Origin of the sequence: Burkholderia sp. THE68 (genome assembly GCF_009938265.1) — a bacterium.
Lineage (GTDB): Bacteria > Pseudomonadota > Gammaproteobacteria > Burkholderiales > Burkholderiaceae > Caballeronia.
The window spans coordinates 632,786-690,456 of the sequence record NZ_AP022319.1; the positions used below are offsets into that span (position 1 = coordinate 632,786).

Here is a 57,671-nt window from a genome sequence, read left to right on the forward strand (position 1 = left end):
TAATCTTCTCCCACTCCGTACCAGATGCGCGTTGCGCCTCATCATCTGAACGCCAAAATCGTCATGGTGAACGTGGAACGATTCTATCCCTACATCTGCGACGTCGTTTCAGATGACCTGGGAGACATCTTCGATGGAGCCGACTCTCCCATCTCAATGGAGTAATTGAACCGCCCGTCCCCGGGCGTGGCGCTTCACCAAGCCTTCAAGGGAGTGGCAACAGCGTGGCGATATGGCGCTGCACAAACGATTTCTACCGTCGAGCGTCAACGTCGCACCTTCTCGCACGTTAATCCGGCAAGGCGCACAGCCTTATATCTCCCGGAGAATAGTCATGAACAAGATTATCGCAGTCGCTTTGGCAACATTCTTCTCGGTCGGAATCGCATGCGCTCAAACGTCCGCACCTGCCGCTGCGACCACCAAACCCGCGCCGACGGCGGCAGGGTCGAGCTGTGAGTCCCAGGCAATCGATAAGAACGGAAAACCGCTGGCTGGCGCAGCTAAGACGTCCTTCATCAAGAAGTGCGAAGCTGGCAACAAGAGCAATGTCTCCACTGCGTGTGCGAGCAAAGCGGTCGGAAAAGACGGAAAGCCGCTCGCGGGTGCTGCCAAAACGTCGTTCATGAAAAAGTGCGAGGCCGATGCCGGCAAATAATCCTTGAGTTGAAGAAGGCTGGTCTGATTGCCATTGGATGTGCGTCCGGCTTTGAGCCCGCCAGCCTTCTTCGCCGCGTGTCGATTCATGAAAGTCGAATTTCGCCGCCCCCCTCTCCGTGGCTGCTCCGTTCCCGTATCACACTCCTCAAAAGTCTCCTCGCTTCCGGGATTAACCTGACTGAGCTTCCGATACAAGCAACGGTGTTTCGGTACTCTTTTCAAGAATGCTGTGTCATAGTTCCTTGTGCTACCACACGGAGGAGAACATGACTACTCTCGAGAACATTCAGGCCCGTATGAAGAGGCTTCAGGCGCAAGCGGAGACAATTCTTGCGAAACAAGCACAAGCCGCTGTAGACCAAATCCGCGAGTTGATGCTGAAGCACGGGCTCACTACTGCAGACATCGAAGCCAAGGCGAAAGCGAAGAGAGACGCAAAGGCAGGTGTTGCCATTGCCGCCAGTCGAGGCTCCAAGGCGCCACTCGCTACCAAGGGAAAATTGCCAGCAAAGTATCAAAATCCCAAAACCGGCGAGACTTGGAGCGGACACGCTCGACCGCCGGCTTGGATTAAGGACGTGAAAGACCGCACGAAATTTCTCATCGACGGCGCCGGTACCGCATCTCCAGCAAAGACGGTCGGAACGACTAGCGGAAAAACTTCGGTTCGCAAGGTGCAATCAAAAGGTGCGTTGCCTGCAAAATACCGAGACCCCAAGTCCGGAGCTACATGGAGCGGTCGTGGTCCGGCGCCTGGTTGGCTGGCCTCTGCCAAGGACCGGACCAAGTTCCTGATTGAGAGTCCTCCTGCCGCCGAATCGGATTCCACAGCGACTCGCAAACCGACCACATCGAAAGCCGCACCGAAAGTCCGCGTTGCGAGCAAAAAGGTTGGCACCAAGAAGGTGGCGGCATCTAAAAAGCCTGCGGGCGTAAATAAGGCTGCGACGAAGGCTTCGGCAAAGTCAATCGTCACTGCAAAGAAGGCCTCTACTCGCAAGACAACGTCCCGGAAAGTCAAGCCCACGACTACGGCGACGGCGCCTACGGCTGAAGCATCGACCGCCGTTTCGGTGTAAGACTGGGACCATGTGCCGCGCGAACCATCAAGGCGCTAAGAGTAGACCTGAACCGACCTTTGAGCGGCGGGATATCATCGGCGACGATGCTTGCGCGGCTATTAGGTAACAAGAGCGTTCGATTGAACGACGTCGGGGGCAGACATTGCCAGGTCCGAGTTATGAAGCGAGCATCTGCGCATTCATCACATTGGATTTCGCCGTCACTCGGACCGGGAATCCGCATAACTTATGCGGCATCAAGGCTTGAAACCAGAGCCTTGCTCGTTGGCCAGCCGAACAAGCTCATCGATAACAACTCGAACACGAGGTTGCACGTACTTCGTTCGCGGCCAGATGGCGTGGATAGGCATTTCCCCTCCGGCCCATTCGTTCAAAATGTCAATCAGTTCTCCACGACGCAGGTGCTCGCCTACCAACCATGTGGGTAGCTGAACGACGCCGCAACCGGCCAACGCTGCGTTGAGCATCGCTTCGCCGTCGGCTAGTTCGTATCGGGCCGCTATCTGCATCGGTTCGTAGTTTCCTGCGACATTCTTCACCAGCCAGCTTGCTCTATGCCCTCGCTGCAGCCCAACAATGCAGTCGTGCGATGCCAGCTCGTTTCCATTCTTCGGTATTCCATTTCGGTCGAGGTATTTCGGTGCAGCACTAATGACCAGCCGCTGTTCACCGAGCCTGCGCGCAGCAATGTCGGCATCGTCCTTCAGTCGCCCAATTCTCACGGCAATGTCGACGCCCTCCGCAACGAGGTCGGCTAAGCGCTCGCTGAAATTCACGGAGAGGTCTAACCGGGGGTGTCTTTGCGATAGGTGCAGAAGCGATGGAAGCACGTGTCGTCGGCCAAATGTCGCCGGTAGCTCGACGCGCACTCGTCCAACCGGCTCTTGGTGGCCTGTCGTTAGGAAACTCTCCGTTTCATCAAGCTCACCTAGCACTCGAAGGCAACTGGCCAGATACGCCTCTCCTTCGTTTGTCAGGGTCAGGCGTCGAGTCGTTCGATGAACGAGTTTGGTTCCAAGACGTTCCTCGAGTCGCGTAACTGCCTTCCCGACCGCACTACTCGTCAGACCAAGACGGACCGCAGCAGCTGTGAAGCTTCCTTCCTGCGCGGACAGAACGAATTCGTTGAAACCGTAGAACCTATCTTTCAGCACGATTTTAGAATCACAGGATGAAGTAAATGGAATTTTAGGCGGTTTATGGCTCATCCGTACAAAATTAGAATAGAAGTGTCTACGGAGAATCCGCCATGAACGCTCACGCCGAACAACTTTTTAGCGACGCTACGCTCGCCGAACAACCGGCTTTCAAACGTCTTTTCTCACCGCAGAAGCTCACCGTCGGGCTGATTTTGCCGCTCGAGACCCATCCGAATAGGCCCGCTCCAACTATGCGGGACCACATCTCGATGGCGCAGAAGGCCGACGACCTCGGATTCGCCGCGCTCTGGATGCGCGATGTTCCCTTCTACGACCCGCAATACGGCGACGTTGGACAAGTCTTCGACCCCGTGCCGTACATCGGCTACCTTGCGGCCTTCACGAGCAAGATTGCGCTGGGTACCGCCGGAATCGTTCTTCCAATGCGCGAACCTTTGATTTTGGCAAAGCAAATCGCCTCACTCGACCAACTCTCAGGAGGTCGCGTCGTGCTTGGCCTGTCGTCCGGTGACCGCCCGGCCGAATATCCGCTTTTTGGCATCGACTTTGAAACTCGAGGCGAGCGGTTTCGCGATGCGTTCGATGTCTTCAAGACCGTTCTCGAGCAAAGCTTTCCTCGCTTCGACTCATCTCGCTTCGGAACCTCGTGGGGAGCCCACGACCTCGTTCCAAAGCCTCCGTTTGGAAGTACACCCGCCATTGCAGTCGGTCACGCCCAACAGGACCTCTCCTGGATTGCAAAACATATGGACGGCTTCATTGGCTCGTCTCCTGTGCCAGAGCAGTTGCCGTCCTTCGCAAGGCAGTGGCACTCGCAGGTCAATGAATCGTGTGGGCCCGAAAAGTTCAAACCACTCGGCATCGGCGGCTTTCTCGACCTGGTCGATGACCGCAACGAGCCACTGATTCGCACCCGAGGTGGCTTCCGCTCAGGAAGCAAAAGCCTTGCGAATTTCGTGCAGGACGCGCAGGCGGCGGGCGTGAACCACATCGCGCTAAACCCGAAAGTCAGTCGGCGGCCGTATGCGGAGCTAATGGACGAACTGGCTTCCGAGGTCCTCCCGCACTTCCCGTCCCACTGACCGTCGCCCAGTTCTGCACCTACGCGCAGAGCCGCCCACTCTTACCCTGCAGCGCCTGATACGAAATCGGGTAGCAACCAACCACGGACAGCAAAAAACGATGAGCAAACTTTTCGAATGCTATGACTTATCCGGCCTACCATTGCCCAACCGTGTCGTTATGGCGCCTATGACCCGGTCACGAGCGCCCGACACAGTTGCGGACGAGCAGACGGCTCTCTACTATCAGCAGCGCGCAAGCGCGGGCCTCATCATTACCGAGGGGTCACAGATTTCTGTTGAAGGACGCGGCTATCTGTTCACGCCTGGAATCCACACGCTCGAACAAGTTGCCGGGTGGAAGCGAGTCACCGAAGCTGTCCATCAGCAAGGCGGTCGAATCTTCATTCAGATTTGGCACGTCGGCCGAATCTCCCACGTAACGTTGCAGCCAGATGGCAATAGTCCCGTCTCATCAGTCGACGTTGTCGCGGCGGACGCCACAGCCTTCGGCTACAACGCGTCCGGAAACCCGGATAAGGTACCGGTCAGTCATCCGCGCGCGCTCGCAGCGGACGAGATTCAACGAGTTACCCGCGACTTCGTGGAAGCAGCGCGAAATGCGATGGCCGCTGGCTTCGACGGCGTTGAGCTGCATGGAGCGAATGGATATCTATTCGAGCAGTTTCTAAACGACGGACTTAACAGCCGCAAAGACGAATACGGCGGGACCCTCGAGAATCGAATGAAGTTCCTCCTTGAGACGGTCGACGCGGTCAGTGAGGCTATTGGCGCAAGTAAGACCGCCATCCGAATCTCCCCTTTCGGAAGACTTCATGACATGAAGCCGTACTCTGACGAAGAGGACACCTGGCTCACAGTCGCACGAGAACTCTCTGCTCGAAACCTGGCGTATGTTCATCTGAGCGACCAGTTGACACTCGGTCAAACCGCAATCGACCGCGATTTCTTGAAGAAATTCCGAGCCGCATATAGAGGCACGCTGATTCTCGCCGGTGGGTTCCAAAAGGCAGAGGCGGAGCAAGCCCTGAAATCCGGAATCGTTGACCTTATCGGGTTCGGACGTCCATACATCTCAAATCCCGACCTTGTGGAACGACTCCGCGACAACGCTCCTCTCGCGCCTGTCGACCGTTCGACCATGTATGGTGGCGGCTCCCGCGGCTACACGGATTACCCACGTTACGAAGAATCATCGATGGTTGAATGAGGTATCAGTAAGCGCTGTGATTGAAAGGGCCCGGAACCAATCGGGCCCTTCGCCTCCGTTCAGACAATCCTGTGCTCTGCAACGAGAAAGGTCGTGATTTCCGACAGAAATGTCTTCGCATGCGCCATCGTCTTAAGCCCAGCCTCTGACTCGAAGGCGGTCTGCAACGAGTCCGTGCTTTCGAACCAGAACTCGACGATGCCATCGATTGGCAATTCTTCGTACCCACTAGGGATACCCTTCGTTACCTCGCGCTCGACAACCGCATTTTGTCGATAGCCCAGTACGCCCGGCATCGTTTTTACATAGTCCGCGTGTACCTTCCATTCGTTCAGGAAGTCCTGCTCCGACGTTCCTTGGCGGCGCCGAATTAGCGACATCCGCTTCTTGAGCTTCCGGCGAACCTCGTCTGCAGGAACGTCGACGACGGTCGTCTGTTGGACAGAGACGATGTGAAGACCGCCCATGAAGTGGTTCTCATCGGCCAAGACTCTGGCCGGCAGGTCGTCGCGTCCGAACGGTGCTTCTGGGTCGGCAACCCAAAGTTGAGAAAATCCATCGAACTCGTACGGCCCACGCGCAAATTCAATCCCGCGCTGGGCGCGGTCCGTAACGTGGTTCTGCCAGTACTGGCTAAGACCAGGAGCGTTTCTAACCAACGACCCGTGATGATTCAGCCAATGGGCTCGGAAGTCTTCGGTCGACCAATCAGGCTTTTTGTACAGCAGTCCCATCCTGACCTTGCTCATTCAATCTCCTTGATATCGAAAAACGCCGCGCGCCTCATTTGCGGCACGAATCAATGCGTGCCCAAATAGGCCGCCTTCACTTTCGGGTCGTTCAACAATTCGCGCCCGGAACCCTCAAGGGTGATGCTCCCCACCTCTAGCACGTAGGCGCGGTCTGCCACGCCAAGGGCCTGTTTCGCCATCTGCTCAACCAGCAAAATCGTGATGCCCTCGTTCCGGAGGCTGCGAATTGCGTCGAAGATGTCTCGTATAACGAGTGGCGCAAGACCGAGCGAAGGCTCGTCGAGAAGGAGCAATCGCGGCTTACTCATCAATGCGCGCGAGATTGCTAGCATCTGCTGCTCACCTCCCGAGAGAGTTCCGGACAGTTGGTTCTGGCGCTCGCGCAATCGCGGAAATCGTTCAAACTCGCGCTCAATTGCTGCTTCGGTTTCGGCCTTTGACTGCTTGCGCGAATAAGCGCCGAGAAGAAGGTTCTCGCGGACAGTCTGGTCCGGAAAGACCCCTCGGCCCTCGGGCGACAGCGCAATGCCGAGTCCCAGTCGCAGATGAGGAGGGAGCTGCGTGCAATCTCGTCCGCCAACAGTCACCCGCCCTGCCGAAACTGACTGAAGTCCAGCGATGCTCTTTAGCAAGCTGCTCTTTCCTGCGCCGTTGGCGCCGATGATGGTGACAACTTCACCCTCGCGCACTTCAAGACTGACGCCTTTCACTGCGTGGATGGCGCCGTAGGACACTTTCACAGAATCTAATTTCAGCATGTCATCCCCTCACGCGGCAGCAGCTTCGTCGACGCCGAGATACGCCTCGACAACTCGCGGGTTCGCCTGAACTTCTGCAGGCTTGCCTTCGGCAATCTTCACGCCGTAGTCGAGCACGATGACATGGTCGGATATCGACATAACCAAGTCCATGTGATGCTCGACCATCAGAATCGTGACGCCGTACTTTCCGATGCGCAGCAGCAACTGACCGAGCTCGGCGGTCTCCTGCGGGTTCAGGCCCGCAGCCGGCTCGTCGAGCAGAAGCAGCTGAGGCTCAGTAGCGAGGGCGCGAGCAAGTTCAACGCGGCGCTGCAGTCCGTACGAGAGGCTTCCGGCCGGGCGATTTGCCAGTTCCCCAAGTTCGACCAACTCCAACAATTCCAAGGCGCGTTGTCGAGTAATCTCCTCCTCGCGACGCGCACCAGGTAGCGACACAAGCGATTGAAAAATGCCATTTTTCATCCGGCTGTGGCGCCCGAGCATCACGTTGTCGAGGACCGAAAGGTCGGCAAACAGTCGCAAGTTCTGAAAAGTACGCCCCATGCCTGCCCAACAAATTGCATGGACGGGGCTGCCTGTGATGTCTTTCCCATTGAACTGAATGGAGCCAGTGTCTGGCTTAACGATGCCCGTGACCATGTTAATCATCGTGCTCTTGCCCGCCCCGTTGGGGCCGATGAGCGCGTGAATGTGACCTCGTTTGAGCGAGAACGAAACATCCTGAGCGGGCTTCACGCCACCGTACGACTTGCAGACCTTCGCGACCGTGAGAAGGTCACCCGTTCCCGAACGCCCACTGCGCATGAACGGCGTCACCTGTGCGCTTGCTCGCACGGCCCTCAGACTATCAACATCGGCTTTGCCACGGAACAGATGACTGTAGATTGTTCCCACTACTCCGTTCGGCATTGCATACAGAGCAAACAGCAACAACAAACCGTACAGGACGTGTTGGACGGAGGGCCAGCGAGCAAGCAAGGCGTCCAGCAGCGTAAGGGTCACCGCACCGACTACTGGGCCGAGTTTCGTACCTGCTCCGCCGAAGAGCACCAGTAGCAGAATGAATATCGAGAGTTGAAACGAAACGAAGTCAGAGTTGATGTACTGGTTCTGCTGGGCGACCATCGCGCCGGCCAAACCACAAGTAATGGCAGCGACGACAAAGGCGATGACTTTCGCTCGATAGACACGAACACCCACGGAAGAAGACGCAATCTCGTCGGCCTGAAGCGAAAGGAATGCTCGTCCAAATCGTCCACTAAGAAGGTTGCGCAACAAGAGATGCGTCAGAGCGCAAAAGACAACGCCGACGCACACCCACTGAGCCAGCGACAGCGGCTGGCCGTCCCACTGCGGGCTTCGAATGCCGTAAATGCCCTGCGCTCCTCCAAATACTTCGCTCCAATCGCTCACCAAACGCTCGACCACAATCCCGAAAGCGAGAGTGACCATTGCCAGATAGGGCCCCTTCACTCGAAGCGACGGCAACGCGATGAGAACACCAAAGATGCCTGCGATGACCGTAGCAGCCGCCATCGCGAGCCAGGGGTTTATCGCCGTTGCGATGTGAGAAGGGCCGCGGCATATGCACCCGCCCCAAACAGCCCTGCCTGCCCGAGAGACTTCTGACCCGCAAAGCCCACGAGCACATTCATTCCCGCGCCGCACAGGTAGTAGACGCACATCATGAAAGCGATGTGCAGATAGTAGTCGTTGCCGACCATAAGCGCCCCGGCGATGAGAACGGCCGAGATAGCGCAAACTGAAATGACATGAGAGAGCTGTTTCATACCTTCTCCACCAGCTTGCTTCCAAAGAGACCGGTCGGCCTGAATGCCAAGACCAAGATGACGACAGCGAAGACAGCAATCTCGCGCCATTGCGCCTGCCAGAGATTGACCATGGACTCAAGCACGCCAAGGACAAACCCGCCAATGACGCATCCTCGAGGATTATTCAAGCCGCCAATCATTGCGCCCGAGAAGCCTTTGAGTCCAATGGTGAGGCCCATGAACAAGGAGGCTTGAGCGATTGGAGCAATCAAGAATCCAGAGAGACCTGCCAGAGCTGAACTGACAACGAACGCGCCAATCATCACGGCATTCGTGTTGATGCCCATCAGACTGGCCACGCTTCCATTTGCAGCAACCGCCCGCATCATCTTTCCGACCATCGTCTTGCGCATGACTATGTCGAAGACGAACATGACAACGACCGCCACAGCGAGAAGCAAAAGTTCTTGCGGCCGCATGCCCACACCGAAGATTTGGACGACCGAATCGCCCAACGGAGACGGAACGACGACAGGTTTCGGACCCCAGATGGCAAGGCCGATACTGTCGAGAACAACGCCAAACCCAAGGGTGCTCATCACCCACGCCATTCCAGGCTTTCGTGCGAACGGTCGCACACCAAGGACGTAAAGGAGCCACCCAAGTGCACCCATCACCACCAAAGCAGCAACCAGCGCCAAGAGTTGCGCAGTGACCCCTGGAACTGCCCCGCCGAAGCTGGTGGATGTTATCGGCTTACCTAGCAAAAGAAGCATGGCGCTCATACCGATGAACGCGCCGGACGACACAAACTCCCCGTGCGAGAAGTTGAGCGTCTTGGTCGTCGTGAACGTGATGCTGAAGCCCAGCGCCACAAGCGCATATGCTCCGCCGATGGCGAGGCCACTGATGAGCGCTTGCAGGAATGCGCCCGTCGTGTCGCCGCCAGAGGTCGCGGGCGCCAGATTGAGCGCGCTCGGCTCGGCCGGCTTCTGGTTCCTGAAATCTGCTGCGGTCAAAGAAGAGACCACCGCATCAGAATGAGGTACCAGCTTTCCGTCCTTCCAATGCACCCAGACCAAGTCCTTCGCAACGAGCGCCTCATGATTCAACTTACTGTACGGTTTGACGTAAGTTTTCAGTAACCCTTGAACCGGCGTTTTCAAGTTTTCGAGCGCGACTCGGATGTCGGAACCATCAGTGCTGTTCGCCTGCTTGATTGCTTGTGCCAAAATCAGCACCGAGTCGTACCCGTGAAGCGCAAAAGAGAACGAGCTTGGCGCCTTCAACTGCGAGCCGATGCGGGCAAACAACTTGTCTTGCGCAGGCGTGCGGTTCTCGCTGACCGTTCGAAGGAAGAGCGGCTTCTCGGCCAAAGCGTTACCTGCCGCATCATAGAAAGTGATGTTGTCAGCGGCCCACGAACTGAGCGTTCGCGGATAGTAGTTGATTTTCTCCATGCTTCGCATTACCTGGGCGATTGGTGTTCCCTGAGCCCAGATAAGCACGGTGTCGACTCCAGCCGCCTTCAGCTTGTTGAGCTGTGAAGTCATATCGGTATCGCCAACACCGAACTGCTCAATGCCGACTGGCTTCACGCCTTGCATCTCGGCGATGGCCTTCATGTCGCGAAGGCCGCCTTGGCCGTACCCGGTGGTCTCCGCCATAAAGCCGACCTTCGGAGACGCACCCGCACTCTTTTTCACATATGCCATCAACGCGGAGATTTGCTCGCGGTCGACCATCGATACACGGAACATGTAGTTATCCATGCCCGGCATAGGTGCCGTGATGTCCGTGCCGGACGACACGTTATCGAGAACCGGAATCTTCTTCTGGTTGACGATATGCTTCCACGCCATCGCATTGCCCGAGTTTGTCGGACCGAACACTGCGACAACCCCTTCGTTATCGATGAGGTCTGACATGTTCTGAATCGACTTCGGCGGCTGCGAGAGGTCATCCCGCAGCACGAGTACGAACTTCCTTCCGAGCACTCCGCCGCTTGCATTGATGTCATCGACCGCAGCCTGCATTCCAAGCACAGCTGCCTGACCACTCTGCGCCGAGGGTGACGCAGACAGGTCACCGTTGAAACCAATTTTGATGTCCTGCGCTGATGCCGACGAAGCCGCCGCACTGAGGCAAAAAAATGCGAGCCCCGCAGCGATGATACGAATTGCTCTCATGATGTCTCCAGCCTGATACCCTGAATTACAGGGGAACCGCTCGGCCCCCTTGTAGGCGCGCTAGTTCAGAACTTGCTGACGATGCCCAAGCTCACTGCAAGCATCGAGGCGCTCGCACCGGGTGTAGTTTGGAAACTGTCGCCAATCGCGGGCGTGGCATTGATGATGGCGCCAGTACCCGGGTTGCCGAGCGTCTTGCCAGAGGCTCGCTGATACCCCTCCAGTGCGTAAAGGCCCGTGCGCTTAGATAGAGCGTAGTACTGGGACAGAATGACCTGGTGATATTTCGCCGGGTCCGAGATGTTGTTCGCCTTCGAGGCCCAGGTATAGCTGTACCCAAGCCCAAGGTCGACTGCAGGCGACGGCTTGTAATGGAGCACGCCTCCTGCTGTATTCCAAACCGCCGTATCAGTGAACTTCGAATTGATTCCGGGGATGTACTGCACGTTCGAGTACGCGAACGAAATGTCCCATGCTTCATTGAAGAAATACCCGCCGTCAACGGCGAAGCGCTGTTGCGCTTGAGCTTGGCTGTAGCCATTCGTGATGGCCGACACGCCTTGCTGTCCTGAGGAATTCACAGCCGACTCGGCTCCGTATGGGCCGCCCCCAGGGGTGGAGTTATTGATGCGCCAAAAGGCTGCGGCAAGGCCGAAGGAACCGCCCTTGTACTGAAGGCCTGCGCTCCACGTCGACCCTTGATTCAAACTTCCCGGGATGCCTGCCGGTGCGAATTCACCGCTCGCCGTAAAACCGTAGAAGACGGGCGTCGTATACACAATCGCGTTGTTGGCGCGATAGTATGTGTCCAGTCCGTCAAGGTCGCCTGGATGCGAGCCATACCCCGTCTGGTAATAAGCCGGAACCCATGGTGCAAGCATCGTGTAGTAGGCACTGTATTGGCGGCCGAGGGACAGCGCGCCATACGACTTGTTCGACACCTCGATGCGTGACTGCCGCCCGAACATAGCATTGGTGAATTGCTGCCCGCCGGTGGCGAGATTGAAACCCGACTCCAGAACGAAGAGAGCCTGTGTTCCTCCGCCGAGGTCCTCGGTACCACGAAGGCCCCAGCGTGAGCCGTTCCACACACCGGACTGCATGCGGATGTTTGACCTTCCTGGCGTTGTCGACCCGAGAGTCGTCTGACTGTTTTGATAGGTAATCGATGTGTCGACTATCCCATACAACGTGACAGTCGATTGCGCGAATGCAGGCGCAGCCAAGATTGCGGCCGCTGCCGTCAACGCGTGCTTCGACACTCCTTTCGTCAACATCAAAGTCTCCTGAGATAAATCTGGATGCTGCTTTGTTGGTATGGACTCAAGTTCGCTTGTTCTGTTTCCTACCGCTGCATGAGGCCACGTGACCGAATTTATAGGAGTACAGACCAGCAGAATTTCGTCTCTGATTGTGTTGGAACCGAAAGCGGCCGTCGCTCAACATGCCACTGCACAAGGAGGTCAAATCCGTTTCGTGCCAAACATCCGGCTCGCGCTCAGCGGCAACCCGTTGAGCGAATACTACGCCATGAAATTAGATATTTGCTAGTTGTTTTGCATCGGTGCAAATCCCTAGCGCGAGTCCCTGCTCGCAGCGCTTGAACGGTCGAGCGGGCCCCTTGAGACGGTGAGACGTACGTCTTGGCAGGGAAGCGCGCGGGCCAACATCGGGGGCTGCATCGAGCTTGTCAGCCCAAACCGTTCAGGGACGAGCGGCCCGAGTGATTACACCTATGCGATTTAATATGTTTATGTGTAATACTCGCACCAATCTACTGCGGGCTCGCCCGCTAACACGCTCAAACGTCTAAGGAGAAGGTATGTCGCTCAACCGTTCAATCGTTCCGCCGCTTCTTGAAGGTCGACTGGCGTTCATTACCGGCGCAGGCCAAGGAAACGGACGTGCGCTGGCGGTAGGTCTGGCAAAAGCAGGCGCAGACGTCGTCGTCAGCGATATCAACCTGGCGCACGTGGAGGAGACGGCTTCGCTGATTCGTGAAGAGGGCCGCAAGGCGTGGGCTTATGCGCTTGACGTTACCGATGCGGAAGCCGCTTACGCCCTTGCAGCGCGCGTCCAGGAGGAGATTGGTGACGTGAGCCTGCTGGTCAACAACGCTGGAATCATCATCCGCGAGAATTCCACCAGTCCAAGCGCGGCTAAAAATTGGAAGAAGGTGATGGATGTGAACGTGCAAGGTACGTTCAACGTCACTCACGCGCTTTTGCCGGCAATCAAGACGAGCAAGGGCGTAATCATCAACATTGCGTCGATTGCCGCCTATGCAGGACAGGGCGGGAGCCTCGGCTACTCTCCGTCCAAGGGCGCCATCAAGATGTTCACTCAGTCGCTTGCAGCTGAGCTCGCGCCGCAAGGTGTTCGGGTGAACGCGCTCGCCCCGGGGGTCATCGAGACTCCCATGACCGCTGCAACCCGGGAGGACCCCAAGCGCCTTGACGCATTCATGTCCCGTATTCCGATGGGACGGGTTGGGCAGACCGAAGACTTGGTCGGACCGACAGTCTTCCTGGCGTCCGACATGTCGAAATATGTGACGGGCGTGACCTTGGCCGTCGACGGCGGCTTCTTGGCGATTTAAGTGCCTTTGAGGGGCCCCTACCGGCCCCTTCCTCAAAGCGTGGCTCTGCAAGACACTCGTGCTGCTACTGGCCGGGAGTTCGAATTGTCAGGGCATTATTAACCGAATTCACACCCGGTACGCCCTTGGCGACTTCTGCAGCTCGCTCCAACTCGTCCTGCGCAGGAACGCTCCCTTGGAGCGTGACATCGCCTCCACGCGCCCTCACTGTGATATTCGACACCGTGACATTCTTGTCCTTGGCGAGAGCGGCTCTCACTCGCTTTTGCAAAGCACGGTCCGCCGCTTTGTTCGTGGCGGTCTTGCCTTGCACTGTAGAGGCACTACCTGAACCGCCCTGCGCGTAGGCCCCCATTGACGCTGCGGCGAAGAGTGAAGCAATCAATACGGCAACTGTCCTTTTCGTTCTCACTCCGTCCTCCATCCTCAAATATTTGTAAGGTCGCTTCCTAATAGCGGCGGCCGAAGCTGCCGCGCCGGCGACGAACTGGCTCGCCAGCGGTCTCACTTACACGGCCGCATGGCCGCGAATCTGCGGCCAGTGTCAGGCGCCAGCAAGGGAGAATGTAGGTGTTCGTTGGAAGTCATGCTCGCCTCCGTGCGCCAGAATACGTTGCTTGAGGAGGCCATGTCAGTAGCGAGTCATATCGGCCGGGGTCGCGATAACTTGATAACACGCCCCGACGGAACACTTCCGGTATCCGTTCAGGCGACACCGGCGTCGTTCAATGCCTTAGCCTCCGACAATTCTTCGGTTAGTGACAACAGACTGCGCGCAGTCTCGCCGTTCCGGGAGATGTCTATTGTATTGGTCGGGCCAAAAACGGTTACCGCTAAGACGACGTTGCCTGCCGGTCCGAATATTGGCGCACTCATGCTGTCGATGCCCGGAATCGGCAGGCCCATTGTTCGGGAAAGGCGCCGTTCACGAACATCGTTCAGCACGTACTCAAGGTGCTCGTCCTCGCCTAGGCTTGCAATCCCGTCGCGCTTCGCAGCATCGCGGTCCAACAGGCCTTGCACATGCTCCCGGGGGAGTAACGCTGCGAACAAGCGCCCGGTGCTGCTATGCGCCACGGACATGACCGCACCAACGTGCAAGCCCGTATGCATGTACGAGTCGGGACACTGATAGCGAATAACCGTCGGCCCTTGGTCCGTCCAGATTGCAATGAACGCACCGTGGTGGGCGGCCTTCGCCAATTCATTTGCTCGCCGAAACGTTTCGCGAAGCGGTGAGAACTGAGCTAGCCCGTGCAAACCAAGCTTCAGCGCCAGCGGCCCGGGCTCATAGCGGTGAGTCATGGGGTCCCTTCTGGCTAGCCCGGTTCGTACCAGACTTACCATGTACGTGAACACCTGATTCAAAGGCAAATCGGACGCCGCGCTTAGCGCTGCCATCGAGAGAGGTTGTCCTGCGTCGGCCAACTGCTTGAGTAGCTCTCCGCCAACTTCCATGGCATGGATACCACGCTGCACCTTCACCATGTGACAACTTCCTCGGATTGCGTCCGTAAAAAAGCCGCGGAGCGTACGACGGCGCCGCGGCAAATACCCACCTTGGAGAAAGCTTGTGTCCGACGCTTACTGCGAAACCACCGCAAACTTTGCTGGCGAAGCGGCGACGATTTCCTCATCGTTTTTCGTTTCGGCGGTCGAGATGGCTTTGCCCGCGATGTACCCAAACGTCAACGCTGGTCCCAATGTGATGCCGGCGCCGGGATAGTTGCCGCCCATGATGCTGCACGCATCGTTCCCCACAGCGTACAGCCCCTGGATTGGTGCACCTTTCTCGTCGAGCACATGGCAAGAGTCGTCCGTCTTGAGGCCCGCGAATGTGCCGATATCGCCGATGCGAATTTTCAGTGCGTAGAACGGTCCCTTTTCGATGGGAGCGACACAAGGATTCGGAGAATGAAGTGCGTCTCCTTGATACCGGTTGTAAGCCTTGCTGCCCTTCCCGAAAACCGGGTCGCGGCCGAGTCGAGCTTCAGAGTTGTAACCTCGAACGGTTTCTCTCAGGTTCAACGCATTAACGCCGATTTTTTCCGCCAGCTGCTCGATGGATGCAGCACGAGTCAGATAGCCGATTTTCAGGTAACGACCGATGGGCATCGGGAAGGGTGCTGCACTTCCCAAGCCGTAAGTCCGAAGCGTCTTGTGGTCACAGATGAGATGAGCCGTAATCTCCTCGCCCTTCGGCGAGGCCTTAACGAGCGCTTGAACGAAATCGTGGTAGGAGTTGCCTTCATTCGTGAACCGGCGACCGTCACGCAGTACCGAGATTACGCCCGGCTTAGCACGGTCGATGAAGTGCGGCATGATGCCGGTCGAACCATCTTTGCGCGTCAAAGTTGAAACGGGTACCCATGCTGCGGCGTTAGGCAGCGTGTCCGCTACCTGTCCGCCGACGGCCTCGGCCATCCGCAAGCCGTCGCCGGTGTTGCCGGTGGGCGAAGGCGAGAAGTGCTCGTTACCCGTCGGCGCATGCGGGAAAAGCTTCTTACGACGTTCAAGGTCGTAAGGGAAGCCGCCACTTGCCAGGACCACTGCACGGCGGGCAACAATACGCACCTTCGAGCCCTCCCGGTCCAGCAGCGCGCCCGTCACCCGGCCGTTTTCGTTGATGAGACTGAGTGCCTTCGTGTTGAGCCACAAAGGAACGTTTAAGTCCATGAGCGACTTCGCGAGTCGACCAGCGAGGGCATTACCGTTGGTCAAGGTCATGCCTCGACCGTGTTTCATGACGTCAGCGAAATGCCGCGAGAGCCGCTTCGTGACATACCACGCTGACTTAATGGACTTGGTCACTCGCATGAAGTGAACGATTTCCTTCCCGGAGCCCAGCATCATCCCGAACACCGTCAATTCGGGAAGCGCCGGCGCCAGGTCTTTTATCGCAGCGCCAAGCTCGCGGCCGTCGAACGGCCGCGTCACCATCGAGCGTCCGCCCTGAGTTCCGCCGGGCGCTTCAGCGTGATAGTCCGGGAACACGAGCGGCATATCAAATCGAACAGCAGTCTTCGACGTGAAGAAATCAACAGCTTCCGGTCCGTTCTTGATAAATGCATCGACCCGCGGGCCGTCGAAGCTGGAGCCTGCTTCATGCTGTAAATACGTACGCGCTGCGCCCTCAGGCTCATGGATGCCCTGCACCTTCGCAAGCGCGGTATTTGGAATCCACAGCCACCCGCCTGAGCGCGCGGTAGAGCCCCCGAACTTAGGCTCCTTCTCGATAACAAGCACTTTTAGTCCGCTCGAGGCGACAGTAATCGCGGCCGACATTCCGGAGCATCCAGAGCCCACCACGAGCACGTCACAGCTGTATTCGGTTTCCTGCTTCATCATCCGTCTCCCAAAGCGAGGCAGCCCTTCATGGCGCCTCGTCGAAGTCATCCCAAATCAGTTGGGCCATGACGGAAATCATACGCTATAATTAAACATACGCGTATCTATTTGCGTAGGTACAATCCCTAGAAGTGACGACCCAAGCGTAGGATTTGCAGTGCGAAGAGCAGAGAAATTCACGCGCTTCGACAGTCAAAATGTCTTGTCTGCCCCACGTTGTCGCCCTTTCGGGAGCCCATAGCCGCTTTACAGGAGGAGCGATGATTAAACGTATGACTTTGCTGTCACGCAAAGAGGGGACGTCGACAAGCGATTTCAGAGCCTACTGGTCTGGGTGTCATGCTCAGCTGGCCCTTTGCATGAAGGGAATCACAAATTACGCCCAAAACCGGGTCGACAAGACGCTGTGGTCGAAGTCCGATGACGCCGGATGCTTCAACGTTGACGGTGTGGTCGAGCTTTGCTTCGAAAGCGATGACCTGATGAGCGTTGCTCAGGCGTCGCCGGTAGGCAGTCGCTACATTCCTGAAGACGAGCCGAACTTCCTCCGTGGATGGAGCCTGTGCGTTGTTGAGCACGACTTGGAACAGGAGCCAAGTGGGGTCAAGGTCATAGTGGCTGCTGCTTTGGCAGGCGACCAGCCCCGGGCCAGCTTCGAGAATGCCATCACGTCAGCGAATCGCGATAGCAAATCGGACGCCATAGTCTCGTTCAACTGGACCGTCCGCACCTCCAAGCGCGAGCGCCTCTGGTCCGAGCCCGTTCCGCCCACGGTGCTCGTCTCACTCTGGTTCGAGGACGTCGCACGAGCTCATACGGCATTTGAACCAACCGGCGCTTTTCCTCGTACGCTGTCGGAAACGACCACGCGAGCTGCCGCGTATCTAATTAACCGGCTCGTAATCAAATAAGGCACCTTGTAGCGGCGGGCCGGCTCGTCGGCTCACCGCGAAGGGGATTGTTCACGACTCTCAAACAGTGATTTCGTCGCATAAGGGTTTATACTGACTTCACGACGTTTTATAGTTTGCGCACTGTTCTCACGGAGTTATTGATGAAAGTGCTCAAACTTGCTGCCGCTCTTACAGCCACTGTAGTCACATTTGCTACTTTCGCCGCGGAGCCGGCCAAACCGCTCACGAGAAGCGAAGTCAAGGCGGAATTGGAAGCACTACATCGTGTCGGATATTCGCCGCAAGACTGGGTCCATTATCCCGACAACATTCAAGCAGCCGAGCGAAAAATCAAATCGCAACAGAACCAGGGCAATCCACGCAGCGAGTAACGCAGCGATAGCGTTACGCGATGCACCGCAGACGAAAACGGGCGACCATAAGTGGGCGCCCGTTTCGTATCGATTCCTTGCTATCAATGAGCTGCAGCGCGCTGCTTACCCTCGAACCGCAACGCATACGCCATGGCTGCGCAGGCAAACACTAACAGCACGGCGATGAAGTAGAACGCGTTGCTCATGCTGCCCGTGTAAGTCTTAATCAGTCCAATGAGATACGGCGTAATCGTTCCGCTCGAGACGCCGATGCTGCTCACCAGGGCAATACTCGTCGCCGCGTTAGGGCCCCGGAAGAACGTAGCGGGTACCGACCAGAAGATGGGGTGTGCCGCGTACACCAGAACTGCGGCAGCCGTCAGAAGGCCCATCGAGACGCTGAACGACAGGTTGTGCGTCGTGAGAAGCGTGAACGCGATTGCAGCGCCGATGGCACACAGAACGAAATGCCACTTTCGCTCATTGCGGCGGTCCGAATTGCGCGCGATGATAATAACGCCCACCGCTCCGATAGCGTTCGGGATAGCCGAGTACAAACTGATTTGCACGATGTCCTGAACCCCGAAATCCTTAATCATCGTGGGCATCCAGAACAGCAACAGCAGAATGGCGGAGGTCAGGCAGAAGTACACAAAAGCGAACACATAGACGTACGGGTTGCCCAAGGCAGCCAACAAAGAGTGGCTGTGTTCGCTTGGTTTGCCATCTGCTACGAGCGTGTCCTCCAGACGGCGCTTCTCGCCGGCCGAAAGCCAGGAAGCGGCAGCCGGATTGTCCTTGAGATAGCAGAATGCGACGACGCCGAGGATGACGGCCGGCGCGCCTTCAATCGCGAGCATCCATTGCCAGCCGTGAACGCCGAGAGCACCGTCCATTCCCCGCATAATCCAACCCGAGACGAGGCCGCCGAGCACACCCGCAACGGCCACACCGGCATAGAAAACTGACAGGGCACCTGCACGACGACGTGCCGGGAACCAGAAGGTGAGGTAGAAGACAATGCCAGGGAAGAAGCCCGCTTCGAACACACCCAACAGGAATCGCAGGATGTAGAACTGAGCCGTGCTCGAAACAAAAACCATGAGGACAGACACGCCACCCCACAGCAACATGATTCGCGCGAAAGTCTTCCTCGCTCCGAATCGATGCAAAAGCATGTTGCTCGGGACCTCAAACAAGACATAGCCGCAGAAGAAAAACACGGCGCCCAAGCTGTACATCGCGTCTGTCAACGACAGGTCGTGCTTCATCTGCAGTTGCGCGAAACCGATGTTGTTCCGGTCCAGAATCGCTACGACGTAGCAAAGGAACAGGAATGGGATGATACGCAGGCTCACCTTGCGGAAAAGCCGGTCATCTGCCGAGTCTATCGCTGAGGGGCTCGTCGAGGCGGAAACCGTTCGAGCCGAGGTCGGGATTGTCATCAGGGACTCCAGTCCAGTGATTTTCCAAACGGAGCCGCCCGGATGAAGGGCGTTGCCGGTTGGGTCCGGCCTCCGTCATGTTTGGAAGGCAACCGCACCGAGGTCAGTTCGCGCTTCTTGATTAAATATTAACGCACAACTTCGCATATATATAATGCGGGTTTTTACTACTCCGCGGCCGTTGAGCCCACGGAGTAGAAGTCGCCATCTTGAATATCGGGTTAACCCTGACCATCAACTGCGGGCTATTTTAAAAGTAGTGCATCATGCCGAAGTAACCGCCCTGCTGGTGATGACCTGGCAGCGGCAGCGAATCGGCAGTCTCGACCGGAAAGTTGGCGTTACCGCCATTGAACATCGCCCCGAAAGTTGCATAGACGAAGGTCCGCTTGGACAAGTTATAAGTCGTTCCAATCACCCCCAAATTGCCCCCGCCACCACCGTGATTGACGTTTCCGTGGAACCAGGCGGCTTGGAAAGCGAGCGCCGCATTAACTTGGTATGTGGCACCGAACCACTCCTGCTGATTTCGGGTCGCTCCGAATGGGTTCGTCGCATCTGTGACCGTGTCTTGCCCTGAGGAGACCAGCTGCTGGTAACCGGTGTAGAACTTCAGTGCGCTCAGCTGGTAAGTGGCACCTATCATGTACTCTCGCGAGGCGCTGTAGAGGCTCGAAAACTTGCCATTCGCGTCGCGAATCTCTTCATAGACGCCGTACCCGTTGAATCCGTTGAGCGAATAGTTGGCGCTGACGCTAAATTGACGGGCACCCCTGAAGTTACCGGCTTCATTCCCAAAGCCGTTCTGCACACGGAAAGAGAAGCCTGCTAGCTTCGGTGAGTTGTAGGTCAGGGTGTTAGCGCGGGAGCCCCACGCTCTCCCCTTTGCGAAGTTCGCGATGCCGGTAGCCTGTTCGCCGAACGGGTCGAGGTAGTAACCGGTTTCGTCAGTGAGGCTCATGACGCGCCCGGCCCACAACGAACCGTACTTCTCGTTGGCAACGCCGACGTAGGCATACCGGTTGAACAAACTAGAATCCGGAAGCGAACCAGTGCCCGCCGTAAACATGCTCTCCAGATTGAAGACCGCGTGATACCCGCCGCCTAAGTCTTCGTCGCCCTTCAGTCCCCACCAACTGATGCCGTATTGGTTGCTGCCAAAACGGTAATTGTTCTTCGACTGGCCATCTGCCGTCGCGACGTTCGTCACAAAGTCGAGCCCCGACGCGATACGGCCGTAAAGAGTGACCGTGCTCTGAGCATTCGCGCCACAGGCAGCGCCGAGAAAGGCAGTCGCCAGCATGATTTTTCGTATCATTTCGTAATCCTTACCGTTTTGAAAAAAGTCTCCGATATTGCGTTCCGCCCTCTTACGGGGTCGATGCAACGTGCTTGAACTACACCAACGAGTTGCTGAAGCACCCCATATCGGCGTTGGCCAATATGGGGAAATCCACTCTTGCCCTGCTACCGCTTCATGCTGCGAAGCGTTTTCAGAGCGGAAGGCAGATAGCGAACTGTTGTCGCAAGAAGAATCGCGCAAGCCTGGACGAGTAACTGAACAGACGTCCCAGCACCAAGTGCAAGCACCATCTGTCCAAGTTGCGCCATGAAGAGCGCCGCAACCGCACTGGCGACAACGCTGCCCTTGCCGCCCGTAAATGGTGTTCCTCCGACGACGACGGCGGCGATTGCCGGCATGAGGTAGTCGTTGCCCGAGGACGCTGAAGCGCTTCCAATGAAACCCGCAAGTAGCATCCCGGCAGCCGAAAAGCACATCGCAGACGCGACATACGCGCCAATCTGATACTTGAGGACCCGGACTCCCGCGGCTTCCGCTGCGCGCGGATTTACCCCGACTGCAACAAAGCGCCTGCCAATCGACGTCTTTCGCGTAATAACCCACGCCACGACCACAAAGACAACCGCAAACAGGACGTTCGCGGGGAGTCCAAGGTACTGAGCGTGCGAAATGGTTTGCATGATTGGAGGAACGTTGACAGGCACGTTCCCAGTCAGCGAACGCACGACACCAATCAGCAACGCGTTCACTGCGAGAGTGGCGACGAGCGGAGTGATTGCTACCCGCGACACAAGTGCACCGTTAACCATGCCGACAAGTGCACCTACAACGACTGTAAAGACCGCCGCAAGAAACATCGAATCGAATCCGAAGCCCGTTCTTGCCATCAGGACGCCCGCGAGGGAAACCATACCCACCGCCGACATGTCGAGGCCCCGCTGTTGGATGACCAGCGTCTGTCCCGTCGCAACAATCGCCAGGATGCCGGCGAACGGAAGCATCGCAAGGATTGACCCGCGGGTCATGGTTCCGGGAGCGACAAGCGCGCTTATCGCGAACAGAAGAACCAGACCAATCCAAATCCAGGAAAACTCCCCTACTGCCGGCAGTTTCCGGGGGCTCGGCAGCGGGCTCGCCGTGCGAGGGAGACGCTGAACTGCTTCCGCTTGATTTCGTGTCGGTACTTGTCTCATTTCGCCACCGCCATTTCTCTGCTCTTCGAATAAAGGGCCACCGACGCGAGAATCATCCCGCCGAGCAAATACGATTGCCAGGAATCGCCGAGGTCAAGGAACGAGGTCACGACGTTCACCTGCGTGATGAGCAGCGCCCCAAGGAGAGCTCCCACGAAGGAACCTCGTCCGCCAAAGAGGCTCGCACCGCCAATCACGACGGCGGCGACGCTTGCGAGCGTGTAGTTGACTCCCGCGCTCGGGTCGCCAGAGCCGACTTGCGCCATCATTGGTACAGCGGCGACGCCAGCAAGCAAGGAACAGCCGACATACGCGCTCAGCAAGGTGAGGTGCGGCCGCACGCCCGCCATTCTCGCCGCTTCGGCCCGCGAACCGACACCTCGGAAAGACAAACCAAGCTTCGTTCGGAAGAGGCCGAATTCCAACGCAACGGCAACGATTGCAGCGGCGATTGCCATAATCGGAACGAAACCAAGCTGAAGACCGATGCCGTCGACGACGGAGTCAGAGATGAGTCCGCCTGGAATGGGTCGAAGCAGCAGCGACACCGCTTGAAGAGCCATGTAGGTCGCGAGCGTCGCCACCATCGGATGCAAGCGGAACGGGTCCACAAGCAGCCAATTGAGAACACCGACCGCCAGCGCGACAGCGAAAACAATCACCCAGCCCGCGAACTGATGACCAAAGGTCGCGCCGTCGTTCAGGAAGAACGACTGGATGACGACCATCAAGCCCATCAGCGGACCGACGGAAAGGTCAATGCCGCCTACTAGCATCAGGGCCTGTTGCCCGTATGACACGATGGCAAGCGTGGCGACCAATGCGAGCATCCCACTGAGGTTGCGCGCCGAAAGATAACTGTCGTTGACCTGTGCCGCATATAGGCCCAGCGCACAGATTACAAGTGCGAGCATGACCAGAGGTGCCCAGTCGCCCGCCGCCCATTTCCAGAACGGTGAAACGCTCGCTGAACCGCGCTCGCGCTCTGTTGTTGCCGTTAGGACCGCGGAGGTGATGTTGTTCTCGCTTACTTCGTCGGCGCGAAGTTCCTTGACGATGTGACCGCGCGAGAAAATCAAGACTCGGTCGCATAACCCCGCAACCTCCTGTGCATCCGACGACACCACGATAACGGCGGTTCCTGCGGCTGCTGCCTGCCGAAGAACCTTATAGATTTCCATCCGGGCGCCGATGTCGACGCCTTGAGTGGGTTCGTCAACGAGTAGCACCTTCGGCTTACTCGCGAGCACGCTAGCAAGAACCAGTTTTTGCTGATTGCCACCCGAGAGCGAGCGGATTGGTGTTTCGATAGTCGGAGTTTTGACAGCGAAACTCGTGACAGCGTCCTGCGCACGACGTCTCTCGCTCTTTGGACGAACAAGGCCGCGCACCGTATCGAAGGACAGGCTACGGACAGAGAAATTTTCGCGAACCGAAAGGTCGCCGAAGATACCTTCGCGATGGCGGTCGCCGGGAAGGTAGCGAATGTCGCTGCGTGTCGCTGCCTGCGATTGACGCAGAGAGGCGCTCTTGCCATTGACGGTGACATCGCCTTTGCAACGGTTGAGTCCCGCAAGAGCGCGCATGAATTCCCGCTGACCGTTACCGTCAATTCCTGCCAAACCGACAATCTCTCCCTTCTTGACTTGCAGAGACACATCGGAGAACCCGTGACCCCTCAGCTCAGCAACATCGAGCACGATATTGACCCGTCCGGCAGCGGCCTTCGGCGGAAATTCGCGGTCGAGCGCTCCTCCAACGATGAGTTCAACAATCTGTTGTTCAGTGAGGTTCGAGGCGTCGTAGGTTCCTTGGCCCTGCCCATCGCGAAGGACCGTCAATCTATCCGCGATTTGCTGCACCTCTCGAATCCGGTGCGAGATGTACACGACCGCGCAGCCACCAGACGTGACCTTTCGGATGCGCTGGAAGAGTCGCTCGACATCCTCGGCCAGCAAATGCTCAGTCGGCTCGTCCAGCACGAGGACCTTCGGCTTCGTTGCCAAAGCTTTGACGATTTCCACGATGAATCGCTGCTCGGGATTGAGGCTAACGACTCGCTCGGAGGCGTCGATGGCGACATCATCGCTCCACTGTTCAAGCAGGCACTGCGCCCATGAAGCGGCGCGCATTAAGGAGGGTCGCTCGACTTCGGAAACTCCAAGATAGAGATTCTCTGCAACCGTCAGGTCGGGCATGAGTGCCGGCTCTTGACGCACGATGGCCAGTCCGAGAGCACGCGCCTTTTCCGTGTCACCCACGGTTTCGACGCCATTGATGACAACACGACCTTGCTCCGGCACGAGTGCGCCGGACGCGACCGCCATGAGGGTCGACTTGCCCGCACCGTTCTCGCCAACGAGACCGTGCACTTCACCGACGGCGACTTCGAAGGTCACATCATCGAGCGCTTTTACACCAGGAAAGACCTTCGTTATGTGGTCCACCTGCAACGCAATCTTTCGTTCCATAATTGTCTCCTGCCCTTCCTAGATGAACTGGAGCGACCGCTGACTTACTCGCCCGGCGTCCAGTCTTTCTCGAAATCTGCCGCGGAAGGGTCGCTATGTTCGCGCCGTCAATTCGACTCGACGGACGTAGATTCAACTTGCTCCGTGTAGGAGGGGTAATCTGCGTACCCCTTCTCACCACCCGTATATAGAGTCGGCATGTCGATGGGACTCAGCGGCCATCCGTAGCGGAAACGCTCGACGAGGTCCGGGTTTGACACGAAAGGACGCCCGTAACCTGCAAGGTCCGTCAACCCAAGCTCAATCAGTTCCTCACCCGCGTCCTGGTCGAGGGCGCCGGTCAAGATGAGAGTGCCGGTGTATGCTTCGCGAAAGCTGCCCAGAAACTCTCGGCTAATTCCTAGGCTTGTGAACGCCGTTTGGTCGCTAAGATGCACGTACGCGAGGTTGCGGGTGCTCAGTTCTCGTGCGAGCGTCAACCAGGTATTCTCCTCGTCATCGAAAGGCTGCATGTCGTACAGCCTTCCGAACGGCGATAGTCGGATGCCGACCCGGCTACTGCCAATCTTCGATGCGAGGGCATCCACCGTCTCAAGCGTGAACCGAAGTCGATTCGTCGTGCTTCCGCCATATTGGTCGGTGCGCGTGTTCAAGGCGCCATTGGCGAATTGGTCAAAGATGTATCCGTTTGCACCGTGAATCTCGATTCCATCAAATCCTGCCTTGATGGCTTGCTCGCCGGCCGTAACGAAGTCGGCCGTAATCCGCGCCACCTCCTCGGTTGCGAGAGCACGTGGCTGGCTCGCCGGTACGGGACCGGGCTCACCGTTCACGTCATACGCATAACAGTTGCTGTTCTGCGCAGCGACGGCTACGGACGACACGGGAGGACGTCCCTCCTGCAGGCTGATGTGCGACATCCGGCCAACATGCCAGAGTTGAGCGAACATCTTTCCGCCCTCCTCGTGAACGGCCTTGGTCACCTGCGCCCAGCCACGAATTTGCTCAGTCGTGTAGATGCCAGGTGTATAAAGGTAGCCCGTACCCTCTGCCGAAATTTGAGTTCCTTCGCTGATAACCAGTCCAGCGCCGGCCCGCTGCCGGTAGTACAGTTCGGTCTGCGCATCAGGGATTGTTGTTTTCGCCCGGCAACGCGTCATCGGCGCCATTACCACCCGGTTTGCCAGCTCAATACCACCCATCGTGTAGCTTTCAAGTAGTGGGCTCATAACTTTTCCTCTATTGCGTCTGTCGAATATGCCGACCGCTCCACAGTGCGGGTCGACATGGTCTCGGCGCCTGTTCCGCGCCTACTACCCTGCGTCACATGGCTTTCGCCTTGACTCGGTCAATCAATCACCAGCTTTCTTTGATAAAAGGGTTCTTCACCCAGCCGTCGGTCCAAGGTGAAGACTGCTGAACGACGCCGGTGATTTCCTCGAAGTACCACTTACCGTCAACCTTGACCAGCTTGTCCTTGTACTTGCCCGCAATGAAAACCGCTTCGCCCTGCGGAGACTGCTCGCTAGGAGCCATCGAAACAAAGCAGACGAGGTAGAACGTTGCGGTTGCATGTTTGCCGTCAGGGTCAACGTCGACTGCCGGCGAGACAATGTTGTGCAAAGCCCAAGTAATATTGGCGGAGAGATTGCGACAGTGTTGCTTGATGGCCTCCTTCCCCTTTGCCTCCCCGCCCACTCCTTTGATGAGCCAGAGACCGTCATCCACGAAGAGCGACGCTACGCCCTCGGGGTCGTATCCGTTGTCGAGATGCTCGGCGTATTGCGCCTTCAAATACTTGATGGCCTCGATGTCTTCGAGCCGAGTAAGGCGTTGTTCTTGCGTGAATCGTGAGCCTTCCATGCGCGTCTCCTTAAGACAAATTCTCGTGAATGAAAACACTTTTCTAATTAGGAATACACACTCTTCCCACTTGCTTCCATCATGGAACGGCGAGTTGTCTGGGTGTCCCATTCAACCGATGGATTATTCAGCGTGCCCAATCTGTTCGGGATGCGCAGGGCGCCATTTCCGTCCCTCGAGAGGCGGCCCGCGCATGCCGTGCAGGACGACCTTGAGACTGGTGCCACGGGACGCTTCGTCTCCCGGAGCGGACCCCGCAGTGCGTCGTCTCTCTTTTCGACGAATATAAGAGACCGGCCTTTGCCCTTCGCGACTCTGCACGACAGATTTACTGGACCGAACGCGCCACGGCGAACAACTCTTTGTAAGGTCGCGGAGGCGCGTGGCGGCAACCTACAGTCCTCGCAGGTGCCACCCCTTCGAATGCGTATCGCGCCCCATGCAGGGCGGGGTTGCAGTTTTAAGCGCTGGTTTCAGACTGAAAATGGGTGCGGGTTTGTTCGCATTTCAAATTCAATAATTTCAATTTACTTTGTATATGTACAAGTTGCGCCACTCCCGCGCCCCGCCCTGACCGACTTTCATCCTTTCGCCACGTTATGATTGAACAGTTCGACACATCAGCTGTGATGGCCCGCGAGAGGCTGGCTTACTATCACGACGTCATCTGTCGCCTCTACTGTCACGTCGACCTCCCTTCCTACCGAGAGGGTCAACACCTTTTTCGCGCGCGAGTCACTCAGAAACCGCTCGGAAACATTGGGGTTGGCGACATTGCGGCCCCAGGGCTGGACTACGTAAGAACGTCGAGCGACCTCAGCCGCACTCCGAGCGATGAGTTCCTCGCAAGCCTACTAATGCAGGGCACGGCGTCACTTGAGCAAAGTGGCCGCCAGACAGTACAAAATGTCGGCGACATCGTTCTGTACGACACGGCTCGGGCGTTCAAATACAGCTTTTCGTCCGACTACCGGATTATCTTGCTCAAGATTCCGCGCAAGCAGATGCTCTGCCGGCTATCCGACGCTGAGCGCTTGACCGCCATCGCACTGAACGGTCAATCCACAATGGGAGCGTTGGCGGGTGCCGTCATCCGCGGCGCTGCCGACATCGACGCAGAGCTTCAACCATGTGCTGCATCGAAGCTCGCCGCCTCGGTCATCGACATCTTTGCGGCCTCCGTTGAAACAGAGTTCAATGGCGCCAAAGGTGCGCTCGAGCGGCACGGAGACGTGTTGCAGCGCGCGAAGAACTACATCGAAGCGAATCTCGGTGACTCGGAGCTAGACGTCGAACAAGTGTCAAAGGCGATAGGCGTATCGCGACGCACGCTCAATCGCATCTTTGCTGCGCATGGAACGACTGCCGCGCGTTGGCTGTGGCAAAAGCGATTGGAGGCGAGCCACGCATCCCTGACTGAGGGTCGTTCCCAACATATTGCAGACGTCGCAATCGCATGCGGTTTCAGCGACTTTTCTCACTTCAGCCGCGCGTTCAAGAAAACGTATGGCATAGCGCCGAACACGCTTGTGAAACGAAGAGCCGCGTAACGCATACGCAGTTGGGTGTCGTGTGAGGAGTGTAGTCACCGGTACTGGCAAACTAAAAAAAGGCATCCATGCGGCTATGGATGCCTTAAAAGTGCCGCAGGAGTACGGCACCCAACAAGCATAGTGGCTCGACCTCAGGTTTTGTCGTAGCCGCCGTCGACCATCAATGTCGTGCCGTTGCAGCCGCTGGACAAATCCGAAAGAAAAAAGGCCACCGCGTTCGCCACTTCCTCAGGTCTGATAAGACGACCAATAGGCACCTGCTCCATCCACCTTGCGACCATCTCTGGTGCTTCGTTCGCGATACGTTCAATCATCGGGGTTTCAGTACGGCCCGGACCAACGGCATTCACACGAATCCCATCACTGGCCCATTCAACGCCAAGCAAGGCGGCAAGATGTTCAACCGCGGCTTTCGTAGCTCCATACGCTGCGCACTTCTCGGGGCGCACAACCGTGCGAGCCGCGATGGAGGAAATTAGGACGATGCTACCCCCGCGCTCCCGCATGTGACGCGCGAACGATTGCGCGGTGAAGAACGCGCCGTCGAGGTTGATGGACATTGTCTGGCGCCACGACGCTTCCGTATAGGCAAGGGCCTCTGACATGACAGCGATGCCCGCGTTGGCCACCACGCCGTCAACACCTCCAAAGCGGCGCACCACGTCCTCCGCAACCTGCGACAACGACTCTGCACTCGTCACGTCGATAGGCATGAAATGAACCAGCCCGCGACCAGCGTCCACCTGCGCTGCCAACCGCTCGCCATCGCTGGAGACCAGGTCCGCCATGACCACTCGGCTGCCCGAGTCTGCCAAACACCGTACAGTGGCAAGGCCGATGCCTCCAGCGCCGCCCGTGATAACAATCGTCTTGTTGCGCAAACCCTCCATGCTCCGAGTCTCCATTCATAGTTGACCACATTTAGGGGTGTAACCTCCTCCGAAGCCATACGCATTGAGACGCGATGCGCCAAGCATCAGAGGAGTGCAGCATGTCACTGTTAGCCGAGGTAGACGCCGACGGACTTCAGCTCGGTGTAAGCCTCAATTCCGTTCAAGCCCATCTCTCGTCCCCATCCCGACTGCTTGAAGCCACCGAAAGGAAGTGCAGCGTCCGTCTGGTTGTGGTTGTTGACCCAAACCACGCCGGCACGAATTCGGGAGGCCAACTTGTGGGCCAAGCTGACGTCCTGCGTCCAAACGCTCGCTGCAAGGCCGTAGGTCGTGTTATTGGCCTCGCGCACAAGCGCGTCCAGATTGTCGCTGTCCATCTTCATTGCCGAGATAACTGGCCCGAAGATTTCTTGTTGATAAACGGTCATGCCCGGCTTGACGTCTGTCAGCACGGTGGGACGGATGAAGAAACCGCTGCTTTCGAGCTTTCCGCCGCCGGAATAAACCTTTGCACCTTCATCGATACCAGCTTGCAGTAATCTCGATACGCGCGAGAGCTGACGGTCAGAGATGAGGGGTCCGAGGTTTGTGTCGGGGTCTAGGCCATGGCCAAGTTTGAGCGACTCGGCGTACTCGGACACCCCTGCCACCACCTTGTCGTAGATATCCTCGTGAATGTAGAGGCGCGAGCCAGCCGTGCATGCCTGTCCGGTGTTGAGCAGCACTGCCTCCGCGACACCCGGAATGGCACGCTTGAGGTCCGCGTCAGGGAAAACGAAGACCGGACTCTTGCCACCAAGTTCAAGCGTGACGCGCTTCAGATTGCCTGCAGAGGCACGTACAATCGCCTTGCCCGTGTCCGTGCTCCCAGTGAACGCGACCTTGTCGACGTCTGGATGCTCGACCAGCGCGGCACCCGCCGTGCCGTCACCGGTTACGACGTTGAGCACGCCCGGCGGCAGCCCGGCCTCTTGGCAGAGCTCTGCGATGCGCAGCGCGGTCAGAGGCGTGTCCTCGGCCGGCTTGAGCACGATGGTGCAACCCGCAGCAAGAGCCGGCGCCAACTTCCATGCTGCCATCAGCAGCGGCACGTTCCACGGAATGATTTGACCAACAACACCGATTGGCTCGCGAACTGTGTATGCGTGCCATTCACCCGGCATGTTGACCGGGATTGTGGTGCCGGTGATTTTGGTCGCCCAGCCCGAGTAGTATCGGAAATGCTCCGCACCTAGGCGCACGTAGAAGTTCTTCACCACGTTGTAAGGCGAGCCTTCGTCGAGCACTTCGAGCTGAGCCAATTCTTCCGCGTGCTCGTCGATGAGTGCGCCAATCTTCCAAATGATTTTCGCTCGGTCGCTGCTCGACATCGAGCGCCACGGACCGTTCTCAAACGCCTCGCGTGCCGCCTTGACCGCAAGGTCCACGTCTTTTGCGTCGCCGTTGGCCATCGTCGAAATCGCGGCGCCCGTGGCCGGGTCGACGACGTCACGAGTAGCGCCAGACGAAGCTGTGACCCATTCTCCGCCGATAAATAGACGATGTTTCCGTCCCAAGAAACGCTTTGTGGCTTCAGAGAGACTGGACGAGGTATCAAAAGCTGCGATTGAAGAAGTCATTACTCTTCCCTGTGACATTGGTTGAAGCGCAATACGAATCAAGACGGCTTCCGGCAGTGCGCCGAGCCGCCTTGACGCTGCCTTAGATTCCGAGTTGCTCTACCTGGTGGTCAGAGCGGCTGACGGCACTGCCTGCCGTCGCGTCGTAAAGAATCATGTCAGCGGCTTTCTCCGCAATCATGATGGTCGGAGCGTTCGTGTTACCGCTCGTGAGTGTCGGCATGATAGATGCGTCGACCACGCGCAAGCCACGAAGGCCACGCACTCGCAAGCGCGCGTCAACCACTGCTTCATCGTCGTGACCCATCTTGCAAGTCCCCACGGGGTGATACACGCTCTCGCTCTTGTTCTTGAGGTATTCGTCCAGGTCCGCATCCGACGTAACCTCCTTACCCGGTCCGAATTCCTCGCCGCGATACGGGTCGAAAGCCTTCTGCGCCATCAATTCGCGCGCAATACGCAAACCATCGCGCATTACACGGATGTCGTCCGGCACGGAAAAGAAGTTCGGGTCGATTTCCGGCAGCGCCGTCGGGTCAGAAGACCGGGCCAACACCGTCCCGCGACTCTGGGGACGCGAGATGTTGAAGTAAGGCATCACGCCTTCTTCGTGGAAGATTTTGCGGCCATGGTCTTCATACATCACCATGTTCAGATGGAACTGAATGTCCGGAGCGATGGCGTCGGAACGGGTCTTCACGAAAGCGAGCGCCTCAACGCCATGATAGGAAGCCGGACCCGTCTTGGTGGCCATGTACTTGGCGACCGCCGATGCGGAATTCAGGATGTTCAGGTGCTTGAGCAGCGACAACGGTTGAGTGATTCGTTGCTTCAGGCCGCAGCCCACATGGTCTTGGAGATTCTTCCCGACTCCCGGGAGCTTGTGAACCGCTTGCACGCCAATCGATTGAAGATGCTCTGGGTCTCCAACACCAGAAATCTGCAGAAGGTGCGGCGAATTGAAAGCGCCACCGCACAAAATGACCTCCTGCGAGGCGTACACCTTCTTTGATTTCCTCCCCGCGACATATTCGATACCTACTGAACGGTCGCCGTCGAAGAGAATTCGAGAAGCCATCGCATCTGTAATGACCGTCAGGTTCTTCCGGTCGCGAACGGGCGCGATATAGCAACGCCCCACGCTCGAGCGAACGCCATCGGCAAGCGTGCTGTCACAAGGACCGAAGCCCTCTTGGTTGCCGCCGTTCAAATCGTCGTTGTACTTATACCCAGCCTGCTTACCTGCCTCGATAAAAGCAAGGGCAATCGGATTGTGGATACCAAATCGGCTAGTTTTCAGAGGACCGCTGCCACCGTGGACTTCAGTCTCTCCTCCTGACCAAGTCTCGGATTTCTTGAAGTACGGGAGAATGTCGTCGTAGCTCCAGCCCTCGTTTCCGAGGTCGCGCCAATGGTCGTAGTCGGTGTGGTCACCACGCGTGTAAATCATGCCGTTGACCGTCGTACAGCCACCGATGCTTCGGGCGCGTGGAATGAACATTTCCCGGTTGTTCATGTGCTTCTGAGCAACCGTGTGATAACCCCAATCCAACTGCCCCGTCTGCATCAGCCGGAAATAGCCTGCCGGCATGTGAATGAAGGGGCTCTTGTCCCAGCCGCCCGCTTCGAGCAGGGTGACATTGACGCTGGGGTCCGCGCTCAATCGATGCGCCAAAACGGCGCCAGCGGAGCCCGCTCCGATGATGATGTAGTCAGTCATGCTTGCCTCCAGTTTTTCGAATCGCGAGCTCGGTCGTAGTGATTCAAACTCGCGATGTTTCGTACATTCGGAACACGTAGAACCGAACTGTCAGAAGAAGCGAACAGCACCGAGCGCAGCAAACGAGTTCGGCTCAGCCCTGAATTCGCTCGAATTGGATTACTGCTGAAATACCGCCTTGAGTTTCTCGGCCGAGAGCGCGGACGAGAAGTCAGCATCAGGCGGTGCGTTGGAGTCACATTTCGGGTCCATGCCTTTCGCGCTGTCGGCATACGGGACTGGAAATGCCGCCAGCGGCTCGTTGTTCTTCGTTCCTTGGAAGTCGGCGACGCCGCGACGGCCTGCGAACCGGATGACCGAGGTTGTTCCATCGAGCGAGAAGTATGGGAACGCCTTGCCGGCCTTCTTCATGTCGAGGTACTTGCAGTTCAACTCGTTGTTACTTGCATTGGTCGCAATGGCTGGAACCGGCAGGTGCGCCTGTTCAAACGCCTTGACGGTGGCAAGCGCGGTCACGCCGTAGTCGGTCGCAACACCATCAATCTTTGGATACTTCGCAATCAGACCGGAAACAGCCTTCTGCGCGTCGACGGGGTTCCAGTTCGTGACAATGAAATTGTTGTCGAGGAGCTTCAGTTCTGGGTACTTCGCGAGCTGGGTCTTGAAACCATCAAGGAAGATTTGTGAGGACATCGCCCCCGGCGCACCACCGAGAAAAACGACATTGCCCTTTTTCAGATTCGCACCGTACCAGTCGGCCCAAACCTGTCCCATGCGATACACGTCTTCCGTGACGTTGGCTGCGTAATCCTTTCCTGGATTACCGGAAATCTTGGCGAGATAAGGTACGACCGTCACGCCTGCTTTCGTCGCCGCCCGCATCGCAGGGATTTGCGCAGCGCCGAAGTCCGGAAACACAACCAGCACGTTCACGCCTTGCGCAACCATGCTGTTGATGTCCGAGTTCGCTTTTTGTTGGTCGCCGTTCGCATTGGTGTACATGAACTTCTTGAAGTTCTTACACCGGCTCACCTCGTCCTTCAGTTCAGCGGCTGCCGTCTTTCGCCACGTGACACCACCGAAACCGTCCGACAGGCCCACCACCATCGGCTTCGTGCCACACATAGAACTGATATCGCTCTGATTCGTCACCAAGGCCGATTCGGCCGACATGGCCGGGATGGAAGCAGACGCGGCGAGAACACCTACCGCAAGCAGTTGCGCGGAATACAGACAGATATTTTTCATCGTCTCCTCATCTCTTATTGGGTCGAAGTCCTTGATTGAAGCTGTCTTCAACAGACTTGCAGCCAATATATGAAAGGAGACGCGGAGCTTCGCGACTCAGCACGACATATTCGATGGCCTCTGCGCGCCAAGAAATATGCATATCCCGAGCCGTAGGACTGGCGGATTTCGACGGCAACCTGACAGCACAAACCAAGGGTTGACCCCGACGAACTTAAACATAAGCAATAGCATTTGTAGATGTAGAATTCTAAACTACTGCAGGTTGACGACCGCCGTCTTCGTTTCACCTGATGTTTTGAATTGCGACGGTAGGAGGAATACGCGCGTATGGATGACCTGCTGTCGAAAAAGATGCTCTGGCTCCTCGGTACCTGCTGTTTCACGAGCATGGCCACGATGAGAGTGTGCGATTCGTTGCTTCCATCGCTGCAGACGGAGTTTGGGATAAGCACCGGAAGCGCTGCGCAGACAATTTCTTCGTTCGCGTTGGCCTACGGCATGATGCAGCTGTTTTTCGGTCCACTCGGCGACCGATTTGGCAAGGTGAAAGTGGTCTCCCTCGCCACACTCGCCTGTACGGTGGGAAATGTCGCAGCAGCCTTCGCATTAGGGATAGACCAGCTACTCGCCGCTCGGATAATCTCAGGCGCGGCTGCGGCTGGCATTGTGCCGTTGACGATGGCGTGGATTGGCGACACCGTGCCTTATGAACGACGTCAAGAAGTGCTCGCAAAGCTGCTCGGGGCGACCGTCTTCGGCATGATTGCAGGACAATGGCTCGGCGCCATACTGGCTCAGACGTTCAGTTGGCGCTTCTCGTTTGGGCTCTTGGGAGCAATCTCGCTGCTCGCAGGGACATTAGTCCTGTGTGACCGAAACGAAAGGTCAAGGCCAAAGTCCGACGCCAAGAAGAGTTCCGGACGCCGTGCGACGGAAGTGCTGTCGATTCCATGGGCGCGTACGGTTCTCTTCGTTACCTTCGTCGAGGGTGCTCTCGCCTTCAGCGCACTCTCGTTCATACCCAGCTTTTTGCACTCTGCGTTTAACACGCCCATGGCGGAAGCCGGTGGGATTGTCGCGCTCTACGGCCTTGGTGGACTTCTATATAGTAAATGGGCACGTCAGTTGGTGCATCGTCTCGGGGAAAGCTCGCTAGCCAAACTAGGAGGGGCATGCCTCGCTCTGTCCTATGGTGCTCTGGCGTTAGTCGATGGGTGGCATTGGACCTTGCCAGCCTGTGCACTAGCGGGCTTCGGATTCTACGCCCTGCATAACACGCTCCAGACTCATGCGACCCAAATGGCCCCCTCCGCACGAGGCACCGCCGTCTCGCTTTTTTCGTGTTGCCTCTTCTTTGGGCAATCCCTCGGCGTGCTTTGCGCCTCATGGTTCGTCGACCGGTTCTCGGCTCGACCGGTTTTTATCATCTCCGGCTGCGGCCTTCTCGTGCTGGCATTTACGTTTTCTGCCCTAATAACCAGGCAGACTACCAGGCTCGTCCGAACGTAGGTGCGCTGCGTCAAAGCGTCCGGCTACCGCATGTCAACTTGGCTGGAGGGACTAATATGCTGCGCTTTCGGGGACGAAAAAAGTCGGATGAGTTCATCATCCGACTTCAACGTCAATGAGTAGCCAAACTCAATTCTCTTGCAGCACCCTTTCCGATGTCTGTTCATAGCCGAGGTAATCAATGTATCCCTCGTCTCCTCCGCCGTAGAAGGTGGAATGGTCAAACGGTGTGAGCGGCCACTTGTTCTTGAAACGCTCGACAAGGTCCGGATTCGAGATGAAGGGGCGCCCGAAACCAGCCAAGTCGGTAACTCCGGAAGCTACGAGCTCTTCTGCGGTCTCTTGGGTTAGCGAACCTGCAATGACCAACGTGCCCTTGTAAGCGCTACGGAACTTCCTGATAAAGTCTCTCGGAATGGCAGCCACAGTTGGGTCAATGTTGCACAGCGACTCCTGGTCGCTGAGGTGGACATATGCGAGGTTTCGCTCGCTGAGCTTTTCCGCCAAAGTGAGCCAAGTATTCTCCTCGTCGTCAAAGCTGTGCATGTCGTGAAGACGACCGTATGGCGCCAACCTTATGCCGACCCGATTGCTGCCGATAGCCTCAGACATCGCGTCAACTGCGTCAAGGACGAAGCGCAAGCGATTCATGGTGCTACCGCCGTATTCATCGGTCCGGGTGTTGCAACTTGCACTGATGAACTGTTCGAAGAGATACCCGTTGGCCGCATGAATTTCGATTCCATCGAACCCCGCTTCCATCGAATTCTTCGCCGCAGAGACGAAGTCCGACGTGACGCGCGCAATGTCCTCTTTGGTCATCGCTCGCGGCGTGCTAACGGGCACAGGTCCCGGCTGCCCTTTTTCATCGTAGCCGAAACAGGTGTAGCCCTCGGCGGGGGCGCCGACCGACGAAACGGGAAGAGCCCCGTTTTCCTGCAAGCTGACGTGCGAGATTCGGCCGACGTGCCAGATTTGAATGAAAATCTTGCCGCCCTCCTCATGTACACCTTTGGTGACCGCCTGCCATCCCTTTATCTGCTCGGGCGTATGAATCCCCGGGGTGAAGAGGTAACCCGTTCCTTCCACTGAAATCTGCGAGCCTTCAGTCACTATCAGACCCGCACTCGCGCGTTGGCGATAATAGAGCGCGGTGCTGGCATCCGGTACGGTGTCACGTGCTCGAGACCTTGTCATCGGTGCCATGAGAACGCGATTCGCCAACCGCGTCCCATTCATGTCGTAGCTTTCGAGCAATTTACTCATTGGAACCTCACTTCATAGTTTTTGAAAAAAACGCGTTTGGCAATCAGTCGGTGCTCAGAGAGATGACGAAGCTGTCCCTGAGCACCGCTCTTGCGACGCTTGAATCGTCCGGCGCCTTACCAGGATTCCTTGACAAAGGGCGACTTGACCCAGCCATCCGTCCAAGGCGACGACTGGTCGATGGTTCCCGTGATTTCTTCGAAGAACCATTGCTCGCCAACCTTGACGAGTTTGTCGCTGTACTTGCCCGCTAGAACAAACGCTTCCTCCTCGGGCTTCTGAGGCGTAGACGCCATCGTCAACAGGCAGACGAGATAAAACGTCGCATCAGCCCTCTTGCCGTCGGCACTCAGAGTGACAATCGGTGACGAAATGTTGTGCTGTCCCCAAGCGATGCCCTCCTTGAGATTGCGGCAATGCTGCTTGATACCGGCCTTGCCTTTCGCTTCTCCGCCGACACCCTTAATGACCCAGAGACCGTCCTCGGTGAATAAGGATGCAATCCCTTCCGGGTTGTATCCATCGTCAAGGTGGCGTGCATATGTCGCTTTCAATTGCTTGATTGCTTCAACGTCTTCGACGCGCTTGACTCGTTCTTCCAGACTGAACTCTTGACTCATGATGCTCTCCTTCAACGTTGGATTTCCGATAGATGTACTAATCGTGTTGGTTGCTTGTTAATATGAAATCAACTTTCCGTTACTGTGTGAATACCGCCTTCAGCTTGTCGACGGTGAGACTCGAAGAGAAATCCGCATCAGGCGGCGCCGCTGAATCGCACTTGGGAGCGATACCCGCACCGCTGTCTGCGTAGGTATACGGGAACACCTTGAGCGGCTCGTTGTCAGTCGTACCTTGATATGCGGCAACACCGCGACGCGCTGCGAATCGAATGACCGTGGTCATGCCATCAAGCGAGTAATACGGGAATGGCTTCCCCGCCTCCTTCATCGACACATACTTGCAGCTGAGTTCATTGTTGCTTGACCCTGTCGCGATAGCAGGAATCGGAAGATTTGCGTGCTGGAAGGTTTTGACTGCAGCGAGCGCCGTCACACCGTAGTCGGCCGCGAGTCCGTCAATCTGTGAATATTTGGCAATCACGCCTTCAACGGCTTTAGGGGCATCAATCGGATTCCAGTTCGTCACGACGAAATCGTTCTGAACCAACTTGAGGCTTGGGTATTTCGAAAGATGCGTCTTGAACCCCTCGAGGAACGTTTGCGATGCCGGGGCACCGGGGATACCACCGAGGAAGACGACGTTCCCTTTCTTCAGGTTCTGGCCAAACCAATCAGCCCAAGCGCCGCCGATGCGAAGCAGGTCGGCGCTGACGTTCGCCGCGTAGTCTTTTCCAGCGACGCCGGGAAGTTCAGCCATGTATGGAATGACCGTGACGCCTGCGCGCGTGGCTGCACGCATGGCGGGAATCTGCGCCGCACCAAAGTCAGGGTAGACGATGAGGACGTTGACGCCCTGCGCCACCATGCTATTGATGTCTGAGTTGGCTTTTTGCTGGTCTCCATTGGCGTTCATGTAGATGAACCGCTTCAGGTTTTTACAGCGGCCAATTTCATCTTTGAGCTCTGCGATGGCAGTCTTGCGCCATGTGTTGCCGCCATAGCCGTCTGACAGACCCACGACCATGGGCTTGCTCCCGCACATCGTGGTAATGTCCGCCTGTTTCTGGACAGAAATAGACTCCGTCGCCATCGAAACCGACGTAGTCGCCGCGACAACACCGCCGACAAGTGCACCCACGGAACATTTAAAAAGCGTCGCCATCGTCTCCTCCATTTGGAATATGGACTTCATCAATCAACATCGCATCAACGTCTCTGCGCCGACTATAGGAGCGCAGTCGACCGCCTTCACGACTTGACGCGCCATATTCTTTTGCCTCTTCACGCCAGCCGGAGGTCGGACATGTTCCCGTCGCGCCGACGTTGGACAGGTGAGGCCCGCTTTTCAAGGCGCTCAAGACGAGTGCAGGATTTCGTTGAAGATGAAGATTGCCGCCGGTGAGGGATAACACTGAGGCGATGGCCGGCGAGCAATTGCTCACTGGGCGGCGTAAAGCGCCGCCCACACGGTGGACGAGAAGCGAAAGGAGTCTGTTCCAGCAGAGAGCAGGAAGACGTGGAGCGACGCCAAGCTGGTGACCTGAGTGGATTAGCGGATGGCAGAGTTGGAGGCGTTTTGCTCCGTCAACAATTTCGTGGTCTCTAGAAGGCTCGTCGCGAGCGTACCTTTCCACGCGACGTCGAACGTACCGGCAACACCAAACAGCGTAAGGACGAGAACTATCTCTCCGCTACCGTCAAACACCGGCGCGCTGATACTGTTGATTCCAGGAATTGGCATTCCTTCGCCACGCGCAAGACCTCGCTTCCGTACGTCAGCAAGGATACTTTCGAATTGCGTACGGGTCAGATGCTCCCCTTCGGGGGTTTGAGCTCCGATATCCTTCTTCACGAGCTCGTCGAGCTGCCGCGCGTCCTTGAAGGCCGCGAAAACACGGCCCGTAGTCGAATGAGCAAGGGACATCACGGTACCGACGTGAATGCCAGCGTGAAGGGACGCAGCCGGTTCGATGCTTTGCAGGACGGTAGGACCCCGGTCGCCCCAAGCTGCAAGGAGCACGCTCTGCTCGACCCGAGTTGCGAGGTCGATAGACGGCTTCATGGCGTTTCGAACCGCCGGAACCATGCGCAAAGCGTGGAGGCCCATCCGCAACGAAAGCGGACCGGGCTCGAAGCGCGATGTCACAGGGTCCCGCTTTACCAAGCCGGTCCGCAAGAGGCTGACCATGTAGGTAAAGACCTGGTTGGTCGGAATGCCGCTACGTGCGCTGAGCTCCGCGAGCGTGACCGGCTCGCCCGCATCTGCGAGGTACTGAAGGAACCGACCGCCAACTTCCATGCTCTGGATGCCGCGCTGCTCCTTCCGCTCACTCGAATCGTGACTTTCCGCATTTTCTTTTGCACGCTGCTTCGTTACCATGCAATCCTCTGCTGCACGAGCTTAATGTGTAGTACGCTGATTTTACCGGCTCTTCGTACGCGACGAGGAAGCCTTTCCTGAGTTGCACACTGCTGAAAAACACGCATGGACACCGATAGCACCGAGAAAGCCCAACGAGGAATCCAGTCTGTTGAAGTCGGCAGCGAGATTTTGCTTGCGCTGACTCATTCGGATTCGCCGATGGCGCTCAAAGAGATTGCTCAGGTCACAGGCATGCCTCCCGCCAAGCTGTTTCCTTATCTCGTTAGCCTTATCAAGCTGCAGCTCGTACAACGGGTGGAGCCGTCGGGCGACTACGCGCCCGGCGCTCTTGCACTACGACTTGGCCTCTACGGGCTGCAACGTTTGAATCCCCTCCGGGAGGCAGAGCAGGACGTCCTAGCCCTCGCTTCAAAGACCGGTCAAAGCGTGTTCCTGACCACCTGGGGACCAAACGGACCCGTGGTCGTTCGGCAGGAAGACCCGTCGTACCCGCTACATTTGACTCTGCGAGTCGGAACCATTATGTCACTCGTCAATACGGCGACGGGCCGGCTGTTCGGCGCGTATATGCCGGAACCGTTGGTTCAGAAAGCGTTGGAGGATGAGGGAATTCGTCTGAGCGGCGCTGTCAGCCTCAAAACTGCGGACAAACAGGAGCTCTTCCGTCAGTATGAGAGGATTCGCGAAGAAGGCATGACTAGGACGTCGGGTCATCCTTTGCCGGGTGTGAATGCTATTGCCGCGCCTGTTTTCATGTTCAACGGCACCATCGCACTCGCTATCACGCTCGTAGGTCCTGCCGGCACATTCGACACGCGTTGGGACGGCGACCTCGCGCTGACCCTGCGCCAAACCGCAGCCGACTTGTCTTACAGACTCGGCTATTCGGCGACGCAGGGCAGCGAAGTTTGATATTAGCGCTGGAAAGCCAGCGTCCCGACCGGCGCAGAACCTGCGCCGGGGAATTCTCCGGCGTCACAATCGGCAATCGCCGTTCCGGCGATGTAGCCGAACGTGAGTGCCGGTCCCAGCGTGATGCCTGCTCCGGGATAGTTTCCTCCCATGATGCTGCACGCGTCGTTACCCACCGCGAAAAGACCGGAAATCGGCGCTCCGTCCTTTGAAAGCACGCGACAGCTAGCGTCGGTCTTCAGGCCAGCGAACGTGCCGATATCGCCAATACGCACCTTTAGTGCATAGAACGGACCGCGCTCAATCGGTGCAACACAAGGATTCGGGCCATGCAGCGCATCGCCTTGGTAGCGGTTATAGGCGAGGCTGCCCTTTCCAAACTGCGGGTCTCGGCCAAGTCTTGCCTCTTCGTTGAAGCCCTCGACCGTCCGATGCAGACCATCGGCATCGACGCCAATCTTTCGCGCAAGTTCCTCGACTGATTTGCCGCGGACAAGGTAACCGGTGCGCAGATAGCGCCCAACGAGCATTGGGAATGGGGCTGCGCTGCCCAAGCCATAGGTGCGCAGGGTCTTGTGGTCACAGATAAGGTGGGCCGAAATCTCTACGCCCGGCTCAGTCGCGGCCACAAGCGCCTGGACAAAATCGTGATACGAATTGCCCTCATTCGTGAAGCGCCGACCGTTTTTGAGCACGGCAATCACGCCAGGCTTCGCGCGGTCGATGAAGTGCGGCATGATGCCCGTCGTTCCATCTTTGCGCTTGAGCAGCGACACCGGGACCCAGGCGGCTGCATTAGGAAGCGTTGTGCTCACCTCGCCCCCGACTGACTCAGCGAGGCGCAACCCGTCCCCGGTGTTTCCGGTCGGCGACGGCGAGAAGTGCTCCTGCCCGGTGGGCGCATGCGGGAACATCTGCTTGCGTCGCTCGATGTCGTACGGGAAACCGCCAGATGCCAGCACGACGGCTCGCTTCGCTATCACATGCACCGGCCTGCCCTCGCGACTGAGGACCGCTCCGGTGACCCTGCCGCGCTCGAACGTCAGCGAGCTAGCCTTGGTATTGAGCCACAGGGGAACGTTCAGGTCGAAAAGCGACTTCGCAAGGCGGCCGGAGAGCGCGTTCCCGTTCGTCAATGTCATGCCGCGTCCATGCTTCATGACGTCTGTGAAATGCTTCGAAAGACGTTTCGTGACGTACCAAGCGGACTTCAGCGACTTTGTGACGCGCATGAAGTGCACGATTTCCTTGCCTGAGCCAAGCATCATCCCGAATACCGTCAATTCCGGCAGAGCTGGAGCAAGGTTCTTAATATGGTCTCCGAGTTCGCGACCATCGAAAGGCCGCGTGACCATCGAACGACCGCCTTGTCGTCCACCGGGAGCTTCGGCGTGATAGTCCGGGAACACCAGCGGCATGTCAAAGCGGACAGCTGTTTTCGTGGTGAAGTACTCCACCGCCTCGGGACCGTACTTCAAGAAAGCGTCGACACGCTTTTCGTCAAAACTATCACCTGCTTCGTGAGAGAGGTAGGTCTTCGCGCTCCCCTCTGGCTCGTAGATGCCCTGTTGAGTTGCCAGATAGGTGTTCGGAATCCAAAGCCAACCACCGGAACGCGCAGTCGAGCCGCCAAATTTCGGCTCTTTCTCGATAACAAGAACCTTCAGACCTTTCGAGGCAGCCGTCACCGCTGCCGACATCCCCGACGCGCCCGAACCAATGACCAGCACGTCGCACTCGTAATCCTTCTCCACAGGCATTGCCTTTCTCCCAGGAAGACGCATCAATGGGACGCGTCGAACGTTCATTCCCCAATTCGACGCCACCCTGGCGCCCATGGAAGAATGGTACGCGGTTTTTTGCTCTTTGCAATCTAAATTGCGTAGGTATAATTTCCGGTGCTCTGGAAACTCTCGCGTCACCAACCCAGTGAGACATCGGCGTGCATTGGGGAAATTGTCTATATGCGATTGCATTCTCCTATGTATAATTCAATGAACGACTGCAGCGGGCGCTACGGCGCGGCGCAGGCCCCCATGAACTTTCCAAATTGAGGTAGGACCATGTCAGAGAAGAAATTCGCGTCCCACGCGGATGTGGAGGAGAAGAAGGTCACGTTCGAGCAGCTTTCCGAGCATGCCTACGCTTACACCGCTGAGGGCGACCCGAACACAGGCATCATCGTCGGTGACGATGCGGTGCTCGTGGCCGATACGCAAGCAACCCCGGTGATGGCCCAAGACGTCATTCGCCGTATTCGCGAAGTCACTGATAAGCCCATCAAATACGTGTTGCTGACGCACTATCACGCTGTTCGGGTGCTCGGCGCGTCTGCCTACAACGCAGAGCAAATCATTGCCAGCCAAGACACGTACGACCTGATTGTCGAGCGCGGCGAACAAGACATGAAGAGCGAAATTGAGCGCTTCCCGCGTCTGTTCCAAGCGGTCGAATCCGTTCCGGGACTGACTTGGCCGACTCTTACCTTCCAGAAGAAGATGACCCTCTGGATGGGGAAGCTTGAAGTCCAGATTCTGCAACTTGGTCGCGGTCACACGAAGGGGGATACCGTTGTGTGGCTGCCGCAAGAGAAGACGCTTCTCTCCGGCGACCTCGTTGAATACGGTGCGACGCCGTACGCCGGGGATGCGTACTTCCAGGATTGGCCCGCGACGCTGGATGCAATCGCCGCGCTGAAGCCTGAGAAGCTTGTACCGGGTCGAGGCGCTGCTCTGAAGACCCCGCAAGAGGTGGCCGATGGTCTTGCAGGCACTCGCGCCTTCGTCAGCGAGCTCTATAGCAAGGTCAAGTCGGGCGCGAGCCAAGGCAAAGACTTGAACGCAATCTACAAGGACACCTACGCCGAACTCAAACCGAAATTTGGCGAATGGGTCATTTTCGACCACTGCATGCCTTTCGACGTCACGCGTGCACACGACGAAGCCACTCAGTATCCCGACCCGCGAATCTGGACCGCACAGCGCGACAAAGAGATGTGGGAAACGCTGGAAGGCTAACTGTCGTAGATTCGCTGGTCGCACGCCGCGGCCAGCGCAATGGCTAGCGAATTTCTTCGGAGCAACATGGTGGAACAGCCGACGCAAGAAGCATCACTTCAATTTGAGCCGATTCCGTCGGCGACACCTTTGCGCAACGCTCAACTGAAGCGCGCGCCGACGGAGTCAGCGCACTCCGCACACCCAGCAGGTTACCAATCCGGATTTGCAAGCGAATTTGCGACCGAGGCCATTCCCGGGGCTCTTCCGATTGGTCGCAACTCCCCTCAGCGCGCGCCGTACGGCCTCTACTCCGAGCAATTCTCCGGCACGGCTTTTACTGCACCTCGTTCTCACAATCGCCGTTCGTGGCTGTACCGCGTGCGCCCTGCCGCCGTGCATATGCCGTTCACCTTGATGGAAAACAGCAGGCTGGTCGGCGACTTTTCCAGGGTACCTCCGACGCCGCCCAACCAGCTGCGTTGGGACCCACTGCCTATTCCGGCGAACCCGACGGATTTTGTTGACGGTTTGGTAACAATGGCTGGCAACGGGTCTGCAGAGTCGATGTCAGGATGCGCCATCCACTTGTATGCGGCGAATCGGTCAATGTCGAATCGATTCTTCTACAGTGCCGACGGCGAATTGTTAATTGTGCCTCAGGCAGGTCGGCTTAGCATTGCAACCGAGCTTGGACTGCTCGACGTCGCGCCACAGGAAATTGCGGTCATTCCGCGTGGCACGAGATTCCGCGTCGAGTTGCCCGACGGCGAAGCGCGCGGATACGTCTGCGAGAACTTCGGCGCCTTGCTTCAATTGCCGGACCTTGGACCGATTGGGTCGAATGGCCTGGCGAATCCACGGGACTTTCTCACGCCACTCGCCGCGTACGAGGTTCGTGAAGGACAGTTCGAGCTGGTCGCCAAATTGAATGGAAACCTTTGGCGTGCTGATATCGGTCACTCGCCGCTGGACGTCGTCGCATGGCATGGAAACTACGCACCTTACAAGTACGACCTCCGTCGGTTCAATACGATTGGCTCAATCAGTTTTGACCATCCGGACCCCTCCATCTTCTTGGTCTTGCAATCGCCCAGCGACACGCCGGGCGTCGACTCCATTGACTTCGTCATCTTCCCGCCGCGCTGGCTCGTCGGCGAGGACACGTTCCGCCCTCCCTGGTTCCATCGCAACGTAGCCAGCGAGTTCATGGGTTTGATTCACGGCGAGTACGACGCAAAGGCAGAGGGTTTCGTACCTGGTGGCGCGAGCTTGCACAACTGCATGTCAGGGCACGGACCGGACGCGGGCACGTTCGAGAAAGCATCGTTCTCTGACACGTCGACGCCGGCCAAAGTCGACTCCACGATGGCGTTCATGTTCGAGACTCGCACGCTCATCAAGCCGACGCAGTTTGCCCTCGAAACCTCTCAGCTTCAGAACGAGTATTTCGAATGCTGGCAAGGCCTCACAAATCGATTCAATCCGGAAGCGAAGTCATGAATGCAAGCACAGGCGAGGACGACGTCGTAGTCCAGACTACACGGGCTAGGCTCAAGAGTTGGGTCGAATCCGCTAATGATGGCAAGACGGATTTCCCTATCCAGAATCTTCCGTTCGGCATTTTCAGTGGCGGCGGCTCCGACGCTCGCCGCGTTGGTGTCGCTATCGGTGATTGGATTGTCGACTTGGCTGCGCTAGAAGCATCTCGCGCCATCTCGGTCCCTTACACGGTAGTCGACGATGATGGAAATCCGAAGAGCGTCTTTCAACAGAAGCGACTCAACGATTTCGTGGCACTTGGTCGTCCGGTCTGGCGCAGCCTGCGCGGCCAGCTGTCCGCATTGCTGTCGACGGATGTAGGTACGTTGCGCGACAACGTCGAACTTCGTGAACGTACCATGGTGCGGCAGAGCGACGCGACGATGCATCTTCCGTTCGAGATTCCGGGATACACGGACTTCTACTCATCTCGTGAACACGCAACGAATGTCGGCTGCATGTTCCGAGACCCGAAGAACGCTCTCATGCCAAATTGGCTTGAGATTCCCATCGGGTACAACGGCCGTGCATCATCGGTCGTCGTCAGCGGCACGCCTGTGCGTCGTCCGAACGGGCAGCGCAAGGCGCCTGAGGATGCACGCCCGACGTACGGACCTTCGCGCAAGCTCGACATCGAACTGGAAACAGGTTTCTTCGTTGGCGTCGGCAACGCACTAGGCGCACCCGTTCATGCCAAGGATGCCGATGGCAATATCTTCGGGATGGTGCTCCTCAACGACTGGAGTGCCCGAGACATTCAGCAGTGGGAGTATCAGCCGCTGGGACCGTTCAACTCGAAGGGCTTTGCCACGACCATCTCGCCGTGGGTCGTGACGATGGATGCGCTTTCGCCGTTCCGCGTCGAACAACCGGCGCAAGAGCCGGAGCCGTTGGGTTACCTTCTCGGCGCGTCTCGCGCGGGCGTGGACCTCGAACTCGAAGTCCTGCTCAAGCCAAAGTCCGCTGACACGGCGACGACGATTGCACGTACGAACTTCAAGTACATGTACTGGACTATGGCGCAGCAACTGGCACATCACACATCGGGCGGCTGCAACACCCGCGTCGGTGATTTGATGGGCTCGGGAACAATCAGCGGACCGGAGTCTGCAGGTCAACCTGGCATTGGCACGTTCGGAAGCTTGCTTGAGCTGACCTGGAACGGCCAGAAGCCGCTCGATGTCGGCAACGGCGAAGTCCGCAGCTTCATCGAAGACGGGGACGAGCTCACTTTGCGTGGCTGGTGTCAGGGTGACGGCTACCGCGTGGGCTTCGGGTCATGCGTCGGCGAAATCTTGCCCGCGCTTGAGACGGCCGAAGCGGAGACCGTTGCATGAAGCTGTACAGCTACTTCCGCAGCTCCGCCTCGTATCGTGTGCGCATCGCGCTGGCGCTGAAGGGATTGCCGTACGAGTATGCGGCGGTCCACCTGCTCAAGGGTGGTGGCCAGCAACTGTCCTCCGTTTATCGTTCGCTCAATCCGGACAGCCTTGTCCCGACGCTCGAAGACGGCTCGCAGGTGCTCACGCAATCGCTCGCCATTGTCGAATACCTGGATGAGCTTCACCCCGAGCCGGCCTTATTGCCTTCCGACCCGGCGGACCGTGCCTACGTGCGTTCCGTGGCGTTGCAGGTAGCGTGTGAAATCCATCCGCTGAACAATCTGCGTGTGCTTCAGTACCTGAAGAGCAAACTCGGCATCACCGAGGAGCAGAAGACCGAATGGTATCGGCACTGGGTGGACGCCGGCTTCGCATCGCTGGAAGCTCGACTCAGTAACGATGAGCGCGCGCAGGACTACGTCTTCGGTAACACGCCGACTCTGGCGGATATCTCCTTGGTTCCTCAGGTATGGAATGCGCGGCGGTTCAACATTCCGCTCGAGAACTACCCAACTGTCGTGGGCATTGCTGACAGAGCAATGGCGTTGGAAGCGTTTCGACAAGCTGAACCAGCGAATCAACCGGACGCAGAGTAAAAGTTCAGAACAGCCAGCAGACGTGCTGGCTGTTTATTCTTGCTTTTCCGCCGGCCGATGGCGGCTGCGTTCGGAGCCCGAGTCGTGACGCAAATCCTACCGGCGCTCGTTTGACTCCCTTCACACCAGGAAACAATCAGAGCGTCGATTGCTTCGCCTGCAACGCGCTGCGTGCATCTTGCGAACCTTAACTGGAACGATTCAAGCTTCGCGTGCGACCGTGAACCGCTCGCGCTTGTGCTTCGGATTCTCAATCTCATCGACGACAGCGACAGCAAAGTCGGCAACCGAGATGCCGGCCGGCTTGTCCTCCTCCATCAACAGATTTTCATGACCAACACGGTAGGTTCCTGTCCGCTCGCCTCCTGCGAGCAACGCGGGGGGACTTACGAAGGTCCAGTCAAGAGCGGTGTTACTGCGGATTGCGTTCAAAGCGTCCCGCGCAGCCTGTGCACCGAGCACGATGTTCGGCGGCACGTGTGCTTTGAAATTTTCCGTATCCACAAGCTGCACGCCGGGAGCAACAAACAAGCTTCCGGCTCCGCCCACCACAATCAGTCTTCGGACGTCACTCGCTTCCACGCCCTCGACGATTGCCGCGCTTCCACGCATGAAATTGTCGTAGAGGTCCGGGTCTTTCCAACCTGGATTGAACGCAGACACAACAGCATCGTGACCACGAACGGCGGCAGCAACGGAGTCGGGGGAATAGGCGTCGCCCTCGACGAACAAAGGCTGTTCTCCAGTTGATGCCGGGGGAGCCTTTCGCGCGAGCGCCGTGACCACGTGCCCTCGTCGAAGCAACTCTGTTTGGATGTGCTTGCCCACAAATCCGGTTCCACCAATCAACGCAACTTTCATCTCGACCTCCAAGAAATAGTGTGAGAGAGACGTTAGCGCTTGTATGGCTGCTTTAAAATACCCAGAAAATGACAAGGTGTTTTAAGCTGAGGTTCAGAATGAACGACTTGCGACCTCTCTTCGTATTCGCTGAAACGGTCTCACGAGGTTCGATGAGCGCCGCAGCCGCGCGGCTAGGCATGACGCCCTCTGCGGTCAGTCAGACAATCAAGGGTCTGGAGCGACAATACGGCGTCACCCTGCTTCATCGGTCAACGCGCAAGCTGACGTTAACGGAAGACGGACAGCGGTGCTATGAGCATTGCCTTCGATTGAAGGAAGCCTACACAGCGGCGACCGATTCCCTGTCGGAAGCGCGCGATGCGCCAACGGGCGAGCTTCGTATCGCAGCCCCAATCGGGTTTGGCTCGTATGTGGCACCGGCGCTGGCGCCGATACTCACTGACTGGCCCGAACTGCGTCTGAGATTGCTGGTGAGCGACGAGATGGTCGACCTCATTGACGCACGAGTCGACCTCGCCATTCGGGTGGGCAAACTCACTAATTCGGATTGGGTCGCCCGCAAGCTCTGCGAACTCGAGATGATTCTTTGCGCATCGCCAGCCTATTTGGAACGTCATGACACGCCGACTCGTCCCGAGGACCTGACCGCCCATCATTGGATTGCATCGGAGAAAAAGCTCGTGGGCTCGCAGGATGGAGACCAAGCATCGGAAGACGCATCGTCGTCGACCACGCTGACGCTGCAGGGGAAAAATGGCAAAGTTGAGAACGTAACCGTGGACGTGCGGATAGCGACGACCACCCAAGCCACCCTTCAACAGATTTGCGAGCAGGGGTTAGGCATCGCGCGCGTGCCTCACATCGACGCCTATCTGCAAATTGAGCGCAACCAGCTCGTGCAGGTCCTGCCTACTTGGAAGCTACCAGCTCTTCCGGTGACGCTTGTGTCGCCCCGTCGCGAAAGTGAGCCGGCTAAGGTGCGGGCAGCTATAAGGGCGCTGCGCGCATACTTCACGCAGCTACCGACCGAAACGGTCAGGCTCTGAATGCAAATGATGACCAATCGGACCCCAAGCGTTATGTTGTATCCGTAGTCGCCGAAGAACGGCGGACAAACCATTGAGTACGCTGCGCCATCGGCGAAGCGCCCCTTTCATGCGTTTCAAGCGACGGAAGTATCGTCGGTACCGCTCGTCATCCGTTGGAAATCTCACGGCCGCGACATCGGTGGTCAGAGCAAGACCCCGACGACTGGTGGCAAGCCTCTGGAATAGCGCTTTCGACGCTACGCAATAGCCATTCCGATGCGTTCGCTCGCGTACAGGCCATCGGCCTGTCAGGGTAGATGCACGGTGCTGTTCTGCTGGGCGCGAGTGACCAAACGTTGCGTCCAGCGATACTGTGGAATTTAAAGAGACTCCTTTTTTTGGTTATAGAGGAAGCACTCTACTATGCAAACATACTCTTTTTACGACTTTAGCGAACCAGACTTATATCTGTGCTGCAGCTTCGCAAGATGCCTCCGTCCAAAACGGCGTACGAGGAAAGGTGCGCGGCGCGAAGCCTAGGTTTCTTGCTTGTCTCGAACCCAATCCCTGATGGCGTTAGCAAAGAGATGCAATGCCTTAGGCGTGTGGCGGTTCGCCGGGTAGTAAAGACAGAGACCGGGAAACGTGAGACCCCATCCAGGTAACAGATGGACTAAGTTTCCAGCTGAGACGAGTTGCTCAACCATCGACAACGGGACCCACGAGATTCCGATTCCGCCGAGTGCAGCGTCAACCATCAGGTTCAGATTGCCGAGTGTCATTGGCCCCTTCACGTCTAGGGACGCTCGCTTTCCCCTGTTTTCGAACTCCCACAGATACAAAGCGCCGCTTTCAAATCGGAAGCGGATGCAGCGATGTTTCAGCAAGTCGTCGGGCACTTTCGGCATTCCCCACTCCTCGACATACGCCGGTGACGCGACCGCGACCATTCGCATCTCCGGTCCGAACTGAATCGCGACCATGTCGCGGGGCACGTCATCAAAGACCCGGATACCGGCGTCGAATCCACCTGCCACGATATCGACCAGACGCGTGTCGACGACGAACTCGATTTGGATATCGGGATACTGCTTGAGAAAAGCCGGGAGAATCTCACGGACAAGAAGCCTTCCGCCGGTTTCCGAGCAACTGACGCGTACCGTCCCAGACGGGCTATGCTGTGCTGACGAGACTTCATCCACAGCGACTTCCATCTCGTGTATTGCCGGAGCGACACGAAGCAAGAGTTGCTGTCCTGCTTCGGTAAGGGCCACGGACCGAGTCGTACGGTTAAACAATCGTACCTTCAGGCGCTCCTCAAGGGCACGCATGGTATGACTGAGCGCAGACGGGGTGACGCCTAATGCCCGCGCCGCCGCGCTGAAGCTTCCGTGCTGCGCGATGGCAACGAAGGTAGAGAGGTCGGAGATAGTGGCGCGAGGCATTGATGAATTTTTCTCAATATGCCTTGCAATCATACGCGGATTGTTGAGTTTTAAATGGTGGTCTATCTTCAGGAATTTGCGGTACCAAACGGCACGCCACCTTCGCATGACCGAACTGACAGATTCATCCACAAAACCCAATCTCAACGTTGAGACGCCGCCGTCGCCTGTCGATTCCGTTGAACAATCTGCGGCTATCGCAGACGCGAAGGCTCATCACCTGCGCACGTTGGTCATTCTCAGTTTGCTGATGGCCTTCGCTTCAATTTCCACCGACCTGTATCTTCCTGCGTTGCCGGGGATGGCAGAGTCCCTTCATGCGGACGCGGGTACGCTCGAATACACCATCTCCGGATACCTCGTCGGCTTCAGCCTTGGACAATTGGTGTGGGGACCTATCGGCGACCGGTTTGGCCGAAAGTTGCCTATTTCTGCGGGTCTCTTGCTGTTCGTGCTGGGTTCTGCGGGGTGCGCGTTGTCCACCGACGCGCACACAATGATTATGTGGCCCGCGTTTCAGGCCGTCGGAGCATGCGCCAGCGTTGTCCTGGCGCGCGCAATGGTCCGAGACCTCTATACCGGTGTCCGTTCGGCGCAGATGATGTCCACGCTCATAACGGTAATGGCGATTGCACCTCTGATAGGACCAAGTGTGGGAGGAGTCATCCTGCATCTTGCGTGTTGGCGGGCCATTTTTTGGACGCTCGTGGGTGTCGACCTGTTCACATTGTTAGCGCTGACGGTTTTGCCTGAAACGTTACCGCGGGAGCGGCGGAATCACGAGCCGCTGCGACAGGCGTTCGTCGCCTACGGAACATTGCTCCGAAGCTGGCGACTGTTGGGCTATGCCGGTGCGGGCGGCTTTTTCTATGGCGGCATTTACGCCTATATAGCAGGAACGCCATTCGCTTTTATTACCTACCACCATGTTTCGCCGCAGGGGTACGGACTGCTGTTTGCAGCAGGAATCGTCGGGATTATGGTGACCAACCAGTTGAACGCGCGGTATGTTCGACACTGGGGAAGCGACAACATCATGCGTGCCGGAGCGGTCGCTGCCGCCTTGTCCGGCGTAGCTGTCGCACTTACCTCTTTGACTGATTTCGGGGGTGTCGCCGGCCTCGTCGCACCACTCTTCGTATTTGTGTCGTTGAACGGCTTTATCGTCGCCAATTCGATTGCTGGTGCTATGGGCATCTTTCCGACCCGAACGGGCGCAGTATCAGCACTTATCGGCTCCATTCAGTACGGAACCGGAATTGCCGGCTCTGCTGTCGTGGGCGCGCTTGCAAACGGAAGCCCCTTTCCAATGGGATTGGTAATTGCTCTCATGGGAATTGGAAGCGCCGTGTCTGCGCTCGTCCTGAAAACTCTACAACGCAGCAGCAAACACTCCGTTCATTAGGCTGAAAAAGTGTTCTTCGCGCACGGCCGATTTTTGAGCGCTCGCTAAGTGCAGACAGGCTCTTTTACACGTGGTCACAAGGCGAACTTCTCGCAGACGCCGATAAGACGTCAGGCGTCAACGCAGCTATCCCCTCCCATTGCGAAAATAAGGAGCACGCGCATGGATGACAATACACCCACCCTATCAAGGCGAAACTTTATCATCAGTGGCGCAGCAGCGGCGGCTGCGGTAAGCGTGAGACCTGACCGTGCGCTTGCGGCAACCGGCTCGACGTCTTCCGCAATCGAGCAAAGCGAAATGACCACACGTGTGACGCTTAACGTCAATGGTCAACGTCATACGCTGCAGCTTGACACCCGCACCACATTGCTGGATGCGATTCGGGAACACATTCACCTGACTGGCACGAAGAAAGGCTGCGACCACGGTCAGTGCGGCGCATGTACGGTTCTCGTGAATGGTCGCCGCATCAACTCCTGCCTCACCCTCGCAGTGATGCATCAGAGTGACACCGTCACGACGATTGAGGGCCTCGGCACACCCACCCGCCTGCATCCATTGCAAGCGGCCTTCGTCAAGCATGATGGCTACCAGTGTGGGTACTGTACGCCGGGGCAAATCTGCTCCTCAGTCGGCATGCTCGACGAAGTAAAACGCGGAGTGCCAAGCCATGTGAGCAAGAGCCTGGTCGAGAAGCCGCTGCTGAGCGTCGACGAACTTCGCGAACGCATGAGCGGCAACATCTGCCGCTGCGGCGCCTATTCCAATATCGTCGAAGCCATTACCGAGGTCGCCGGAGGTGCCGCATGAAGCCATTCACCTACGAGCGCGCCAACACCCCAGCCGAAGCTGCGGCGGCTGCGAGCCGGCGCCCCGACACCAAGTTCATTGCTGGCGGCACCAATCTACTGGACCTGATGAAGTTGCAAATCGAGACGCCGCAGCATCTCGTCGACGTCAATGGCCTCAATCTCGACCGAATCGAGGCAACGCCCGAAGGTGGACTACGCGTTGGCGCACTCGTGCGGAACACGGACCTTGCAGCAGACATGCGAGTACGACGTGACTATGGGGTCCTGTCGCGTGCACTACTGGCAGGAGCGTCCGGACAACTCCGCAACAAGGCGACGACTGCTGGCAATTTGCTTCAACGCACGCGGTGCCCGTATTTTTACGACACTAATCAGCCATGCAATAAGCGTCGCCCCGGCTCCGGCTGTAGCGCAATAGGAGGCGCGTCGCGTTCGCTGGGCGTAGTCGGTACCAGTGACTCGTGTATTGCGACGCATCCAAGCGACATGGCAGTCGCTATGCGGGTGCTTGATGCGACCGTGGAAACCGTGAACTCACAGAATCAAAGGCGTCGAATTCCAATCGCTGACTTCCATCGCTTACCAGGAGAGACGCCTCAACTTGAGACGGCGCTGCAGCCGGGCGAGCTGATAACTGCTGTCACGTTGCCGGCTCCGATTGGAGGCGTTCACCTCTACCACAAGGTACGAGACCGGGCCTCATACGCCTTCGCGTTAGTGTCTGTTGCTGCAATCGTGCAGCGAGACGGAACTGGACGTGTCGCGTTCGGTGGAGTGGCACCGAAGCCATGGCGTGTTGAATCTGCGGAAGCGTCTCTTCCGAAAGGGTCGTCGGCTGTCATTGCAAGCGCATTTGCCAATGCGCGACCGACCCCTGACAACACCTTCAAATTGAAGCTCGTCGAGCGGACACTCAGCGCAGTCTTGATTGAAGCGAGGGCTTAAAGATGAAATTTTCGGAACCCGCCACGACCAATCCCATCGACCAGCTTAAAGTTGTTGGCCGACCGACCGACCGCATTGACGGGCCGTTGAAAGCGACCGGCACAGCCACCTACGCGTACGAGCATCACGAGGGCTTTCCATCACCGGCTTATGGCTTCGTTGTTGGCGCAGCTATTGCAAAGGGAAGCATCGCGTCGATGGACCTCAAGGCGGCGAGCGCTTCGCCAGGTGTGTTGACCATCGTGACTGCGGCGAACGCCGGCAAGCTCGGGAAGGGGAAATTCAATACGGCAAGATTGCTCGGTGGGCCGGACATCCAGCATTACCATCAAGCAGTTGCAATCGTTGTAGCTGAGAGCTTCGAACAAGCTCGGGCGGCCGCTTCTTTGGTGCGCGTCGAATACGTCTCGACTTCTGGCGCGTATGACCTCGCACAAGCGAAAGACGGCGCAGGCCTGGCGCGTCCGAGTGGCTTTGGCGGGCCGTCTCAGACGACAGTTGGAGATTTCTCGGGTGCGTTCGATGGCGCACCCGTAAAACTCGACGCCACCTACACGACACCAGACCAGGCGCATGCAATGATGGAGCCGCATGCATCAATCGCCTGGTGGCAAGGCGACTCGGTGAAAATCTGGACGTCCAATCAGATGATTAACTGGGGTGCGGGTGATGTCGCTGCAACACTCGGAGTGAGTCGCGACAAGGTACGACTGATGTCGCCGTACGTGGGCGGCGGCTTCGGTGGCAAGCTTTTCGTTCGTTCCGACGCGGTACTTGCAGCGCTCGGCTCGAAAGCCACTGGACGCCCGGTAAAAGTGGCGTTGACCCGGCCCCTCATGTTCAACAACACGACCCACCGTCCAGCGACGATTCAACGCATTCGGCTTGGCGCTGAGACGGACGGTCGTTTGACGGCAATTGCACACGAAGGCTGGTCCGGCAACCTGATGGGCGGAGGTCCGGAAACCGCCGTCAATCAGACGCGGCTTCTCTATGCAGGAGCAAATCGGCTTACCGCCACTCGACTGGCGCTACTCGACCTACCCGAAGGGAATGCGATGCGTGCACCTGGCGAAGCACCGGGTCTGATGGCGCTCGAAATCGCAATGGACGAGATGGCTGAAAAGCTCAACTTGGACCCGGTCGAATTCCGCGTTCGAAACGATACGCAAGTCGACCCGGAGAAACCTGAACGTCCTTTCTCGCAGCGACAGCTTATCCAATGCATGAAGGTCGGCTCTGAGCGATTTGGCTGGACGCGCCGCAACCCTCAACCGGCGAGCGTCCGCGAAGGTCGTTGGCTCATCGGCATGGGTATGGCTGCAGCGTTTCGAAACAACCTGCTCACGAAGTCCGGTGCTCGTATCCTTCTCGACCGCACGGGTCATCTCACCGTAGAGACGGATATGACTGATATCGGCACGGGTACCTACACCATCCTCGCCCAAACGGCTGCGGAGATGATGGGCGTTTCGATTGACGACGTGACGGTTCGACTCGGTGATTCGTCATATCCCGCGTCTGCGGGCTCGGGCGGCCAGTGGGGTGCTAACAACTCAACGTCCGGGCTCTACGCAGCTTGTGTGAAATTACGCGAGATGGTGACTAGCCGGCTTGGGATAAAAGACTCTGATGCCACATTTGCCGATGGGCACGTGCTTGCCGATGGCCGAGCCGTCTCACTGGGAGACGCGGCAGCGAATGGGGAGCTCGTTGCCGAGGACTTCATCGAATACGGAGATTTGGACAAGAAGTATCAGCAATCCACGTTTGGCGCGCACTTTGTTGAAGTCGCAGTCGACTCTGCAACGGGTGAGGTTCGCGTCCGACGCATGCTCGCCGTGTGTGCGGCAGGCCGTATTCTGAATCCGAAGGCAGCCCGGAGTCAGGTCATTGGCGCCATGACGATGGGCGTAGGCGGTGCGTTGATGGAAGATTTGGTTGTCGATAAGCGACGAGGCTTCTTCGCCAATCACGACCTCGCCGGTTACGAGGTTCCGGTACACGCAGACATTCCGCACCAAGAGGTCATCTTTCTGGATGAAACCGACCCCATCTCCTCGCCGATGAAGGCCAAAGGTGTGGGCGAATTGGGCCTATGCGGCGTTGCGGCGGCGGTTGCGAACGCGGTCTATAACGCCACCGGCGTCCGCGTCAGAGACTATCCCGTCACACTCGATAAACTCCTCGATGGGCTCCCGCCAGTTGCCTAGAACCTGCGCGACGCATCCGCTTACCCAATGAAGCGTGATGCGTCGCGAACGTTGGTCATCGATGTCGACATCGGGTCGTGACAGGACAATAGCCCCAAAAGACATATAGCTTCGTCGGGTTCATAACGACGAGCGGCCTCGTTGCTTGCGAACTCGCTGCACAGGGGTTAGGGGTTGCGCTGGCTGACCCTTTCACCGCCATCCTCTCCGAGCCGTAGAACCTCGCAACCAGAGCGTTCGCCGAAGACGTGCCACTTGAGCACAGTTTCCTTATTTCCATTCGGCAAGACGCTGTCGAAAGCGGCCAGTGTTCTTGCTGACGCTGTGCGAGAAACGGTACTAGGATGCGTGAAGCGACTTCTCTTTCCACCGCTACCACATCCAGAATGTTGCTATAGAACGGTCTCCCTCTGACGTTTCACGCCGAGGTGACAAAAAGGAGTCCAGTAAACCAGGGATGGTTAAATGAAAAAACCAGCAACTTTGACATTGCGGGTGAATTCTCGGATGTCCACGCGAATTAAATCGCAAACGGCTTCGTATGACTTAGGCGGCGGGACGTGCCCCTTCCCAAGCGCGCTGAAGTAGCGCTCGAAGCGGTTTCGCCTCTACCGGTCGTGGATTCCAGTAGGGATTCGAGAGGGCTACCTCGCACGCGTAATCAAGGTCGGTCTCACCGAGACCTATCTCACTGAGGCCTCGCGGCACGCCAAGCTCTTCGTTGAGCTCGTAGAGACCATCCGGTGCCGACTCGACATTTAACGCTCTCGCAATTCTTGCCATCGCGTCGTCTGCGACAGTGCTGTTGTAAGCAAGCGCATGAGGCAAAACGATGGCGTGCGTTTCTGCATGCGGCAGGTTGAAGGTCCCACCCAGCGTGTGGCAAAGCTTGTGATGAAGCGCCATGCCGACGTTGCCGAGTACCATCCCACACAACCACGCGCCGTAGAGACATTCGCTGCGTGCTGTCCTGTCTTTGCTGTTCTTCTTCAATTTGCGAAGACCAGTCGCCAGCGAGCGGATGCCTTCTTCTGCCATCAGCGACATCACTGGGTTACCGTCTTTTGCGTACAAGCCTTCCGCCGCGTGCGCTATCGCGTTCAGCCCACTCACAATCGACAGCCGAAGAGGTAATCCAGTCGTCAGTTCCGGGTCGTACAGGACCGTCTTCGGGATGACCTTGGCGTCACGGCCGGTTTTTTTCAGGCCGCTTTCGGTAATACCGTAGATGGGAGTCATCTCCGACCCGGCGTACGTCGTCGGTATCGCAATAATCGGCAGCGAAGATTCCAGCGCAATCGCTTTCCCAAGCCCAATTGTGGAGCCGCCGCCGATAGCCACAGCACAGTCTGCGCCCACTTCCTTCGCATGTTCGCGCGCGCGACGAGCATTTTCAATTGGAACGTGCATCTGGGCACCGTCAAAGACCCCTGCACTCGAAGGACCGAGCAGAGACGAAACCACCTCCGCTTGGGCCTTTTGCTCCGGCGTACAAAGCACCAGCGCTCGGCGTGCGCCGAGGGTCTCGACTTCTTGTTGAATTAGCTTCATGCTCCCTGCGCCAAAGACAACTCGGGCCGCAGGCGTGGTATAGGTGAACTCATACATTTGAGTGGCTTCCTGTCTCGTCAAACCGTAGAACGCGCTCAGACATAGTCGACCTGATGACGAGCGATACGAACGTCACCGATGACTTGCTTCACCCGCAAATGCTCTGGGTGCGAGGCGTACGCGTCGAGCAACTCTTGGGTCTCGAACTCCGTGTACAGGACGATGTCGCACGCGTAGTCCACTGCGCTGACGTCCAGGCCGACTTCCAGCTTCGTAAGCCCAGGAATCTTCCCGCTCAGGCTCTCAAACGCGGACTTAACGAGCTTTGCCGCTTCTTTTTTCTGCTCGGGCGTGTCGCCGCGAACGTTCCACATCACGATATGCTTGACCATGGTTCCATCCGATAATAATGCTCATAAACAGGCCAAATCTTCGAGATGCAGTCTCGTGATTCAAGTCTGCATGTCGGCAAGACCTCCTCACCACGCATCTGGTCCCGCCGACTTCTAAATCTGGTCTGCTGTCGAAACTAGGCCTTAAGCCTTGTTCTTGTTGTAGACATCGACGAACACGGCTGCGAGCAGAACGATGCCCTTGATGACCTGCTGGTAATCCACGCCGATGCCCATGATGGACATGCCATTGTTCATCACACCCATGATGAAGGCGCCTACGACCGCGCCGACAACCTTTCCAACACCGCCTGACGCAGATGCCCCACCGATGAAGCAAGCGGCGATGACATCCAGCTCAAACCCGGTGCCTGCCTTCGGAGTGCCGCTGTTCAGACGCGCCGCGAAAATCAGGCCGGCAAGCGCCGCGAGGATGCCCATGTTCACAAACGTCAGGAAGCTCACGGCCGGCACACTGACGCCTGACAGACGTGCGGCCTTCGCATTTCCGCCAACCGCGTAGATGCGCCGTCCGATGGTCGTGCGATTCATGAGGAACGTGTACACCCCAATCAGCACACCCATGATGACAAGCACCGTCGGCAAGCCGC

Annotated in this window: 48 protein-coding genes and 2 pseudogenes (1 of these 50 cut by a window edge); 20 read left to right on the top strand and 30 right to left on the bottom strand. The window is 57.5% G+C overall.

Annotation, left to right across the window (positions count from 1 at the left end):
- Positions 1-334: 334 nt before the first annotated feature.
- Positions 335-658: a hypothetical protein gene (locus tag BTHE68_RS31420; protein ID WP_162070191.1), complete on the top strand. Its 324-nt coding sequence runs from the start codon at positions 335-337 to the stop codon at positions 656-658.
- 268 nt (positions 659-926) lie between these two features.
- Positions 927-1,739: an H-NS histone family protein gene (locus tag BTHE68_RS31425; RefSeq protein WP_162070192.1), complete on the top strand. Its 813-nt coding sequence runs from the start codon at positions 927-929 to the stop codon at positions 1,737-1,739.
- 239 nt (positions 1,740-1,978) lie between these two features.
- Here the strand turns inward: BTHE68_RS31425 and BTHE68_RS31430 are convergent, their stop codons facing one another.
- Positions 1,979-2,950: a LysR family transcriptional regulator gene (locus BTHE68_RS31430; RefSeq protein WP_162070193.1), complete on the bottom strand. Its 972-nt coding sequence runs from the start codon at positions 2,948-2,950 to the stop codon at positions 1,979-1,981.
- 41 nt (positions 2,951-2,991) lie between these two features.
- Between BTHE68_RS31430 and BTHE68_RS31435 the strand changes: the two genes are divergently transcribed.
- Positions 2,992-3,984, top strand: a complete 993-nt coding sequence (locus BTHE68_RS31435) for an LLM class oxidoreductase (protein WP_162070194.1) — start codon at positions 2,992-2,994, stop codon at positions 3,982-3,984.
- 100 nt (positions 3,985-4,084) lie between these two features.
- Complete coding sequence (locus tag BTHE68_RS31440) at positions 4,085-5,194, top strand: alkene reductase (protein WP_162070195.1); 1,110 nt, start codon at positions 4,085-4,087, stop codon at positions 5,192-5,194.
- A 59-nt stretch (positions 5,195-5,253) separates the two neighbouring features.
- On the opposite strand, the gene BTHE68_RS31445 is transcribed toward BTHE68_RS31440, so the two are convergent.
- From BTHE68_RS31445 to BTHE68_RS31470, 6 genes and pseudogenes are all read right to left on the bottom strand, one after another.
- Positions 5,254-5,943, bottom strand: coding sequence for an EthD domain-containing protein (locus BTHE68_RS31445; protein WP_162070196.1), 690 nt, complete (start codon positions 5,941-5,943; stop codon positions 5,254-5,256).
- Between the two features lie 50 nt (positions 5,944-5,993).
- A complete protein-coding gene (locus BTHE68_RS31450) occupies positions 5,994-6,704 on the bottom strand; it encodes an ABC transporter ATP-binding protein (protein ID WP_162070197.1) in 711 nt (236 codons plus the stop codon).
- A gap of 9 nt (positions 6,705-6,713) precedes the next feature.
- Positions 6,714-8,497: pseudogene (locus BTHE68_RS31455) on the bottom strand (branched-chain amino acid ABC transporter ATP-binding protein/permease).
- Positions 8,494-9,444 carry a branched-chain amino acid ABC transporter permease gene (locus BTHE68_RS31460; protein ID WP_162070933.1) on the bottom strand — a complete coding sequence of 317 codons (951 nt, stop codon included), beginning with the start codon at positions 9,442-9,444 and terminating at the stop codon, positions 8,494-8,496. Before BTHE68_RS31460 ends, BTHE68_RS31455 begins: the two are co-directional and overlap by 4 nt.
- Before the next feature lie 183 nt (positions 9,445-9,627).
- A pseudogene (locus BTHE68_RS31465) lies at positions 9,628-10,668 on the bottom strand (ABC transporter substrate-binding protein); the annotation flags it as partial.
- 65 nt (positions 10,669-10,733) lie between these two features.
- Positions 10,734-11,945: a porin gene (locus BTHE68_RS31470; RefSeq protein WP_162070198.1), complete on the bottom strand. Its 1,212-nt coding sequence runs from the start codon at positions 11,943-11,945 to the stop codon at positions 10,734-10,736.
- Positions 11,946-12,490: 545 nt separating this feature from the next.
- Here BTHE68_RS31470 and BTHE68_RS31475 point away from each other — a divergent pair.
- Positions 12,491-13,267: an SDR family NAD(P)-dependent oxidoreductase gene (locus tag BTHE68_RS31475; protein WP_162070199.1), complete on the top strand. Its 777-nt coding sequence runs from the start codon at positions 12,491-12,493 to the stop codon at positions 13,265-13,267.
- Between the two features lie 64 nt (positions 13,268-13,331).
- Here BTHE68_RS31475 and BTHE68_RS31480 read toward each other — a convergent pair whose 3' ends face one another.
- The 3 genes from BTHE68_RS31480 to BTHE68_RS31490 form a co-directional block, all read right to left on the bottom strand.
- Positions 13,332-13,691, bottom strand: a complete 360-nt coding sequence (locus BTHE68_RS31480) for a BON domain-containing protein (protein ID WP_174258154.1) — start codon at positions 13,689-13,691, stop codon at positions 13,332-13,334.
- A 281-nt stretch (positions 13,692-13,972) separates the two neighbouring features.
- A complete protein-coding gene (locus BTHE68_RS31485) occupies positions 13,973-14,755 on the bottom strand; it encodes an IclR family transcriptional regulator (RefSeq protein ID WP_162070200.1) in 783 nt (260 codons plus the stop codon).
- A 96-nt stretch (positions 14,756-14,851) separates the two neighbouring features.
- A complete protein-coding gene (locus tag BTHE68_RS31490) occupies positions 14,852-16,612 on the bottom strand; it encodes an FAD-dependent oxidoreductase (RefSeq protein WP_162070935.1) in 1,761 nt (586 codons plus the stop codon).
- 275 nt (positions 16,613-16,887) lie between these two features.
- Here BTHE68_RS31490 and BTHE68_RS31495 point away from each other — a divergent pair, with 275 nt between their 5' ends.
- Both BTHE68_RS31495 and BTHE68_RS31500 read left to right on the top strand, forming a co-directional pair.
- Positions 16,888-17,526 carry an EthD domain-containing protein gene (locus BTHE68_RS31495; RefSeq protein WP_232078343.1) on the top strand — a complete coding sequence of 213 codons (639 nt, stop codon included), beginning with the start codon at positions 16,888-16,890 and terminating at the stop codon, positions 17,524-17,526.
- Between the two features lie 143 nt (positions 17,527-17,669).
- The gene (locus BTHE68_RS31500; protein WP_162070202.1) at positions 17,670-17,900 is read left to right on the top strand and encodes a DUF4148 domain-containing protein; all 231 of its coding nucleotides are present in this window, start codon (positions 17,670-17,672) and stop codon (positions 17,898-17,900) included.
- A gap of 83 nt (positions 17,901-17,983) precedes the next feature.
- Here BTHE68_RS31500 and BTHE68_RS31505 read toward each other — a convergent pair whose 3' ends face one another.
- The 6 genes from BTHE68_RS31505 to BTHE68_RS31530 all read right to left on the bottom strand — a co-directional run bounded on the left by BTHE68_RS31505 (position 17,984) and on the right by BTHE68_RS31530 (position 26,157).
- A complete protein-coding gene (locus BTHE68_RS31505) occupies positions 17,984-19,327 on the bottom strand; it encodes an MFS transporter (protein WP_162070203.1) in 1,344 nt (447 codons plus the stop codon).
- 250 nt (positions 19,328-19,577) lie between these two features.
- Complete coding sequence (locus tag BTHE68_RS31510; RefSeq protein WP_232078302.1) at positions 19,578-20,630, bottom strand: porin; 1,053 nt, start codon at positions 20,628-20,630, stop codon at positions 19,578-19,580.
- Positions 20,631-20,794: 164 nt separating this feature from the next.
- Entirely contained in the window at positions 20,795-21,655 is an 861-nt protein-coding gene (locus tag BTHE68_RS31515; protein WP_232078305.1) for an ABC transporter permease, read from the bottom strand.
- A 164-nt stretch (positions 21,656-21,819) separates the two neighbouring features.
- The gene (locus BTHE68_RS31520; protein WP_174258135.1) at positions 21,820-24,294 is read right to left on the bottom strand and encodes an ATP-binding cassette domain-containing protein; all 2,475 of its coding nucleotides are present in this window, start codon (positions 24,292-24,294) and stop codon (positions 21,820-21,822) included.
- Positions 24,295-24,401: 107 nt separating this feature from the next.
- Positions 24,402-25,523, bottom strand: a complete 1,122-nt coding sequence (locus BTHE68_RS31525) for an alkene reductase (RefSeq protein WP_162070206.1) — start codon at positions 25,521-25,523, stop codon at positions 24,402-24,404.
- A 127-nt stretch (positions 25,524-25,650) separates the two neighbouring features.
- Positions 25,651-26,157 (bottom strand): nuclear transport factor 2 family protein, encoded by a 507-nt coding sequence (locus BTHE68_RS31530; RefSeq protein WP_162070207.1) that lies wholly within the window; start codon positions 26,155-26,157, stop codon positions 25,651-25,653.
- 599 nt (positions 26,158-26,756) lie between these two features.
- Between BTHE68_RS31530 and BTHE68_RS31535 the strand changes: the two genes are divergently transcribed.
- Positions 26,757-27,707 (top strand): helix-turn-helix domain-containing protein, encoded by a 951-nt coding sequence (locus BTHE68_RS31535; protein ID WP_162070208.1) that lies wholly within the window; start codon positions 26,757-26,759, stop codon positions 27,705-27,707.
- Positions 27,708-27,841: 134 nt separating this feature from the next.
- On the opposite strand, the gene BTHE68_RS31540 is transcribed toward BTHE68_RS31535, so the two are convergent.
- From BTHE68_RS31540 to BTHE68_RS31555, 4 genes are all read right to left on the bottom strand, one after another.
- Entirely contained in the window at positions 27,842-28,600 is a 759-nt protein-coding gene (locus tag BTHE68_RS31540) for an SDR family NAD(P)-dependent oxidoreductase (protein WP_162070209.1), read from the bottom strand.
- 110 nt (positions 28,601-28,710) lie between these two features.
- Complete coding sequence (locus BTHE68_RS31545) at positions 28,711-30,222, bottom strand: aldehyde dehydrogenase family protein (RefSeq protein ID WP_162070210.1); 1,512 nt, start codon at positions 30,220-30,222, stop codon at positions 28,711-28,713.
- An 82-nt stretch (positions 30,223-30,304) separates the two neighbouring features.
- The gene (locus tag BTHE68_RS31550) at positions 30,305-31,942 is read right to left on the bottom strand and encodes a GMC family oxidoreductase (protein ID WP_162070211.1); all 1,638 of its coding nucleotides are present in this window, start codon (positions 31,940-31,942) and stop codon (positions 30,305-30,307) included.
- A 159-nt stretch (positions 31,943-32,101) separates the two neighbouring features.
- Positions 32,102-33,190 carry a substrate-binding domain-containing protein gene (locus tag BTHE68_RS31555; RefSeq protein ID WP_162070212.1) on the bottom strand — a complete coding sequence of 363 codons (1,089 nt, stop codon included), beginning with the start codon at positions 33,188-33,190 and terminating at the stop codon, positions 32,102-32,104.
- 330 nt (positions 33,191-33,520) lie between these two features.
- Here BTHE68_RS31555 and BTHE68_RS31560 point away from each other — a divergent pair, with 330 nt between their 5' ends.
- On the top strand, positions 33,521-34,702 hold the full coding sequence (locus BTHE68_RS31560; RefSeq protein ID WP_162070213.1) for an MFS transporter: 1,182 nt from the start codon (positions 33,521-33,523) through the stop codon (positions 34,700-34,702).
- 129 nt (positions 34,703-34,831) lie between these two features.
- Here BTHE68_RS31560 and BTHE68_RS31565 read toward each other — a convergent pair whose 3' ends face one another.
- The 4 genes from BTHE68_RS31565 to BTHE68_RS31580 all read right to left on the bottom strand — a co-directional run bounded on the left by BTHE68_RS31565 (position 34,832) and on the right by BTHE68_RS31580 (position 38,971).
- The gene (locus tag BTHE68_RS31565; protein ID WP_162070214.1) at positions 34,832-35,968 is read right to left on the bottom strand and encodes an alkene reductase; all 1,137 of its coding nucleotides are present in this window, start codon (positions 35,966-35,968) and stop codon (positions 34,832-34,834) included.
- 116 nt (positions 35,969-36,084) lie between these two features.
- Positions 36,085-36,588, bottom strand: a complete 504-nt coding sequence (locus BTHE68_RS31570; RefSeq protein ID WP_162070215.1) for a nuclear transport factor 2 family protein — start codon at positions 36,586-36,588, stop codon at positions 36,085-36,087.
- 79 nt (positions 36,589-36,667) lie between these two features.
- On the bottom strand, positions 36,668-37,753 hold the full coding sequence (locus tag BTHE68_RS31575) for a substrate-binding domain-containing protein (protein ID WP_162070216.1): 1,086 nt from the start codon (positions 37,751-37,753) through the stop codon (positions 36,668-36,670).
- Between the two features lie 387 nt (positions 37,754-38,140).
- Positions 38,141-38,971 (bottom strand): IclR family transcriptional regulator, encoded by an 831-nt coding sequence (locus tag BTHE68_RS31580; protein WP_162070217.1) that lies wholly within the window; start codon positions 38,969-38,971, stop codon positions 38,141-38,143.
- A 105-nt stretch (positions 38,972-39,076) separates the two neighbouring features.
- Between BTHE68_RS31580 and BTHE68_RS31585 the strand changes: the two genes are divergently transcribed.
- Positions 39,077-39,886, top strand: a complete 810-nt coding sequence (locus tag BTHE68_RS31585; RefSeq protein ID WP_162070218.1) for an IclR family transcriptional regulator — start codon at positions 39,077-39,079, stop codon at positions 39,884-39,886.
- 2 nt (positions 39,887-39,888) lie between these two features.
- Here the strand turns inward: BTHE68_RS31585 and BTHE68_RS31590 are convergent, their stop codons facing one another.
- Entirely contained in the window at positions 39,889-41,646 is a 1,758-nt protein-coding gene (locus BTHE68_RS31590) for an FAD-dependent oxidoreductase (protein ID WP_162070219.1), read from the bottom strand.
- A 303-nt stretch (positions 41,647-41,949) separates the two neighbouring features.
- On the opposite strand from BTHE68_RS31590, the gene BTHE68_RS31595 reads away from it, so the two are divergent.
- The 4 genes from BTHE68_RS31595 (at position 41,950) to maiA (ending at position 46,402) form a co-directional block, all read left to right on the top strand.
- Complete coding sequence (locus BTHE68_RS31595; protein WP_162070220.1) at positions 41,950-42,903, top strand: MBL fold metallo-hydrolase; 954 nt, start codon at positions 41,950-41,952, stop codon at positions 42,901-42,903.
- 69 nt (positions 42,904-42,972) lie between these two features.
- Positions 42,973-44,385, top strand: a complete 1,413-nt coding sequence (gene hmgA / locus BTHE68_RS31600) for a homogentisate 1,2-dioxygenase (protein ID WP_232078345.1) — start codon at positions 42,973-42,975, stop codon at positions 44,383-44,385.
- Complete coding sequence (gene fahA, locus BTHE68_RS31605) at positions 44,382-45,761, top strand: fumarylacetoacetase (protein WP_162070938.1); 1,380 nt, start codon at positions 44,382-44,384, stop codon at positions 45,759-45,761. The genes hmgA and fahA overlap by 4 nt, the downstream gene beginning before the upstream one ends.
- Positions 45,758-46,402, top strand: coding sequence for a maleylacetoacetate isomerase (gene maiA, locus BTHE68_RS31610; RefSeq protein WP_162070221.1), 645 nt, complete (start codon positions 45,758-45,760; stop codon positions 46,400-46,402). Before fahA ends, maiA begins: the two co-directional genes overlap by 4 nt.
- Positions 46,403-46,603: 201 nt before the next feature.
- Here the strand turns inward: maiA and BTHE68_RS31615 are convergent, their stop codons facing one another.
- Complete coding sequence (locus tag BTHE68_RS31615) at positions 46,604-47,263, bottom strand: NAD(P)-dependent oxidoreductase (RefSeq protein ID WP_162070222.1); 660 nt, start codon at positions 47,261-47,263, stop codon at positions 46,604-46,606.
- Between the two features lie 98 nt (positions 47,264-47,361).
- Between BTHE68_RS31615 and BTHE68_RS31620 the strand changes: the two genes are divergently transcribed.
- Entirely contained in the window at positions 47,362-48,312 is a 951-nt protein-coding gene (locus BTHE68_RS31620; RefSeq protein ID WP_162070223.1) for a LysR family transcriptional regulator, read from the top strand.
- Between the two features lie 89 nt (positions 48,313-48,401).
- The gene (locus BTHE68_RS37060) at positions 48,402-48,611 is read left to right on the top strand and encodes an FGGY family carbohydrate kinase (RefSeq protein WP_286202806.1); all 210 of its coding nucleotides are present in this window, start codon (positions 48,402-48,404) and stop codon (positions 48,609-48,611) included.
- Positions 48,612-48,830: 219 nt separating this feature from the next.
- Here BTHE68_RS37060 and BTHE68_RS31630 read toward each other — a convergent pair whose 3' ends face one another.
- On the bottom strand, positions 48,831-49,739 hold the full coding sequence (locus BTHE68_RS31630) for a LysR family transcriptional regulator (protein ID WP_162070939.1): 909 nt from the start codon (positions 49,737-49,739) through the stop codon (positions 48,831-48,833).
- Positions 49,740-49,845: 106 nt separating this feature from the next.
- Here BTHE68_RS31630 and BTHE68_RS31635 point away from each other — a divergent pair, with 106 nt between their 5' ends.
- From BTHE68_RS31635 to paoC, 4 genes are all read left to right on the top strand, one after another.
- Entirely contained in the window at positions 49,846-51,144 is a 1,299-nt protein-coding gene (locus tag BTHE68_RS31635) for a multidrug effflux MFS transporter (RefSeq protein WP_162070224.1), read from the top strand.
- A 162-nt stretch (positions 51,145-51,306) separates the two neighbouring features.
- Complete coding sequence (paoA, locus tag BTHE68_RS31640; protein ID WP_162070225.1) at positions 51,307-51,957, top strand: aldehyde dehydrogenase iron-sulfur subunit PaoA; 651 nt, start codon at positions 51,307-51,309, stop codon at positions 51,955-51,957.
- Entirely contained in the window at positions 51,954-52,904 is a 951-nt protein-coding gene (locus tag BTHE68_RS31645) for an FAD binding domain-containing protein (protein WP_162070226.1), read from the top strand. Before paoA ends, BTHE68_RS31645 begins: the two co-directional genes overlap by 4 nt.
- Before the next feature lie 2 nt (positions 52,905-52,906).
- Positions 52,907-55,117, top strand: a complete 2,211-nt coding sequence (paoC, locus tag BTHE68_RS31650) for an aldehyde oxidoreductase molybdenum-binding subunit PaoC (protein WP_162070227.1) — start codon at positions 52,907-52,909, stop codon at positions 55,115-55,117.
- 546 nt (positions 55,118-55,663) lie between these two features.
- Here paoC and BTHE68_RS31655 read toward each other — a convergent pair.
- The 3 genes from BTHE68_RS31655 to mmsB form a co-directional block, all read right to left on the bottom strand.
- Complete coding sequence (locus tag BTHE68_RS31655) at positions 55,664-56,725, bottom strand: maleylacetate reductase (RefSeq protein ID WP_162070228.1); 1,062 nt, start codon at positions 56,723-56,725, stop codon at positions 55,664-55,666.
- Between the two features lie 38 nt (positions 56,726-56,763).
- Positions 56,764-57,060 carry a Dabb family protein gene (locus tag BTHE68_RS31660; RefSeq protein WP_162070229.1) on the bottom strand — a complete coding sequence of 99 codons (297 nt, stop codon included), beginning with the start codon at positions 57,058-57,060 and terminating at the stop codon, positions 56,764-56,766.
- A gap of 144 nt (positions 57,061-57,204) precedes the next feature.
- Positions 57,205-57,671, bottom strand: partial view of a multiple monosaccharide ABC transporter permease gene (gene mmsB / locus BTHE68_RS31665; RefSeq protein ID WP_162070230.1) — the final stretch only. 742 nt of this gene lie beyond the right edge of the window; the window shows 467 of its 1,209 coding nt (coding positions 743-1,209); its start codon lies off the right edge, out of view — the gene reads right to left on this strand; its stop codon occupies positions 57,205-57,207.

Excerpts from the sequence above, each read along its gene's own strand:
- BTHE68_RS31550 (WP_162070211.1), bottom strand. The coding sequence starts at position 31,942 with ATGACTGACTACATCATCATCGGAGCGGGCTCCGCTGGCGCCGTTTTG.
- fahA (WP_162070938.1), top strand. The coding sequence starts at position 44,382 with ATGAATGCAAGCACAGGCGAGGACGACGTCGTAGTCCAGACTACACGG.
- BTHE68_RS31525 (WP_162070206.1), bottom strand. The coding sequence starts at position 25,523 with ATGAGCCCACTACTTGAAAGCTACACGATGGGTGGTATTGAGCTGGCA.
- BTHE68_RS31500 (WP_162070202.1), top strand. The coding sequence starts at position 17,670 with ATGAAAGTGCTCAAACTTGCTGCCGCTCTTACAGCCACTGTAGTCACA.
- BTHE68_RS31560 (WP_162070213.1), top strand. The coding sequence starts at position 33,521 with ATGGATGACCTGCTGTCGAAAAAGATGCTCTGGCTCCTCGGTACCTGC.
- BTHE68_RS31470 (WP_162070198.1), bottom strand. The coding sequence starts at position 11,945 with ATGTTGACGAAAGGAGTGTCGAAGCACGCGTTGACGGCAGCGGCCGCA.
- BTHE68_RS31615 (WP_162070222.1), bottom strand. The coding sequence starts at position 47,263 with ATGAAAGTTGCGTTGATTGGTGGAACCGGATTTGTGGGCAAGCACATC.
- BTHE68_RS31520 (WP_174258135.1), bottom strand. The coding sequence starts at position 24,294 with ATGGAACGAAAGATTGCGTTGCAGGTGGACCACATAACGAAGGTCTTT.
- BTHE68_RS31540 (WP_162070209.1), bottom strand. The coding sequence starts at position 28,600 with ATGGAGGGTTTGCGCAACAAGACGATTGTTATCACGGGCGGCGCTGGA.
- BTHE68_RS31475 (WP_162070199.1), top strand. The coding sequence starts at position 12,491 with ATGTCGCTCAACCGTTCAATCGTTCCGCCGCTTCTTGAAGGTCGACTG.
- BTHE68_RS31515 (WP_232078305.1), bottom strand. The coding sequence starts at position 21,655 with ATGACCCGCGGGTCAATCCTTGCGATGCTTCCGTTCGCCGGCATCCTG.
- BTHE68_RS31655 (WP_162070228.1), bottom strand. The coding sequence starts at position 56,725 with ATGTATGAGTTCACCTATACCACGCCTGCGGCCCGAGTTGTCTTTGGC.
- BTHE68_RS31575 (WP_162070216.1), bottom strand. The coding sequence starts at position 37,753 with ATGGCGACGCTTTTTAAATGTTCCGTGGGTGCACTTGTCGGCGGTGTT.
- BTHE68_RS31555 (WP_162070212.1), bottom strand. The coding sequence starts at position 33,190 with ATGAAAAATATCTGTCTGTATTCCGCGCAACTGCTTGCGGTAGGTGTT.
- BTHE68_RS31445 (WP_162070196.1), bottom strand. The coding sequence starts at position 5,943 with ATGAGCAAGGTCAGGATGGGACTGCTGTACAAAAAGCCTGATTGGTCG.
- paoA (WP_162070225.1), top strand. The coding sequence starts at position 51,307 with ATGGATGACAATACACCCACCCTATCAAGGCGAAACTTTATCATCAGT.
- BTHE68_RS31635 (WP_162070224.1), top strand. The coding sequence starts at position 49,846 with ATGACCGAACTGACAGATTCATCCACAAAACCCAATCTCAACGTTGAG.
- BTHE68_RS31620 (WP_162070223.1), top strand. The coding sequence starts at position 47,362 with ATGAACGACTTGCGACCTCTCTTCGTATTCGCTGAAACGGTCTCACGA.
- BTHE68_RS31425 (WP_162070192.1), top strand. The coding sequence starts at position 927 with ATGACTACTCTCGAGAACATTCAGGCCCGTATGAAGAGGCTTCAGGCG.
- BTHE68_RS31450 (WP_162070197.1), bottom strand. The coding sequence starts at position 6,704 with ATGCTGAAATTAGATTCTGTGAAAGTGTCCTACGGCGCCATCCACGCA.
- BTHE68_RS31570 (WP_162070215.1), bottom strand. The coding sequence starts at position 36,588 with ATGAGTCAAGAGTTCAGTCTGGAAGAACGAGTCAAGCGCGTCGAAGAC.
- BTHE68_RS31505 (WP_162070203.1), bottom strand. The coding sequence starts at position 19,327 with ATGACAATCCCGACCTCGGCTCGAACGGTTTCCGCCTCGACGAGCCCC.
- paoC (WP_162070227.1), top strand. The coding sequence starts at position 52,907 with ATGAAATTTTCGGAACCCGCCACGACCAATCCCATCGACCAGCTTAAA.
- BTHE68_RS31495 (WP_232078343.1), top strand. The coding sequence starts at position 16,888 with ATGACTTTGCTGTCACGCAAAGAGGGGACGTCGACAAGCGATTTCAGA.
- BTHE68_RS31590 (WP_162070219.1), bottom strand. The coding sequence starts at position 41,646 with ATGCCTGTGGAGAAGGATTACGAGTGCGACGTGCTGGTCATTGGTTCG.
- BTHE68_RS31430 (WP_162070193.1), bottom strand. The coding sequence starts at position 2,950 with ATGAGCCATAAACCGCCTAAAATTCCATTTACTTCATCCTGTGATTCT.
- BTHE68_RS31645 (WP_162070226.1), top strand. The coding sequence starts at position 51,954 with ATGAAGCCATTCACCTACGAGCGCGCCAACACCCCAGCCGAAGCTGCG.
- BTHE68_RS31490 (WP_162070935.1), bottom strand. The coding sequence starts at position 16,612 with ATGAAGCAGGAAACCGAATACAGCTGTGACGTGCTCGTGGTGGGCTCT.
- BTHE68_RS31440 (WP_162070195.1), top strand. The coding sequence starts at position 4,085 with ATGAGCAAACTTTTCGAATGCTATGACTTATCCGGCCTACCATTGCCC.
- BTHE68_RS31485 (WP_162070200.1), bottom strand. The coding sequence starts at position 14,755 with ATGGTGAAGGTGCAGCGTGGTATCCATGCCATGGAAGTTGGCGGAGAG.
- BTHE68_RS31535 (WP_162070208.1), top strand. The coding sequence starts at position 26,757 with ATGATTGAACAGTTCGACACATCAGCTGTGATGGCCCGCGAGAGGCTG.
- BTHE68_RS31420 (WP_162070191.1), top strand. The coding sequence starts at position 335 with ATGAACAAGATTATCGCAGTCGCTTTGGCAACATTCTTCTCGGTCGGA.
- maiA (WP_162070221.1), top strand. The coding sequence starts at position 45,758 with ATGAAGCTGTACAGCTACTTCCGCAGCTCCGCCTCGTATCGTGTGCGC.
- BTHE68_RS31530 (WP_162070207.1), bottom strand. The coding sequence starts at position 26,157 with ATGGAAGGCTCACGATTCACGCAAGAACAACGCCTTACTCGGCTCGAA.
- BTHE68_RS31565 (WP_162070214.1), bottom strand. The coding sequence starts at position 35,968 with ATGAGTAAATTGCTCGAAAGCTACGACATGAATGGGACGCGGTTGGCG.
- BTHE68_RS31545 (WP_162070210.1), bottom strand. The coding sequence starts at position 30,222 with ATGACTTCTTCAATCGCAGCTTTTGATACCTCGTCCAGTCTCTCTGAA.
- BTHE68_RS31510 (WP_232078302.1), bottom strand. The coding sequence starts at position 20,630 with ATGCTGGCGACTGCCTTTCTCGGCGCTGCCTGTGGCGCGAATGCTCAG.
- BTHE68_RS31435 (WP_162070194.1), top strand. The coding sequence starts at position 2,992 with ATGAACGCTCACGCCGAACAACTTTTTAGCGACGCTACGCTCGCCGAA.
- BTHE68_RS31630 (WP_162070939.1), bottom strand. The coding sequence starts at position 49,739 with ATGCCTCGCGCCACTATCTCCGACCTCTCTACCTTCGTTGCCATCGCG.
- BTHE68_RS31595 (WP_162070220.1), top strand. The coding sequence starts at position 41,950 with ATGTCAGAGAAGAAATTCGCGTCCCACGCGGATGTGGAGGAGAAGAAG.
- BTHE68_RS31580 (WP_162070217.1), bottom strand. The coding sequence starts at position 38,971 with ATGGTAACGAAGCAGCGTGCAAAAGAAAATGCGGAAAGTCACGATTCG.
- BTHE68_RS31660 (WP_162070229.1), bottom strand. The coding sequence starts at position 57,060 with ATGGTCAAGCATATCGTGATGTGGAACGTTCGCGGCGACACGCCCGAG.
- BTHE68_RS31480 (WP_174258154.1), bottom strand. The coding sequence starts at position 13,691 with ATGGAGGACGGAGTGAGAACGAAAAGGACAGTTGCCGTATTGATTGCT.
- BTHE68_RS31585 (WP_162070218.1), top strand. The coding sequence starts at position 39,077 with ATGGACACCGATAGCACCGAGAAAGCCCAACGAGGAATCCAGTCTGTT.